Origin of the sequence: Lysinibacillus sphaericus, assembly GCF_015844675.1 — a bacterium.
GTDB lineage: Bacteria > Bacillota > Bacilli > Bacillales_A > Planococcaceae > Lysinibacillus > Lysinibacillus sphaericus_E.
The window spans coordinates 1-57,671 of the sequence record NZ_LDGC01000061.1 but is presented as its reverse complement, the minus strand read 5'-3'; the positions used below and the strand labels follow the sequence as shown (position 1 = coordinate 57,671).

Annotated in this window: 56 protein-coding genes and 2 riboswitches (1 of these 58 running past the window's edge); of the genes, 15 read left to right on the top strand and 41 right to left on the bottom strand. The window is 37.0% G+C overall.

Features of this window, described 5'->3' with window-relative positions; genetic code table 11:
- The 13 genes from ABE34_RS14960 to ABE34_RS14900 all read right to left on the bottom strand — a co-directional run.
- On the bottom strand, nucleotides 1-1,161 hold the 5' portion of the coding sequence (locus tag ABE34_RS14960) for a glycosyltransferase family 2 protein (RefSeq protein ID WP_197143308.1). It extends 264 nt beyond the left edge of the window; the window shows 1,161 of its 1,425 coding nt (coding positions 1-1,161); the start codon lies at nucleotides 1,159-1,161; its stop codon lies off the left edge, out of view.
- Complete coding sequence (locus ABE34_RS14955; RefSeq protein WP_197143307.1) at nucleotides 1,158-2,204, bottom strand: HEAT repeat domain-containing protein; 1,047 nt, start codon at nucleotides 2,202-2,204, stop codon at nucleotides 1,158-1,160. Before ABE34_RS14955 ends, ABE34_RS14960 begins: the two co-directional genes overlap by 4 nt.
- Nucleotides 2,201-3,085: a response regulator gene (locus tag ABE34_RS14950; RefSeq protein ID WP_197143306.1), complete on the bottom strand. Its 885-nt coding sequence runs from the start codon at nucleotides 3,083-3,085 to the stop codon at nucleotides 2,201-2,203. Before ABE34_RS14950 ends, ABE34_RS14955 begins: the two co-directional genes overlap by 4 nt.
- A 425-nt stretch (nucleotides 3,086-3,510) precedes the next feature.
- Nucleotides 3,511-4,368 carry a MetQ/NlpA family ABC transporter substrate-binding protein gene (locus ABE34_RS14945; RefSeq protein WP_197143305.1) on the bottom strand — a complete coding sequence of 286 codons (858 nt, stop codon included), beginning with the start codon at nucleotides 4,366-4,368 and terminating at the stop codon, nucleotides 3,511-3,513.
- 96 nt (nucleotides 4,369-4,464) lie between these two features.
- Nucleotides 4,465-5,133: a methionine ABC transporter permease gene (locus tag ABE34_RS14940; protein WP_197143304.1), complete on the bottom strand. Its 669-nt coding sequence runs from the start codon at nucleotides 5,131-5,133 to the stop codon at nucleotides 4,465-4,467.
- Nucleotides 5,123-6,151, bottom strand: coding sequence for a methionine ABC transporter ATP-binding protein (locus tag ABE34_RS14935; protein ID WP_197143303.1), 1,029 nt, complete (start codon nucleotides 6,149-6,151; stop codon nucleotides 5,123-5,125). The genes ABE34_RS14940 and ABE34_RS14935 overlap by 11 nt, the downstream gene beginning before the upstream one ends.
- Nucleotides 6,152-6,450: 299 nt before the next feature.
- Nucleotides 6,451-6,555, bottom strand: a riboswitch (SAM riboswitch).
- A 64-nt stretch (nucleotides 6,556-6,619) separates the two neighbouring features.
- Nucleotides 6,620-6,922 (bottom strand): thioredoxin family protein, encoded by a 303-nt coding sequence (locus ABE34_RS14930; protein WP_197143302.1) that lies wholly within the window; start codon nucleotides 6,920-6,922, stop codon nucleotides 6,620-6,622.
- A 16-nt stretch (nucleotides 6,923-6,938) separates the two neighbouring features.
- Nucleotides 6,939-7,280 carry a toprim domain-containing protein gene (locus tag ABE34_RS14925; protein ID WP_197143301.1) on the bottom strand — a complete coding sequence of 114 codons (342 nt, stop codon included), beginning with the start codon at nucleotides 7,278-7,280 and terminating at the stop codon, nucleotides 6,939-6,941.
- Nucleotides 7,281-7,477: 197 nt separating this feature from the next.
- Nucleotides 7,478-7,858 (bottom strand): glycine cleavage system protein GcvH, encoded by a 381-nt coding sequence (gcvH, locus tag ABE34_RS14920; protein ID WP_079561463.1) that lies wholly within the window; start codon nucleotides 7,856-7,858, stop codon nucleotides 7,478-7,480.
- A gap of 181 nt (nucleotides 7,859-8,039) precedes the next feature.
- Nucleotides 8,040-8,396, bottom strand: coding sequence for an arsenate reductase family protein (locus ABE34_RS14915; RefSeq protein WP_197143300.1), 357 nt, complete (start codon nucleotides 8,394-8,396; stop codon nucleotides 8,040-8,042).
- Between the two features lie 1,042 nt (nucleotides 8,397-9,438).
- Nucleotides 9,439-11,223, bottom strand: coding sequence for an acyl-CoA dehydrogenase family protein (locus ABE34_RS14910; protein WP_197143299.1), 1,785 nt, complete (start codon nucleotides 11,221-11,223; stop codon nucleotides 9,439-9,441).
- Nucleotides 11,224-11,343: 120 nt separating this feature from the next.
- Nucleotides 11,344-12,516, bottom strand: a complete 1,173-nt coding sequence (locus ABE34_RS14905) for an acetyl-CoA C-acetyltransferase (protein ID WP_197143298.1) — start codon at nucleotides 12,514-12,516, stop codon at nucleotides 11,344-11,346.
- Between the two features lie 53 nt (nucleotides 12,517-12,569).
- On the bottom strand, nucleotides 12,570-14,954 hold the full coding sequence (locus ABE34_RS14900; protein WP_197143297.1) for a 3-hydroxyacyl-CoA dehydrogenase NAD-binding domain-containing protein: 2,385 nt from the start codon (nucleotides 14,952-14,954) through the stop codon (nucleotides 12,570-12,572).
- A 410-nt stretch (nucleotides 14,955-15,364) separates the two neighbouring features.
- Here ABE34_RS14900 and ABE34_RS14895 point away from each other — a divergent pair, with 410 nt between their 5' ends.
- Both ABE34_RS14895 and ABE34_RS14890 read left to right on the top strand, forming a co-directional pair.
- A complete protein-coding gene (locus tag ABE34_RS14895; protein WP_197143296.1) occupies nucleotides 15,365-15,682 on the top strand; it encodes a thioredoxin family protein in 318 nt (105 codons plus the stop codon).
- 86 nt (nucleotides 15,683-15,768) lie between these two features.
- Nucleotides 15,769-16,272: a C39 family peptidase gene (locus ABE34_RS14890; protein WP_197143339.1), complete on the top strand. Its 504-nt coding sequence runs from the start codon at nucleotides 15,769-15,771 to the stop codon at nucleotides 16,270-16,272.
- Between the two features lie 44 nt (nucleotides 16,273-16,316).
- Here ABE34_RS14890 and spoIIP read toward each other — a convergent pair whose 3' ends face one another.
- The 11 genes from spoIIP to ABE34_RS14840 form a co-directional block, all read right to left on the bottom strand.
- Complete coding sequence (spoIIP, locus tag ABE34_RS14885; RefSeq protein WP_197143295.1) at nucleotides 16,317-17,204, bottom strand: stage II sporulation protein P; 888 nt, start codon at nucleotides 17,202-17,204, stop codon at nucleotides 16,317-16,319.
- Nucleotides 17,194-17,733 carry an RNA polymerase sigma factor gene (locus tag ABE34_RS14880; protein ID WP_197143294.1) on the bottom strand — a complete coding sequence of 180 codons (540 nt, stop codon included), beginning with the start codon at nucleotides 17,731-17,733 and terminating at the stop codon, nucleotides 17,194-17,196. The genes spoIIP and ABE34_RS14880 overlap by 11 nt, the downstream gene beginning before the upstream one ends.
- Nucleotides 17,734-17,938: 205 nt before the next feature.
- Nucleotides 17,939-18,826: a 5'-3' exonuclease gene (locus ABE34_RS14875; RefSeq protein WP_197143293.1), complete on the bottom strand. Its 888-nt coding sequence runs from the start codon at nucleotides 18,824-18,826 to the stop codon at nucleotides 17,939-17,941.
- 132 nt (nucleotides 18,827-18,958) lie between these two features.
- A complete protein-coding gene (locus ABE34_RS14870) occupies nucleotides 18,959-19,948 on the bottom strand; it encodes an agmatinase family protein (RefSeq protein ID WP_197143292.1) in 990 nt (329 codons plus the stop codon).
- 297 nt (nucleotides 19,949-20,245) lie between these two features.
- On the bottom strand, nucleotides 20,246-21,271 hold the full coding sequence (locus ABE34_RS14865) for a polysaccharide deacetylase family protein (protein ID WP_206700656.1): 1,026 nt from the start codon (nucleotides 21,269-21,271) through the stop codon (nucleotides 20,246-20,248).
- Complete coding sequence (locus tag ABE34_RS14860; protein WP_241747084.1) at nucleotides 21,259-22,005, bottom strand: aminoacyltransferase; 747 nt, start codon at nucleotides 22,003-22,005, stop codon at nucleotides 21,259-21,261. The genes ABE34_RS14865 and ABE34_RS14860 overlap by 13 nt, the downstream gene beginning before the upstream one ends.
- A complete protein-coding gene (locus ABE34_RS25460; RefSeq protein WP_276569499.1) occupies nucleotides 21,986-22,108 on the bottom strand; it encodes a hypothetical protein in 123 nt (40 codons plus the stop codon). The genes ABE34_RS14860 and ABE34_RS25460 overlap by 20 nt, the downstream gene beginning before the upstream one ends.
- Nucleotides 22,109-22,148: 40 nt before the next feature.
- The gene (locus tag ABE34_RS14855) at nucleotides 22,149-23,792 is read right to left on the bottom strand and encodes a GNAT family N-acetyltransferase (protein ID WP_197143291.1); all 1,644 of its coding nucleotides are present in this window, start codon (nucleotides 23,790-23,792) and stop codon (nucleotides 22,149-22,151) included.
- Nucleotide 23,793: 1 nt separating this feature from the next.
- Nucleotides 23,794-24,888 (bottom strand): glycosyltransferase family 4 protein, encoded by a 1,095-nt coding sequence (locus ABE34_RS14850; protein WP_197143290.1) that lies wholly within the window; start codon nucleotides 24,886-24,888, stop codon nucleotides 23,794-23,796.
- A 47-nt stretch (nucleotides 24,889-24,935) separates the two neighbouring features.
- A complete protein-coding gene (locus tag ABE34_RS14845; protein ID WP_197143289.1) occupies nucleotides 24,936-25,571 on the bottom strand; it encodes a sugar transferase in 636 nt (211 codons plus the stop codon).
- 311 nt (nucleotides 25,572-25,882) lie between these two features.
- Entirely contained in the window at nucleotides 25,883-26,326 is a 444-nt protein-coding gene (locus ABE34_RS14840) for an SACOL1771 family peroxiredoxin (protein ID WP_197143288.1), read from the bottom strand.
- Between the two features lie 352 nt (nucleotides 26,327-26,678).
- On the opposite strand from ABE34_RS14840, the gene ABE34_RS14835 reads away from it, so the two are divergent.
- The gene (locus ABE34_RS14835) at nucleotides 26,679-27,395 is read left to right on the top strand and encodes an NUMOD4 domain-containing protein (protein ID WP_197143287.1); all 717 of its coding nucleotides are present in this window, start codon (nucleotides 26,679-26,681) and stop codon (nucleotides 27,393-27,395) included.
- A gap of 45 nt (nucleotides 27,396-27,440) precedes the next feature.
- Here the strand turns inward: ABE34_RS14835 and ABE34_RS14830 are convergent, their stop codons facing one another.
- Together ABE34_RS14830 and ABE34_RS14825 are read right to left on the bottom strand one after the other, a co-directional pair.
- Complete coding sequence (locus tag ABE34_RS14830; RefSeq protein ID WP_241747083.1) at nucleotides 27,441-29,144, bottom strand: GNAT family N-acetyltransferase; 1,704 nt, start codon at nucleotides 29,142-29,144, stop codon at nucleotides 27,441-27,443.
- 267 nt (nucleotides 29,145-29,411) lie between these two features.
- Entirely contained in the window at nucleotides 29,412-31,100 is a 1,689-nt protein-coding gene (locus ABE34_RS14825; RefSeq protein WP_197143286.1) for an FAD-binding protein, read from the bottom strand.
- A 299-nt stretch (nucleotides 31,101-31,399) separates the two neighbouring features.
- Here ABE34_RS14825 and ABE34_RS14820 point away from each other — a divergent pair, with 299 nt between their 5' ends.
- Nucleotides 31,400-32,086, top strand: coding sequence for a ZIP family metal transporter (locus tag ABE34_RS14820; RefSeq protein WP_241747086.1), 687 nt, complete (start codon nucleotides 31,400-31,402; stop codon nucleotides 32,084-32,086).
- Between the two features lie 39 nt (nucleotides 32,087-32,125).
- Here the strand turns inward: ABE34_RS14820 and ABE34_RS14815 are convergent, their stop codons facing one another.
- Complete coding sequence (locus tag ABE34_RS14815; protein ID WP_197143284.1) at nucleotides 32,126-33,148, bottom strand: S-layer homology domain-containing protein; 1,023 nt, start codon at nucleotides 33,146-33,148, stop codon at nucleotides 32,126-32,128.
- A gap of 853 nt (nucleotides 33,149-34,001) precedes the next feature.
- Between ABE34_RS14815 and ABE34_RS14810 the strand changes: the two genes are divergently transcribed.
- Nucleotides 34,002-34,658 (top strand): hypothetical protein, encoded by a 657-nt coding sequence (locus tag ABE34_RS14810; protein WP_197229832.1) that lies wholly within the window; start codon nucleotides 34,002-34,004, stop codon nucleotides 34,656-34,658.
- Nucleotides 34,659-34,814: 156 nt separating this feature from the next.
- Entirely contained in the window at nucleotides 34,815-35,714 is a 900-nt protein-coding gene (locus ABE34_RS14805) for a 3-hydroxyacyl-CoA dehydrogenase (protein WP_197143282.1), read from the top strand.
- A 208-nt stretch (nucleotides 35,715-35,922) separates the two neighbouring features.
- Here ABE34_RS14805 and ABE34_RS14800 read toward each other — a convergent pair whose 3' ends face one another.
- Both ABE34_RS14800 and ABE34_RS14795 read right to left on the bottom strand, forming a co-directional pair.
- Complete coding sequence (locus tag ABE34_RS14800) at nucleotides 35,923-36,123, bottom strand: hypothetical protein (protein ID WP_197143281.1); 201 nt, start codon at nucleotides 36,121-36,123, stop codon at nucleotides 35,923-35,925.
- A 3-nt stretch (nucleotides 36,124-36,126) separates the two neighbouring features.
- Complete coding sequence (locus ABE34_RS14795; RefSeq protein WP_197143280.1) at nucleotides 36,127-36,711, bottom strand: sigma-70 family RNA polymerase sigma factor; 585 nt, start codon at nucleotides 36,709-36,711, stop codon at nucleotides 36,127-36,129.
- 341 nt (nucleotides 36,712-37,052) lie between these two features.
- On the opposite strand from ABE34_RS14795, the gene ABE34_RS14790 reads away from it, so the two are divergent.
- Nucleotides 37,053-37,226, top strand: coding sequence for a YvrJ family protein (locus tag ABE34_RS14790; protein WP_197143279.1), 174 nt, complete (start codon nucleotides 37,053-37,055; stop codon nucleotides 37,224-37,226).
- Between the two features lie 150 nt (nucleotides 37,227-37,376).
- On the opposite strand, the gene ABE34_RS14785 is transcribed toward ABE34_RS14790, so the two are convergent.
- Nucleotides 37,377-37,655 carry a hypothetical protein gene (locus ABE34_RS14785; RefSeq protein ID WP_197143342.1) on the bottom strand — a complete coding sequence of 93 codons (279 nt, stop codon included), beginning with the start codon at nucleotides 37,653-37,655 and terminating at the stop codon, nucleotides 37,377-37,379.
- Between the two features lie 208 nt (nucleotides 37,656-37,863).
- On the opposite strand from ABE34_RS14785, the gene ABE34_RS14780 reads away from it, so the two are divergent.
- Together ABE34_RS14780 and ABE34_RS14775 are read left to right on the top strand one after the other, a co-directional pair.
- Nucleotides 37,864-38,085 carry a hypothetical protein gene (locus tag ABE34_RS14780; protein WP_197143278.1) on the top strand — a complete coding sequence of 74 codons (222 nt, stop codon included), beginning with the start codon at nucleotides 37,864-37,866 and terminating at the stop codon, nucleotides 38,083-38,085.
- A 253-nt stretch (nucleotides 38,086-38,338) separates the two neighbouring features.
- Nucleotides 38,339-38,623 carry a hypothetical protein gene (locus tag ABE34_RS14775; RefSeq protein WP_197143277.1) on the top strand — a complete coding sequence of 95 codons (285 nt, stop codon included), beginning with the start codon at nucleotides 38,339-38,341 and terminating at the stop codon, nucleotides 38,621-38,623.
- A 51-nt stretch (nucleotides 38,624-38,674) separates the two neighbouring features.
- Here ABE34_RS14775 and ABE34_RS14770 read toward each other — a convergent pair whose 3' ends face one another.
- Nucleotides 38,675-39,172 carry a GNAT family N-acetyltransferase gene (locus ABE34_RS14770; protein WP_197143276.1) on the bottom strand — a complete coding sequence of 166 codons (498 nt, stop codon included), beginning with the start codon at nucleotides 39,170-39,172 and terminating at the stop codon, nucleotides 38,675-38,677.
- 114 nt (nucleotides 39,173-39,286) lie between these two features.
- Between ABE34_RS14770 and ABE34_RS14765 the strand changes: the two genes are divergently transcribed.
- Nucleotides 39,287-39,880 (top strand): DinB family protein, encoded by a 594-nt coding sequence (locus ABE34_RS14765; RefSeq protein ID WP_197143275.1) that lies wholly within the window; start codon nucleotides 39,287-39,289, stop codon nucleotides 39,878-39,880.
- Nucleotides 39,877-40,209 carry a CHY zinc finger protein gene (locus tag ABE34_RS14760; protein WP_197143274.1) on the top strand — a complete coding sequence of 111 codons (333 nt, stop codon included), beginning with the start codon at nucleotides 39,877-39,879 and terminating at the stop codon, nucleotides 40,207-40,209. The genes ABE34_RS14765 and ABE34_RS14760 overlap by 4 nt, the downstream gene beginning before the upstream one ends.
- 237 nt (nucleotides 40,210-40,446) lie before the next feature.
- Here the strand turns inward: ABE34_RS14760 and ABE34_RS14755 are convergent, their stop codons facing one another.
- The 3 genes from ABE34_RS14755 to ABE34_RS14745 all read right to left on the bottom strand — a co-directional run bounded on the left by ABE34_RS14755 (nucleotide 40,447) and on the right by ABE34_RS14745 (nucleotide 42,334).
- On the bottom strand, nucleotides 40,447-40,866 hold the full coding sequence (locus ABE34_RS14755) for a UPF0158 family protein (protein WP_197143273.1): 420 nt from the start codon (nucleotides 40,864-40,866) through the stop codon (nucleotides 40,447-40,449).
- A gap of 248 nt (nucleotides 40,867-41,114) precedes the next feature.
- A complete protein-coding gene (locus tag ABE34_RS14750) occupies nucleotides 41,115-41,408 on the bottom strand; it encodes a hypothetical protein (RefSeq protein WP_197143272.1) in 294 nt (97 codons plus the stop codon).
- A gap of 77 nt (nucleotides 41,409-41,485) precedes the next feature.
- Nucleotides 41,486-42,334, bottom strand: coding sequence for a pyridoxamine kinase (locus ABE34_RS14745; protein WP_197143335.1), 849 nt, complete (start codon nucleotides 42,332-42,334; stop codon nucleotides 41,486-41,488).
- 190 nt (nucleotides 42,335-42,524) lie between these two features.
- On the opposite strand from ABE34_RS14745, the gene ABE34_RS14740 reads away from it, so the two are divergent.
- Nucleotides 42,525-43,076 (top strand): ECF transporter S component, encoded by a 552-nt coding sequence (locus ABE34_RS14740; RefSeq protein WP_197143271.1) that lies wholly within the window; start codon nucleotides 42,525-42,527, stop codon nucleotides 43,074-43,076.
- 201 nt (nucleotides 43,077-43,277) lie between these two features.
- Nucleotides 43,278-43,718 carry a cell wall hydrolase gene (locus ABE34_RS14735; protein WP_197143270.1) on the top strand — a complete coding sequence of 147 codons (441 nt, stop codon included), beginning with the start codon at nucleotides 43,278-43,280 and terminating at the stop codon, nucleotides 43,716-43,718.
- A 78-nt stretch (nucleotides 43,719-43,796) separates the two neighbouring features.
- Here the strand turns inward: ABE34_RS14735 and ABE34_RS14730 are convergent, their stop codons facing one another.
- Nucleotides 43,797-45,260, bottom strand: a complete 1,464-nt coding sequence (locus tag ABE34_RS14730; protein ID WP_197143269.1) for a DUF7309 domain-containing protein — start codon at nucleotides 45,258-45,260, stop codon at nucleotides 43,797-43,799.
- A 655-nt stretch (nucleotides 45,261-45,915) separates the two neighbouring features.
- Here ABE34_RS14730 and ABE34_RS25175 point away from each other — a divergent pair.
- Nucleotides 45,916-46,038 carry a restriction endonuclease gene (locus ABE34_RS25175; RefSeq protein WP_241747082.1) on the top strand — a complete coding sequence of 41 codons (123 nt, stop codon included), beginning with the start codon at nucleotides 45,916-45,918 and terminating at the stop codon, nucleotides 46,036-46,038.
- 311 nt (nucleotides 46,039-46,349) lie between these two features.
- On the opposite strand, the gene ABE34_RS14720 is transcribed toward ABE34_RS25175, so the two are convergent.
- A complete protein-coding gene (locus tag ABE34_RS14720) occupies nucleotides 46,350-47,456 on the bottom strand; it encodes a DUF3883 domain-containing protein (RefSeq protein WP_197143268.1) in 1,107 nt (368 codons plus the stop codon).
- A gap of 268 nt (nucleotides 47,457-47,724) precedes the next feature.
- Nucleotides 47,725-47,832: riboswitch (SAM riboswitch) on the top strand.
- A 107-nt stretch (nucleotides 47,833-47,939) separates the two neighbouring features.
- Between ABE34_RS14720 and ABE34_RS14715 the strand changes: the two genes are divergently transcribed.
- Nucleotides 47,940-49,223 carry a Na+/H+ antiporter NhaC family protein gene (locus ABE34_RS14715; protein WP_197143267.1) on the top strand — a complete coding sequence of 428 codons (1,284 nt, stop codon included), beginning with the start codon at nucleotides 47,940-47,942 and terminating at the stop codon, nucleotides 49,221-49,223.
- A gap of 209 nt (nucleotides 49,224-49,432) precedes the next feature.
- Here the strand turns inward: ABE34_RS14715 and ABE34_RS14710 are convergent, their stop codons facing one another.
- The 5 genes from ABE34_RS14710 to ABE34_RS14690 form a co-directional block, all read right to left on the bottom strand.
- Nucleotides 49,433-52,630 (bottom strand): hypothetical protein, encoded by a 3,198-nt coding sequence (locus tag ABE34_RS14710; RefSeq protein ID WP_197143266.1) that lies wholly within the window; start codon nucleotides 52,628-52,630, stop codon nucleotides 49,433-49,435.
- Nucleotides 52,627-53,298, bottom strand: coding sequence for a hypothetical protein (locus tag ABE34_RS14705; RefSeq protein WP_197143265.1), 672 nt, complete (start codon nucleotides 53,296-53,298; stop codon nucleotides 52,627-52,629). The genes ABE34_RS14710 and ABE34_RS14705 overlap by 4 nt, the downstream gene beginning before the upstream one ends.
- Entirely contained in the window at nucleotides 53,249-54,652 is a 1,404-nt protein-coding gene (locus tag ABE34_RS14700) for a hypothetical protein (RefSeq protein WP_206700661.1), read from the bottom strand. The genes ABE34_RS14705 and ABE34_RS14700 overlap by 50 nt, the downstream gene beginning before the upstream one ends.
- Nucleotides 54,643-55,824: a DUF2399 domain-containing protein gene (locus ABE34_RS14695; RefSeq protein ID WP_197143263.1), complete on the bottom strand. Its 1,182-nt coding sequence runs from the start codon at nucleotides 55,822-55,824 to the stop codon at nucleotides 54,643-54,645. Before ABE34_RS14695 ends, ABE34_RS14700 begins: the two co-directional genes overlap by 10 nt.
- A gap of 435 nt (nucleotides 55,825-56,259) precedes the next feature.
- Nucleotides 56,260-57,617 (bottom strand): IS3 family transposase gene (locus tag ABE34_RS14690; protein ID WP_197143236.1). Its coding sequence is split into 2 segments (ribosomal slippage): nucleotides 56,260-57,146 and nucleotides 57,146-57,617, totalling 1,359 coding nucleotides; the frame shifts between segments, so codons are not numbered across the junction.
- Nucleotides 57,618-57,671: the final 54 nt, after the last annotated feature.

The window sequence follows — 57,671 nt, the reverse complement described above, 5'->3', positions numbered from 1 at the left end:
TACTTCATAATAGATTTTCCCTAAGAAAAATGCCACTACGATATAAATATAACCGCCTAGCTCAACTAGTGGTCCTAGGCATTCTACTAGCCAAAAGTATGGAAATGAAAGCAAGCCTATTAAGCCATATTTAGGATTCAACGTCATCGCCTTATGCTTCCATAGGCTTTCAAATAACCCTTGATGCCAACGTCTACGCTGGTTTCGCAAAACCGCTAATGACTGAGGTGCTTCCGTCCAGCACACAGGATCTGGAACAAATTCTATACGTTTCTTTTCTTTTTTCTTTCTTATCAAACGGTGAATATTCACGACAAGCTCCATGTCTTCTCCAATAATATTGGTTGAATAACCGCCCGCTTCCACAGCCCATTCCTTCGAAAACACACTAAATGCTCCCGAAATAATAAGTACAAGATTGTATTTACTTAAAGCTATTCGCCCCATTAAAAAGGCTCTCGCATATTCTATTATTTGCATGATCACTAAGTAGTTATTTGATAAGTGTGTTTCAGTAACGGAACCTAGCTGCATTTTTGCGCCATTGGCAATTCGGATATTTCCTCCTGCCGCAATCACTTCACCATCAGATAAAACAATCGGCTTCATCACACGAAGCAATGATTTTTCATCTAAAATTGAATCACCATCAATTGAGCAGAAATATGGATATTGAGATACATTAATACCAACATTTAATGCATCTGCTTTACCACCATTTTCTTTATCTACTAAAATACAATTTTTATAGATTTCAGATTCATAAATTTGTTTAACTTGTTTTGTAGGGATATGTGTACGAACAATTTTATCAACGGGCTTCATTCGGAAATGCTCAATTACGGTTTGTAGTGTAGAGTCAGTAGACCCGTCGTTAATAATGATAATTTCCGTTTGTGGATATCGTAAATTCAACAATGAATAGACTGTGTCTACAACGCCAATCTCTTCATTGTATGCAGGGACTAATAAGGATACTGGTTTGGAGTAAAAGGCATCTATATGTGCATCATCATATTCCGAGGGATCTAATTTATAGCGTTTTCGCATTGCTAGCATGGCAATGACAAACATTGCGCAATACGAAATAATAACAAACAGCATATAAAATAGAATAAATCCACCAAAGAACCACATACAAAAATCTAAAAATACTTTCATTTGTTCCCTCGCTTTCTGACGATTGTTTCACGAGCCATATCAATTGCATACGGGTCATTTGAGGTCTCCATAAATTGCTGTAATTTCGCAATTCCATCTCTATTTTCTGCAATTGTTTTAGCAGCCTGTGAGCGAACCCACCAATTTTCATCTTGAAGAAGCTGTTCTAAATAAGCATAGGTATAGTTTAGTGGTACATGCTTAAAGATTTTCGCAACCATTAATCTTATTTCCCACATATCTGATGTCACAAATGAAATATAAGGATCGATTTCATCAATTACACCAATTTCATAAAGACCTTTTAATGCTCTTATTTGTATTTCTGGAACCTCATGCGTTAATAGCTGTTTTAACAGATTAATGTATTGCATATTTCTTTTGACAGCTGCAGTATCAATTGCAGCAAATTGGATATTTGTTGTCCAGCTATTAAAGTCTTCAAATAATCGAATAAATACGTCATCCTCTAACAAGACAAATACTCTTCTATATTCGCTTTCAGAATAATGAATGTTGGATTCTTTAATTTTTTCGATAAACAATTCTGGTTGGAAGAGAGAGTATATTTTTAACAGTTGAAAATATTCCTCCTCCGAAATTTTGGTTTTTTCGAATTGAAGACATGTCTCTAATAAGTCCTCTATCTGTAAATCAGCAATATGATATAAAGCATTCATCCTAATGCTCCATCGTTTACTGGACAAATCCTTTTCATAAAATTTTTTTAAATAGAGATTAGAAAACTCTTTTATTTTGTGTTCAACCTTTTCATTGCTTATATTTTTCAAATAAGATGAAAAGATTATTTCTATAGCGGCTACTTGTGCTCTCCCTCTGGGTACGAGCACTATAGAGAAAATTTCATCATTGATTAAATAGTTGTACCATTGCTGTGAAGAGTTTTGTAAAAAAGTATCACGCACTTCTGCAAAACGAATCTCCCGCTTGTGCTGAACAAGTATATAAATCGCAAATAAAAATAGAACTGTTAATAAAACACCGCTGACCGTTAAAAGAAAAGGAATCGACAGCTTGATCATAGCCAAAACCTCGCAAAAGTCTTTTTAATTTTTGCTTCTAACAGACGTAAATTAAATGGTTTTACGACATATTCATCGACGCCACCTTCATAAGCATTCAGTGTTGCACCCTCTGAGTTTCGTTCTGACATCATATAAATGATGAACTTTTTCTCATTCGGCATTTCTCGCAAAATGTGCAAAATTTCTAAGCCATTTTTACGTGGTAAAATATCGTTCATCAAAACTAAATGCATATGACCAGATTTATAGTGATCGGACTGTAAAAAATCATAGCCATCTTCATAGGTCGACACGTCAAAAGTATAATGAGGAATGTCTAAATTTTCGAGCGTCGTTTCTAGCACTTTTCTAAAGATTTCATTTTGTTCAATAATGCTAACCTTTACTTGCTCCATCGGTTGTACACGATAATCTGTAACCTGTTCTACTGACCAAATTGGCTGTTCTTCATCAGCTAGTTTGTGCTTATTTTTCTCTAATAATGTTTCAAAATCAACATTATTATTTCTTATTTCAGTAACGGAAGCTTTTAACGCTATTTGTTGAAATTCCCTTTCTTGCGTTAGTATTGCGAAAATCCGTTTTAAAAATGCTTTTACCTCTACTTCACTACTTTGCAGAAAAAATATTCCCCAATGCATGCCATCTGCTAGTTGGAAAAGTAAATCTGTTTTTCGTATTTTAGATTTTAGAAAAGCTGAAATTTGATGATTCACTTGATTATGTTCTATATCAGTTCCTTGTGAGGAATTCGCTACTTTAAAAAAGACTGCAGTCATCGTTAAACGTGAACGAATAACACTCTCACGCAAAATTTCAAAATAACCCTTCACCTCATGCTCCTGCATGATGTCTTCCACAACGATTAATTTATTCATTTGTGTTCACTCCAGTTGATGGAAGAAGCATTTTATTCTTCTTCATTATTTTTCTATCATTCTTTTGATTTATAAACACAACAACTATAGTAATAAATATGACTAAACAATTTCTATACAAAATTTTTGGTAAATCAATTACTTTTAAAATATTATTATATTTTTGCTACAAACTACAGAATAACATCTCTTCTGACAAAAAGTTATATTTTTCTGATAAAAGACAGCCTTTTATAATAAGAAAAAAGGGTATGTAATCTTTTAAATTACATACCCTTTCGAACTGCAAAAAAACACTATTTTATTCCAGCTTGTCGAGGGGAAAGCGCCAACTTGGAGTGAAAATAAACTTTTAAAATTCTTTTGATAACAAGATAAAAAAGAGTATGTAAGTTTTATACTTACATACCCTTATCGATAAAATTTTATTTAACTGGTACAACTGAACCTTTCCATTCTTCAATAATGAAGTCCTGGATTTCTTTAGATTTTAATACTTCTATCAATTTTTTAATTTCTGGTTTTGTTTCATCACCAGAGCGTACAGCTACAATATTTACATAAGGAGATTCTTTATCTTCAAGAGAGATTGCATCTTTCAATGGATTAATGTTGTTATCGATTGCAAAGTTCGAGTTAATTAAAACTGCATCGCCTTCATTATTTTCATACATTTGTACAAGCATTTCTGGAGCTGTATTTGCATCGAATTTGAAGTTTTTAGGGTTTTCTGCGATATCTTTTATTTCTGCTGCTGTTTTATCAACGCCATCTTTCAATTTAATTAAGCCCTTAGCTTCTAATAATGAAAGCATACGACCGTGGTCTGAAACTGAGCTAGAAAGTAAAATTGTTGCACCTTTTGGTAGATCCTCAAGAGATTTATATTTTTTAGAGTAAATTCCGATTGGTTCAATGTGAATGGCACCAGCATTTACAAAGTCATAGCCATTTTCTTTCATGCTAAGCTCTAAGAAAGGTAGATGTTGGAAATAGTTTGCGTCAAGTTCACCTGATTCTAAATGTTGGTTTGGTAATACATAGTCTTGATACGTTTCAATTTTAAGATCGATACCTTCTTTAGCTAAAGCTGGTTTTGCTTTTTCCAAAATAACCGCATGAGGCGTATTAGAAGCACCTATTGTTAATGTTACATTTTCTTTATTGTCTGATTTATCACCAGATGATGCGTTTGAGTCTGTATCATCTTTTTTACCAGCACCGCAAGCAGCTAAGGCTAATACTAGTACTGATAAAAATAATCCTGCTAATAATTTCTTCATTTTATTGCACTCCCTTTTTACTAATTTAAAATATGTTAGCGGTATAAAACCGAAATAACCTTTTTGATATTCGTAGCGAGATACGCTTTTTTCTTTTTAGCGTTTATCTGTTTTGGCTGTAATTAAGTCGCCAATCCATTGAATAATAAATACTACTATTAAGATTAATATAGTCGCCATTAAAGTTACATCTTGGCGATTACGTTGGAAACCATCTAAGAATGCTAAGTTTCCTAGACCGCCTGCACCGATAATACCTGCCATCGCAGTATAGCCAACAAGTGCTACAGCCGTTACAGTAAGACCAGAAATAAGCGCTGGTAAAGATTCTGGAATTAATACTTTCCAAATAATCGTTGACGTTTTAGCACCCATTGAACGAGCCGCTTCAATAACGCCTTTATCGATTTCACGTAATGAAATTAATACCATACGCGCATAAAATGGTGCAGCTCCGATAATTAGTGCCGGTAAAGCCGCATCTGCGCCACGAATTGTGCCGAGTAAAAATTTCGTAAACGGAATTAATAAAATAATCAAAACGATAAATGGAATCGAACGAAAAATATTAACGATTGAGCCTGTTAAAAAGTTCACCAGTTTATTGGCCCATAGTTGGTTTGGACTTGATAAAAACAATAAGATCCCAATTACTAATCCAAGTATAAATGTAATCACCGTAGAGATTGTTGTCATGTACAACGTTTCATACGTAGCTTCCCACATTTTTTCCCAGTCAACATTCGGAAAGAGACTAGTTAGCATTGGCAATCACCTCCGTTTGTACTTCGACTGTATGCAAGTAGCTAAGTGCAGCCGCCACATTCGACTCTGTGCCTTCAATTTGTACGATAAGTGTACCGTACGCGCCATTTTTCGTTTGCGAAATATTACCATGTACTATACTTACTTCTACATCACACTGTTTCACAAGATGCGAGATGACAGGCTGCTCTGTTTTTTCTCCAACAAAGATTAGCTTTACAAGTTGTCCATTAGGGTAATTTTCTTTAATTTGTGCCACAGTTTCCTGTGTTTCCTTCGTATCGGTAATTTGAGACACGAATTTTTTTGTAATGTCCGCTTGTGGCGCTTGGAATACTTGTAATACTTCACCACGTTCTACAATTTCTCCAGCTTCCATAACCGCTACACGGTGGCAAATTTTACGAATAACGTGCATTTCATGTGTGATTAACACGATCGTTAAACCTAATCGTTCATTAATATCGACAAGTAAATCTAGGATAGCATCTGTTGTCTCCGGATCGAGTGCGGATGTTGCCTCATCACATAATAATACTTCTGGATTATTAGCAAGTGCACGAGCGATGCCTACACGTTGCTTCTGTCCCCCAGATAGTTGTGATGGATACGCTTTATCACGTCCGTCTAAGCCAACTAGTGTGATCAATTCTTTCACACGTGCCTCACGTTTTGCCTTTGGAACACCTGCGATTTCTAGTGGGAAAGCAATGTTTTCCGCAACAGTTCGAGACCAAAGTAAATTGAAATGTTGGAAAATCATACTGACCTTTTGTCTAGCATTTCTAAGCTTTTGCCCCTTTATGGATGAAAATTCTTGATTGTTAACCGTTACCGTACCAAATGTAGGCTTTTCTAAACCGTTTAACAAGCGAATCATTGTACTTTTACCAGCGCCACTATAGCCGATAATGCCATAAATTTCACCTTTATTAATTGAAAGGTTGACGTCTTTAACTGCTGTTAATTCGCCATTTGCGGTTTTGTATTTCTTCGTAATATTTTGAAGATTGATCATAGCGAATTCTCCTTTTCTTATATCAATTGTGCCTCGGCATAATTGCGTCTGGAATCGGCTTTGTGCTGGCACAAAGAAATCCTTTTCGATTCCATGACATCCGCCGGAGGCTCTAGGCCAACAAATGTTTTCTGTTGCGAAAGCGAAGCGGCAGCAACATGACGTTGGTCACTCAGTCGTTGCCACAGGATGTGGCGTTCTTAGACTGAGTTCCTCTATTTCAGCGGCTGAAAGAAGTAAAAAACCCCTTCAACTATAGACAAGTAGAAGGGGTCACGTAACTTATACGTTGAACCGTTCTCTCATCTTTCAAAGATAAAATCTTTGGGTGATTTGGCACCTTTTCACTTTGTGATGGTTGCCGGGCTTCATAGGGCACTTCCCTCCGCCGCTCTTTATAAGAGTTCGATATATTTATTGTTTTTTTAATATATTTGTTACTTTACCATGTGATTAATATTCAGTCAATTAATTTTTTAACAATTCATATAAATATGGTACCGATTGAAAGGCATAAACCTTTTCTGTCACTGCTCCGCCTTCACAAACGAGTAAACATGGTACACTTTCGATTTTATTATCAAAAGCTATTTGCTCGATAAAATTAATATTCGCTTTACCGACCTGTAGCTGTGGCAGCAATTGCTCAATAACCGACATCATTTTCGATGCTACCATACACGTTCCACACATTGGTGTATATAAATAAAAAGCAGCCTTTTCACCGGACTGGATAACCGCATTCCACTGCTCTTTTGACCATTCTTCCATCTTTTTTCACGCAACCTTACAAAATATATTCATTATGGATTGAGAAATGTGCACGAAGTAAAATCCCCGCTAACACCTTTCTCGGAGTTGTCTCAACTTCCTTATATGTTGGCATTGTACGTAAATGCTCAGCCTCTGGATAATGTCTGTCCATTAATGCTCGTAGCTTATCACCCGATGTATCAGCATCAAAAAATGTATAAAGCTCACAGTCTTCATATGGATCAAGTAACTCTTCTAATTGATGCACACCAATTGTACCATTCGTGCAAAGTATTTTAACATGTTCATTTAAAATAGGTTCAATTTGAAGCTTATCCGAACGGCCTTCGACAATTAAGCATTTCCCTTCGAACATAACGCCACCCCCATTTAGACATATCCCTTCTAACTATTATATCAATAAACTTTGTCGTTAATACAGTTAGACACCTATTGATGAAGGAATATACTTACATTCACCCCACTTACTATAATGGCAGGATGAATGAAGATAATAAAAAACGTCGGTAGTTTCCGACGTTTTTCTATTACAGGTTGTCTTATAAGCTTGTCTTATTCTGCAATCATTTCATCGTATTGCTCAGCTGTCATAAGCTTTTCAACTTCTGATGCATCAGCAGGCTCTACAACGATCATCCATGCTTTTTCATATGGTGATTCATTAACGAATTCTGGGCTATCTTCTAAATCTGCATTTACTTCAACTACTGTACCTGAGATTGGTGCATATAATTCAGAAACTGTTTTTACAGATTCTACGCTACCAAATGGATCATCTGTTTTGATTTCGTCGCCAACTTGTGGAAGTTCAACGAAAACGATATCTCCAAGTTCTGATTGTGCGAAATGAGAAATACCGATACGTACTTTTCCATCTTCTACTTTAACCCATTCGTGCTCTTCAGAGTAACGTAAGTCTTTAGGTGTGTTCATGCAAAAACCCCTCCATAAATATGTAATATATTCACTTTCAGTGTGCCATACTTCTTCCATAAAAACAAGAATCAATTATGCCTCGGCATAATTGTGTCCGGGATCGGCTTTGCGCTAGCACAAAGAACTCCTTTCCGATTTCCGTGACATCCGCTGGAGGCTTTAGCAAAAGTTAAAAGCGTTATTTCCAAGCTTGCTCAAAATCTGATTCTTTAAACCCTAACGTAACTTTTTTTCCATCAGTTACGATTGGACGTTTAATTAACATACCATCTGAAGCAAGCAGTTCAAGTTGCTCCTCTTCAGTCATTTCAACAAGCTTATCTTTCAAGCCAAGCTCGCGATATTTCATACCAGAAGTATTAAAAAATTTCTTTAAAGGTAGTCCACTTACTTGCCATAAGTTTGATAGTTCGTCCTTTGTTGGCGGTTGTTCGACAATGTGTACATCTTCATATGAAACTCCATTGTCATTTAGCCATTTTTGTGCTTTTTTACAAGTAGTACATTTCGGATATTGAATAAATTGAATCGTCATTTAAAGGCTCCTCTACTATCATTTTTAGGAACTACATTTTCAGTGTATCCCTCATTTTCTGTAGTATACCATCATAACCGTTACGAACCAAAATGAAACAATTAATTCATAACGGTATAGAGCGGAGATTGATTTCCGTTCCAGGCTACTCGCTTTGTTGTTGCTGACGCTTCGCTTTCGCACAGATAAAACATTTGCTGCCACTTCGCTTTCGCACAGAGCAATGCTTCCTGTGGGCGAGCGTCGAGCCGCTTCCTCCGCTAAAGGAACGAAGGCTAAGTGCGTCACGTCCTGAACAACGCCTTCGTGTCCAACATCGTGTTGGCCTCAGGGTCTCGCCTGTCTCGCTATCCCACGGGAGTCGAGTAGCCTTCCACTTCAATCAGCAATAGTGTAGAACTTTTATTAAATTTAGGCATTTCAAAAGTAACACTCTGGCACCCCTCCATAATTGAATAGATTATAACAGTGACGTAATCATACATGCGTTGTTGCCCTTCGCTTTTGCACAGACAAACCCTTTTTCTATAAAACGATATATCAGAGGATATATGCTATGTGAATTAGGTGTTTGGAGTGGAGAATGGGCGACACAATAAAGTAAAGGATTCACACACAGTTTTGTGTATGAATCCTTTTTTCTCTCTTTGGCAGGTGGATATCGATAAAATTCAGAAGTTGGGTGATAAAACGTGAAAGTTAATCGATAAAATGGAAAAGTGCTCCGATAAAACTCAAAAGTTAGATGACATTTTGTTAAAACATATGTCATGTGGATAAGTTGATTGGAGTGGAGGCTGGGCGACTCCTCGGGGATCAGCGTCACAGATGAGACCCTGGAGCGAGCATCGCGAGTGAAGCGGCTCATCGGACGCCCCCAGGAAGCTCTGCTCTGCGCGAAAGCGGAGTGTTAACGAAGTGTCAGCGGCAAAGCGCCCAGCCGGAACGGAAATCAACCCTCGCTTTGCCGAAGTGTCTTACTTTTACTTCCAATAAAAAACCTAGCTATCACACCTCGGATAGCTAGGTTAAAGCTGTTATATTAAACTACAAATTTTTCTGCTTCAATTAATTTAACAGAAGCTTCGCGTTTCTTCGCGATTAAGTTGTATGGGTTGTTGCGCGTTAATTTACGTAGCGCAGACAATGTCATACGTGCAGCGTCGCCGTCTGCTGAAGCAAGAATCGTATCTTTTGCTTCTTTTTCAATCTCTGCAAATGCTTCTTGGCAGAAGATTTGAGTGTACAGTAATTTTTGATGAGCTTTTTCAGCACCGTCACGAGCAATCGCTTTTTCTGTACGCAATACAGCAGATTCCATAGCGAATAGTTGGTTTGCGATATTTGCAATCTTCACTAATACTTCTTGTTCTTGATCTAGCTTTGCACCGTAGCGTTGTGCTGCTAAACCTGATGCTAACACAGCAATTTTCTTCGCATTTTTCACAAGATATTTTTCCTGTGCTAACGGCTCTGTGCCTACATCTTCAGGCATTAGCATAAGAAGCTCTTGTTGTAAATTTTGAGCAACTTGTAGTAATGGCAATTCACCTTTTATTGCCTTTTTCATAAATGTACCTGGTACAATCATGCGGTTAATTTCATTTGTACCTTCAAAAATACGATTAATACGAGAATCACGATAAATGCGTTCTACTTCGTATTCAGCCATAAAGCCGTAACCACCGTGTAATTGAACCGCTTCATCTGCAATGTAATCTAACGTCTCAGAACCAAATACTTTAGCGATAGAACATTCAATAGCATACTCAGCAATTGCACTAGCAATCACTTTCCCTTGCTTTTGCTCATCTGGGCTTAGCTGACTTAAGCGGTCCTCAAATAAACCTACTGTACGATAGTTTAATGACTCAGACGCATACAATTGTGATGCCATAGTCGATAATTTTTCTTTTGTTAGATTGAAATCAGACAGCTTCGTTTTAAACTGCTGACGTTGGTTTGTATATTGAATAGCAAGCTCTAATGCACGTTTCGAGCCACCGATTGTTCCTACCCCTAATTTATAGCGACCGATATTTAAAATATTAAAGGCAATAACGTGTCCGCGACCTACTTCACCTAAAAGATTTTCTACAGGCACTTCTGCATCTTCAAGAATTAAAGTACGTGTCGACGAAGATTTGATTCCCATTTTTTTCTCTTCTGCACCAACTGAAACGCCATTGAAGGCACGTTCTACGATAAATGCTGAGAATTTATCACCATCGATTTTTGCATAGACAACAAATACATCTGCAAAGCCTGCATTTGTAATCCATTGCTTTTCACCATTTAAAATATAGTGTGTCCCTGCATCGTTTAACTTCGCAGTCGTTTTTGCACCTAATGCATCAGAACCTGAACCTGGCTCGGTTAATGCGTAAGCAGCGATTAATTCACCTGACGCAAGCTTTGGTAAATACGTCTTCTTTTGATCTTCATTTCCGAATAGGACGATTGGTAAAGAGCCAATACCTACGTGTGCACCATGTGTAATAGAGAAGCCACCAGCAACTGACATTTTTTCTGCGATTAATGCAGAAGAAACTTTGTCTAATCCTAGCCCTTCATATTCCTCAGGTACATCCGCGCTTAGTAAGCCGAGCTCACCTGCACTTTTTAGTAGACGAACCGAATGTTCAAATTCATGGTTTTCTAAATTTTCAACGACTGGTAACACTTCATTTGCTACATACTCTTCAGTAGTTTTAGCAATCATTTTATGCTCATCTGTGAAATCTTCTGGTGTAAACACACGATCTAATTCCACATCTTCAATAATAAATCCGCCGCCTTTAATGAAATCCGTTGTTTTTTCTGTCATTCTAAATTCCTCCCTATATATCTATTTTTAATAGTTTTTATCCCCAATATATAGAAAAGCTTGAAGTACTACGTTCGGAGGCAACCGAAAACGCTGCACACCAAGCTGATCTAGCAAAATTTATAGAAGTTCAAATACTCCCGCAGCTCCCATACCGCCGCCGATACACATTGTTACGACACCATATTTCTTACCTTGACGCTTCAATTCATGAATAAGCTTTAATGTTAAAATAGCTCCCGTTGCACCAAGTGGGTGACCTAGGGCAATTGCTCCACCATTAACGTTTACTTTGTTTTGGTCAATGCCTAAATGACGTACGACTTGTAAGGATTGTGACGCAAATGCTTCGTTAATTTCCCATAAATCAATGTCATCTATTGATAAGCCTGCAATTTCAAGCGCTTTAGGTACTGCCACGATTGGTCCAATACCCATCACCTCAGGAGGTACGCCACCAACTGCAAACCCTAAAAACTTCGCCATCGGAGTAAGCCCTTGTTTTTCTGCTTCCTCACGATCCATTACAAGTACGGCTGCTGCACCATCTGAAGTTTGAGAAGCATTACCAGCTGTAACACTACCTTTAACATGGAAGGCTGGACGAAGCTTCGCTAAACCTTCTACAGATGTACCTGGTCGTACACCTTCATCCATGCTAAACGTGAATTTTTTCACCTGTAGTTTGTTGTTGTCATCTACATAATGTTGTTCCACTTCGATTGGTACGATTTCATCATTGAATTTACCTTCTTTAATCGCCTTTTCCGCAAGCTCATGTGAACGAACAGCAAAAGCATCCTGATCTTCTCTACTAACATTGTATTGGCGTGCCACTTCCTCAGCTGTATGCCCCATCCCCATATAATATTGTGGAGCAGTTTCAGCTAATGTTGGATTTAAGCGAGGTGTATTACCTACCATTGGCACCATACTCATAGACTCGACGCCACCAGCAAGAATTGCTTTCGAATGTCCTAGCATAATACGTTCTGCTGCAAAAGCAATTGCTTGTAAACCTGACGAACAGAATCTATTAATTGTTAGCGCTGGCGTTGTATCTGGTAATCCAGCAAGCGCTCCAATACTACGTGCTACGTTCATGCCCTGCTCGGCTTCTGGCATTGCACATCCTAAAATTAAATCGTCAATCGGACCTTCATAGCCCGCTCTTTTTAATGTTTCTTTGACAACAACCGCTCCAAAATCATCTGGTCTAACGGTTGCTAAAGAACCCTTCTTCGCTTTTCCAATCGGAGTTCGTGCTCCTGCTACAATAACGGCTTCACGCATCGTATTAATCCCCCTTTGTTTCATGTGCAAGTATAGTGAATTCTATCTTAAAGTTAGTTACGCAATGGTTTTCCCTTTAAAAGCATGTGCTGCATTCTTTGTTGAGATAACGGATCTGCCACTAAGCTTAGGAACGCCTCACGCTCAAGGTTTAATAGGTACTGCTCATCTACTAATGTGCCATATGGAACTTTACCACCAGCAATGACATACGCTAATTTTTTAGCGATTTTTAAATCGTGTTCACTAATATAGCCTGATTCAAACATTCCTTGCGCACCGATTAGTAGCGTACCGTATCCTGATGCACCGACTACAGGAACTTTCGTAGGAACAGGTGGTAAATAGCCTGCCTCATAAAGCGCTAGTGCAGCTTGTTTTGCATCATATAGTTGGTGATCTGGGTTAACAGAAATCCCGTCTGCGAAGTTTAAGAAGTTATTTTCACGTGCTTCCTCACCAGATGTTGAAACTTTTGCCATCGCAATCGATTCAAATACTTTATTAGCAATATGTTGATAGTCTACTTCAACGCCATTTGGTAACCCTTTAAGGAATTTTTGGTAAAGTGCTTTATTACCGCCTCCACCAGGGATTAATCCTACGCCAACTTCGACTAGGCCCATATACGTTTCCATCGTTGCTTGAATATGTGCAGCTGGTAAGCAAACCTCTGCTCCGCCACCTAGTGTCATAGCAAAAGGCGCTGCTACAACAGGCTTGCGAGAGTATTTAATCTTTTGCATCGCATCTTGGAATGCTTTAATAACGAAATCTAATTCAAAAATATTATCATCCTGTGCTTCTACTAAAATCATTCCTAGATTCGCACCAACACAGAAGTTTTTCCCTTGGTTACCGATGACTAATCCTTTATAGTTCGCTTCTACTTCATCGATTGCAAAGTTAATCATTTGGATAATGTCTAAGCCAATTGCATTTGATTGGGAATGGAATTCAAGTAATGCAATTCCATCGCCTATATCTATTAAACTAGCACCTGTATTTGATTTAATAACACCGTGCTTTTTCTTATAGCGTTTTAAGTTAATTTCCTTTTCATTCACTGGCACTTTTACGTATTCAGAGCCATTATAATAGGCTAGGTCACCGTCCATGTCCGAATAGAAAGTTTCAAAGCCGCTCGCTAACATATCTTTGACGAATGCCGGCACTTCACGACCTTCTGCCTCCATTTTAGCTACAGACTCTTTGACACCAATTGCATCCCATATTTCAAATGGCCCTTGCTGCCAACCGAAGCCCCATTTCATAGCATTGTCAATGGCAACAATATCATCAGCAATTTCACCGTGTAGCTGTGCAGAGTAGATTAGCGTCGGAGCGAAGATACCCCATAATAACTCTCCGGTACGATCCTTAGCATACGTTAATGCTTTCACTTTATTTGCTAATCCACGAGTTTGTTTTGCCATTTCAATAGAAGGAGTTTTTAACTTTTTAACTGGGCTATACTCTAAAGTGTTTGGATCAATTTCAAGTATTTCTTTGCCTTGCTTTAAGAAGAACCCTTGACCTGATTTTGCTCCAAGCCAGCCGTTTGTGACCATTTTCTGTAAGAAATCTGGTACTGCAAATACTTGCTGCTCTTCACCAGTTGTTTGATCATAGACGTTTTTCGCTACATGAATAAATGTATCTAAGCCAACAACATCCAACGTTCGGAAAGTTGCAGATTTTGGACGACCGATTAATGGACCTGTTACAGAATCCACCTCGCCAACTGAATAGCTACCTTTCATCATTTCTTGTAAAGTAATTAGTAAACCGTACGTTCCGATACGATTGGCAATGAAGTTCGGTGTATCCTTAGCAAGTACGACACCTTTCCCGAGCACATCTTCGCCAAATGTTTTCATAAAGCTGACAACCTCTGGCGCTGTTGTGTTTGCTGGAATGACTTCAAGTAATTTTAAATAACGCGGCGGATTGAAGAAGTGAGTTCCTAAGAAATGCTTTTTAAAATCTTCTGAACGCCCTTCTGCCATTGCATTAATACTTATGCCAGATGTGTTTGAACTAATAATTGTGCCCGGCTTACGTACAGCATCAATTTTTTCATATAGGCTTTGTTTGATCGCTAAATTTTCAACGACAACTTCAATAACCCAATCTACATCTTTTAATTTCTCTAAATCGTCCTCAAAGTTACCAACCGTTAGTAGTGATAAATTTTTCTTAGAAGTAAGTGGTGCTGGCTTTTGCTTTAATAACTTTTGCAGAGCCCCGCCTGCGATACGATTTCTCACAGCAGGATGCTCTAAGGAAAGACCCTTCGCTTCTTCCTCTTTTGTTAGTTCCTTCGGCGCAATGTCTAATAATAATGTTGGAATACCGATGTTTGCTAAATGTGCTGCAATTCCAGAGCCCATTACCCCAGAACCTAGAACAGCTGCTTTTTTAATGTTGTAAGTCACAAGCAATTCCCCCTTATTCTCCCATTGAATGAATAGTCATTCATTTTTTGACCAAAAAAATTTCAAAGTTTGCCTTCGTGTAATTTTGTCCAGAATTTGAATTAGTTTATCTCTAATAAAATTTAATCTGCGACATACACCTAAGGCTTATCTTCGTTCAACTACCATTTTAGTTTTTGAGGTAAATTTTTCCGTCGAATGAAGATAAAACTACTTTTTCTGTTTTCAGTGTAGAATATTTTGTTTCATTTAGCAATCTTTTTTCACCAATTACTTTTGCGATATACAACTTTTTTCGTTTTTTACGAGCGAAAACAAGACAATAAGCAGATAGCGAATATTCCAAACAGAAAACTTTCAGGTTGCGTTAAAAATGTGTAGAATGGAGAGCGAGGAGAGTGAAATAACAAATGAAAACAATTACAACTGCTGACCAATTTAATGAACTGATCTCTGGTGATCAAAAAGTGCTAGTAAAATTTTACGCTGGATGGTGCCCAGATTGCACACGCATGAATATGTTTATCGATCCAATTATCGAAGAGTACAACCAATTTGACTGGTATGAACTTAACCGTGATGAACTTCCAGAAATTGCGGACAAATATGATGTAATGGGTATTCCAAGCCTACTAATTTTCCAAAACGGTGAAAAATTAGCACACTTACATAGTGCTAATGCTAAAACACCTCAGCAAGTTACTGAATTCTTATCTGCACAGAAATAATTTACTGCAAGTTATAGAATTCTAACTGCAATGAAAGAGCTGCATTTCTTATTGAAATGCAGCTCTTTTTTAGAAAGGAGATTATGATGCGTCAACAATTGTCGCTATTAGGAAAATCACAATATGATGCAGCCATTTTACCCAACTATCGTAATTCCGCTTGTGGACCTACAACGGTACACGTAATCTTACACTACTTGGAAGATAAAGCTCCCTCGGTAAATGAACTTTATAAACTTCTTGGTGGCACGAAAATCGGGTTATTTAAGTGGCGTCTAATTCGCAATCTTCGTCGGCTCCGTCCGACATGGGATATTCGCGATTGTACTTTAAAGGAGGCTATGAAGGAAATCGATGCAGGGAGACCTGTCGCGATACGCTTTGATCGTTACTTTAGCCTGAATTGGTGCGATAAAAAGGCTGCCTTCGCGTATCATTGGGTACCTCTCATTGGCTATGAAATGCGAAATGATGAGTTGTTTTTAATGTTCCATGATAATGGTGGTGCTAATCGTGAAAGTAAAATTAGAACGGCTCCTTTTAAAGATAATGAGAAAGTATTGAGCTTCGTCAAAATCACACCGAACTAAATGACAGCGTGCTACAATGTTAGACACGCTCTTTTTTCACTTATTTACTCTTCAAGAATACCTTTTAGAACTTGTGCAAAAACATCTATTGTTCTATACGTTTCTTCCAGCGTATTTTCTACACCTCCAACTTCTAACAATACTGAATTATTATGGAGTTCTTGATTATAGGTATTTTGAGGATTGATTCCTTTTTCTATTACACCTATTGATAATCCCGGATATAATTTTTCTAGTTGTTCGTGAAGCTGAGTTCCAAATCTTTTATTCGTTTTATAGTTTCCACTCGTTTTTGATACGACAAATTTAATTCTTGCGTATTCTCTCCCTTTAATTTCAATTGTGGACTCCCGTCTTTTTGTAGAATCTCGATGTATATCAAAAACCATGCGTATACTGTCATTTTCAGCTATAACTTTTTGTAAATTTTCCCGTGATACTTTATATGAATCCGGAAAATGTAAACCTCTTTGTTTTAAGATTCCAGCTATATCAGTGTCATCATGAATTGATGGAATCTGTAATTCCTTCAATGCTCTACTTAACTCTTTACCTACCAATGTTACATTTTTAGTATCACTATACACTTGCTGTGCAGGAATCTCTGGAATAAATGATTCTATATTATGTGAATGATAAATATAGACTACAGGTTCTTTTTCGTCCATTGCAGTAGACGATGAAGTCCCACCAACACTTTGGATTATTTCTGAAAATTTGCCATTTTCATTAAAGAAGAGTAACCATGAAAAAATAAATGCACAAACTAAAACACCGCTTGTCATCACGGAGAATTTTGTTAAGATTCTTTTTTTTCCCATGCTTCGTGCTCGTTGTCTAAGCGTATTCTCTGTTGCAGAAACAAACTCCTTTCTAGGATGTTGAGGGTACATTTCTTTCAACATATCAAATAAATCTTTTTCATTTTGCATTTGTCAATACCCCCTCTGTTTCAATATTCAGTTTTCTTTTAAGCTCTTTCAGGGCTCTGTGATAATCAACTTTTACTTTCGCCGCACTACATTGAAGAATTTCCGAAGTCTCGTTTATGGAAAATTCATTAATACCTCGAAGTATGACTACTGCTCTGTATTTAGGTTTTAATTTAGCAATAGCTTCATGAATAAATCGTTTTAATTCTGTTACCTCAAATTCCTCATCTGGCTTCTTTTCATCTGATGATAACTGATTAAAAAAACCGTCCTTAAATAGTGAGGAAAATCGCTTCTTTCTGTAGTGATCTATTGCCACATGTTTTGCGATTGAAAAAATCCATGTTTTTAAATGATAGTTTCCGTTAAAATTCGATAAGCCTTTTAATACCCGAATGAATACTTCTTGGGTCAAATCCTCCGCATCATTTTGATTTCCAGTAAAGCAAACAAGAAATCTATAAACGTCTAAGTAATACAAATTGTAGATTTCAACAATTCTTGATTCCAAGTTATTTGAATCAATCAATCTTTCCCCTCCTTTTACTTATTTGCTTATAATTCGTTTGAGATTAGGAAAAGGTTACAAAAAATTGCAAAGGTGCTTCACAAAACGGTAATCAATCTATATTCATGAATACGTTTTAACAACATCATCCAACTTAAGGTGATAAGCTATAAAAAAAAGCAGAGCATATTTCTATACTCTGCGTTGATAATCATGATGTTTATTTTTAAATAAGCGAATACAAAGAGCGTGCCTGCTTGGCGATTAATGTGTAGCCACGTTGTTCTATTTCTTTGAACGTTTGAGGCTCGTAGTTCGGTAATACTAAGCTCGCTAAATCTGCCTCGATTGGTACGTTCGTTTGAATCGTTGCAAGCTCGTGTGACAATTTTAGCATCTCTAAATTCTCTTTAATTTTCGTACGTTGACCAGGCTTTAATTCATCTAATGATGTAAGAACATTTTCAATAGAACCATACGTTTGAATTAACGTAAGTGCCTGCTTAGGTCCAATTCCCTTAACGCCTGGGTAACCGTCACTCGTATCCCCCATAAAAGCCTTGACCTGTGCAAATTGAATAGGTTCGATGCCATATTCCTCTTGAAAGCGTGTATGTGTATAAACATCATACTCTGTGTAGCCTTTTTTCGTAAAAGCAATTTCCGTTGACGGTCTTAAAAGCTGCAATAAGTCCTTGTCTCCACTAATTACCGTAATGTCAGCCTCATCTTGAAATTTTGTAATCATTGAGCCAATTAAATCATCTGCCTCCATCCCTTTTACACCGAAGTTTTGCCAGCCTATTTGCCCGGATAAATTTTTCGCCATATCAAATTGCGGTAGCATTTCCTCTGGTGGTGATGGTCGATTAGCCTTATAGCCATCAAATAATTCATTGCGGAATGTGTGTGCACCCATATCCCAACAAACAGCTAGATGGGTCGGCTTCATAATAGATTGTGCCATTAATACATGACGCACAAATCCTTGAGCGCCATTCGAAGGTGTCCCATCTGCAAGGCGAATATAATGCCCCATCGCTGCAGACGCAAAAAATGAACGGAATAATAGCGCCATGCCATCAACAATTAGTAGTTTTGGTTTTGTTGTCATGATAAATAATCCTCTCTATAACAATACAATGATTGTAGTAATTCATTATTAAGCATTGTTCTATTATAGCAAACTATCATCAAACTTCATTGTAAATATATACAAACCATCATTCTACGCCTTATTTTCCAACTATCTAATTAGGGCATTACCTCTTTTTGAAATTCGATTGCGGTAATCCAGTCGAATACCTGTTAACCATTGCAAAAATGCTGTTACGCCCATCTTTACGGTTTCTGGGCGTAGGTCCCCCTCTTTTGGATCCGCATAAACAAAGTCAATATGGCGGACTCCTTCATTTTCTCCAATGAGCTTTAGGATATCGAATAATTCATAGGCCGTTAATCCACCTGGTGTTGCTGCAGGTACATCTGGGGCGAATGTAATATCGAGCACATCCAAATCGACAGATACATAAATGCGATCTACCTCATACATAAGCTGACGGAGCATTTCGCGAATGGTTAATTGAATGCCATCACGACGCATTTGCTTTAACGTAATCATATGAATTCCTTGCTCTTTCGCACAGTGAATCATTTCTGGGGAATTAAAAAAGCCGTGTAGCCCGACATTATAAATATGTTTTCCCTCTACAACCCCTGCTGCAATAAGCTTCTGCATTGGAGAATCCATAGCTAAACCAATTTCCTCCTGATTCCGGGCATCTAAATGCGTATCAATTTGAATAATCCCTATACGATCCTTTGGAAAAGCATTCTTTATTCCTCTTAAGGAGCAAGCTGTAATCGCATGATCTCCACCTATAAGACAGGTGAAACTTTTAGAATATGCGGTACTTAAGCTTTCTGCAGCAGCTTCAATAGCTGACTCTGAAAGCATTCTATCCGTCTCGTGGATTGCCACATCGCCTACATCGACGACTGCCAACGAGCGCAAATCTACTTGCTCATCTAAATTATAAGATTGAAAGCTTGGCCAAGCCTTTCGAAATGCTGTTGGATATAGTGCTTTTTCGAATGGTTTACTACTATACGATAATAAAGCTCCATACAAAATTATATCTACATCACTTGGAACCGGATGTTCTTTTTGTTTAATCCATTGATGCATAGCTGAACCATTTCCTTGCTTATACTGCCATTCTGGTTGAATAAACATGTTAACGACCACCTTCACGCATTTTTCAATAACTATCAATTTATCCACATGATATGCAAAATTAAAGTCAATTGCCCTGTATTAATTTATTGTCCCCTTTAAAAATACCTAAATAATCTCCATTAATTTTAATAGTACCATTAGTACATACAATTTCGTCAAAATTCAGGATTTTTCCTCTTAATTTTTAAAAATTCCCCATACTCCATTTACCCCTAGAACAAAAAAAGGAGCAAACTAGGCCATTTTCTAGTTTGCTCCTTTTCTATACAGTGGGGTTTTTCACCTCACTGATTATTAGTCTTCACCGATTGGGCTTTTGCGGGATATAGATTGGCAAAGCTCTGCAACCTCGTGCATCGTATAGCTTTGAAAGTTATATTGATGACGCAATTCCTGATAGTACTGTAAAAGTTCCTCAAGCATTGCTAAATTTTTTTCTATGTTCTTGCCAAAATTATGAGGGTGCCACCATAAATGATAAAAAGCTTGAGACGTTGCGGCTGCATGCATTCCCTCTTTAATACGTTTAACCTTGAAGCCTTCAAAAAATCGTAATGGGCTACAATAAGGTCTTAAAAATGCACTTGAACGAATGTTAATAAAGGAATCCTTTTGCATCTCTTCTAGTGTTACTAGATGATTTCCTGTTACATTCACATAGCTATCCAACCATTTTTTTGCCCCTAATAGTCGACCTTTTTTTGTGAATTTTTGAGGATCGTATAACGGATGTTTTTCATTTCCGCGATAGCATATAAACCCTACTTCCTGGCATGCTGAAAAATAGGCTTCATTCACTTGATTTCGTGGAAAAACAATCGATTTCATCGGTGCAATATAATCTTCAGAAATCATTGCAGTTGCGTGTAAATCTGATCGAAAATCTGCTTCAGTTTGTCCACTTTCTAAACAGTAAAAATGTGAAAATGTATGACTTCCTATTTCTTGATGCGGTGTATGTTTAATTTTATCAATTAATGATTTGCCGAAATGTAACAGGTCGTCCTGCTCATCTTCTCCTACTTTTGCAAATTGTGTATGTGCTGCATAATGCCCGTTTTTATATTTTACAGGGATCCCTCTTAAGTAGTGAGCCATTTCTGCTTTTGTTTCTGCAAACAATAGGCCGACCGTGGCCCAAGTAGCATGAATGCCATACTGTTCAAACAGCTCGAGTATTTTAGGCAATGCCTCACGCACACCAACTAAATTTTTATTGTATTGCCCGTACTTAAATACATCGTGGACACCCCAATTCAGCTCAAAATCCAATGATATAACAAGTCCTCCACGATTCACTTCAATTACTACTTCCTCCATTTTTGCACGCCCAATAACAGTGCACGTATTTTTGATTGAGTAATGTAGCCAGAGTATACATCGACGACTTGTCCACCAAAGCCTTGCTTAAAAGCACGAACATTTTGGTCATCCGTTAGCTTCCCCATATCATATAAACTAAAGCCCCGCTCCTTTAAATGCAATAAATTGTGCCATAATAAGAAACGATTTGCATAACGTACTGGTCTTTTTAAATGATTTGGCACTGATTGTGAATGACAAGTCGCTACATAATAGGACATTGCTTTTTTACCGTATACAATATCGAGTCTATAGCAAAGTGTTTGTCCACAAATACTTCGAATCTCAGACAACCATAGCGCTCCTTTATCTTTTAAGAGCGTAATAGCTTCCATTTGCGACTTACTTATGAGCTCGAGTTTTTTCCTTTTCGCAAAATTATTATAAAACTGTTGAAAGGCTCGTAAATTTTCATCTGATGGTTCTTTATAAATAAAAACTTGATAAGACTCTTTTTGTGCACGACGAAGTATTTTTCGATTACTTTCGGAAAGAGCAAGATACAATGATAACTCACTATCTGTAAGGTGAATATGAACCGTTTCACTTTTAACAAGCTTACGGCTCGGTACAAGTGAATTTGTATAGCCAACGACCTTCATTGATTTTCTAACATTGGCTGGCTTTTCTACAAAATAAAAATGCTGCATTGCGATATTCCATCGCTTACTTTTAATGGACAGAATGAACATCGCCCCCAATCTCTGTGTACTTTTCTACATGATTTCGCTCATAACGAGCACAATCAATAATGCCTTGGCATAATTGCGTCTGGAATTGGCTTTGTGCTTGCACAAAGAACTCCTTTCCGATTCCATGACATCCGCCGGAGGCTTTAACTTCTTTCAGCGGGCGTTTGGACATCTGCTGTAAGAAGTTTAAAATGTTTCATTCGAGAAATACGTTTATAGCCTAGCTGCAATAATCGTTTACGCTTTCGCCAGTGCCAAAAGCTTGCAGTAACCCAAAGTGTTTGTGCAGGTTTCATTTTTTGGAAAAAGGCTGTGATAATATCGATATTTTTATAAACATCATAGGTTAAAAAATATGTCTGCTTCGGTAATGCTTCAACAATTTGCAATTCATCTACACGCCAGTTCACCCCATGTAACGCAAACGCAGGCTTATTCGTTGCTGCAAAAGAATCTTTATAAATCGTGTATCCCTTATAAAATAAAGAAATAATCTCCTCATCATCAAGTTGCATCGCCTCCTGAATCGACAACTCCTCAAACAAATCACCTATAGGCCGATGCGGTGTCACACTATTTGATGGGGATAATTCATACAAATCCACTTGCTTAAAACGAATAAATCTTTCTACGAATAGTTGTCCATATTCTAGCCAATCTTTCACTTTTCCATACTTTACTAAGTAACGTAATTGACCTAGAGTATTGCGTTTCCATTCAACAATACGATGATTGCCTTTTAATAATTCCTTTAGTCGTTCCTTCAGCGTAAAACGACCCGCCAATAGCTTTGCTCGTTTCGTTCCACTACTTACGAGCATACGCCTTGTAAAATCAATATTAGAGCGCCAATCGAACTTATACGGCTCATAGCCAATACTCATATCAAACAAGTGGTAGTCTTCAGAATAGATTCGCTTGATTGTTTCCTGATTCACTAATCTACCCGGGCCAAATATATTAAATGTCGGCTCATGCGCAAGTGCATAAGTGACATAACGTCCTCGACAGCAAATTCCATAAGTAAAAGCAATCCATTGGTCTTCAAAAACAAGTGCGTCTACCTTGGCTTGCAACGCCTCCCCTTGGAGAAGCGTTAACTGTTCGAAGAAATCCTTTTTCTTGCCTTTCGTAAAATCACTTGTGTCTATTTTTTTTGCCCATCGTCGATTAAATAATTTAAACATTTGCCACAGCTCGTCCTGTGAAGGTATTTTCCTCGTTAATGAGCCTAATTTCCGTAGCTTCCGTTCTCTTCTATCCACACCATGCATTTTTCTACGTTGATTGAAATAGCTATGAAAATCTATATCGCGAAAGGCGAGATACGGTGTTACTACACGAAAAATACTAGGGCGTAACTGCCTTTCAACAAAATATTGCTCGAGTACCTTAGTAGAGTCTTTGCTTTCCAATAATCCATGAAACGAAAATAGTAAATGTTTATACTTTTCAATGAGCTGATCAAATACAAAGGTCGTAGCAGGAAACAGCCATTCTGTTTCCGCTACAACACCGGAGTAATTTGCAATATTTTCTCCAGCAAAGGTATAAATTCGTACTCCCCATCGAAGTCGAACCGTAAAGGGAAAAAAGGCAATGATCGTACCATTTTCTTCAACAGCATAGAGTTCAACGCGCTCTCTACGCCCAACAATTTGCCACCAGTTATAAAACCAAGCAAATTCTATAAATGGATTATCATTGCCCTCCGCTTCTAAAATCCCATCCCAAATATCCTTGTACCACAAAAGCTCATCATCTGTTCGAATGCGAATTAATTGCAAATTAATCACCTTTCTTAACGGACTTTGAGACAGCTTGTTCGTAGACAAATAGAGTTTTCTGATACATTGGTAGAAACGTAAAATCCCTTAAAAATCTACGCTCACTTGCGTCCCCCATTTTTTGACGACTGTTCTTATCCATCAACAGTTGTTTAAGCCTGTTCTTTAATAGGTCTTTATCATCTCGGTTAATTAAAAATCCATTCTCATTATCAGAAACTAACTCATTGACGCCACCTACATTCGTGGCAATAATCGGAAGCCCTGCTCGCATCGCTTCAATAATTGAAATCGGTAAGCCCTCCCAATCTGATAGCAAAACAAATAAGTGACTTTCCTCAAGTAAAGAGGCGACATCTAATTGATTGCCCAAAAATGAGACACGATCCGTTAAACCTTTAGTAGCAATAAATTGTTCTAAATTAGGACGTAATGAGCCATCACCTATTAATTGAAGGTGCCAAGGTATATCAGAAAGCTCCGCTAAAGCCTCTAGCAATAAATCCTGTCTTTTTGGCACTTCAAAACGAGCAACCATCACAATTAATGGGTGCTCCTGCTTCTCACTATTAGGCGCTACTTGCTTCTCTATTTGGTCAATGCCATTATGAATCGTCAGCATTTTATGAGCAGGAGCAATTTTTTTCGTTAACGCTAACTTGCGGTCGTATTCAGATACAGTAATAATTTTTGCTGTTAACGGCTGAACTGATTTTTCCATTCGGCGATACACCATCTTCTTTTTATGTGGTACACCTTCGGTAAAACTCCAGCTATGGGCTGTAAAAACAGTAGGAATACGTAAAAGCCTACCTACCACACGTCCAATTGCTCCTGCCTTTGATGAATGAGCTGCAATAATATCTGGCTTTATTTTTTTAAATGCAGTTCTTAATTGCCAAAAGGTTTGTAAATCCTTTTTTAAATGAATCTCCCGCTGCATAGCTGGAATGCTAATAACATCAATTTTTTCTTCTTGGAAACGCCACAATGATGGATCATAATGGCCCGTTACAATCGTTACCTCGTGAGCATCTTGCTTCAATTTTATGGCAAGAGCCTCCACATGCTTTTGCGCTCCGCCAATCTTATCCATCCGTGTAATAAGCTGAACGATCTTCAGTACCTAACACTCCTTACTATTTAATAAGCACCTGTTCTCGTTAAAACTACGAAAAGTGTTTTGATAATAATTTTTATATCCATCCAAAATGAATATTTAACAACGTATTCTAGGTCATATGAAATTTTTTGTCCGTGAGAAATATTAGAGCGGCCGTTAATTTGAGCAAGCCCTGTTAAACCAGGCTTCACTTCTAAACGTCGTGCCTGTAAATTGTTATAAGCATTTGTAATGGTTGGAACTTCTGGCCGTGGTCCAACAATACTCATATCTCCTTTTAAGACATTAATGAGCTGAGGAATTTCATCAATACTTAACTTCCGAAGAACAGCCCCAACCTTTGTGATCCGCGCATCCTGTTCAGTTTTAAAATAAAAATCATCAGGAATTCCGTCAGCACACAATCTTGGCATTTTTACTGGAACTGCCTGTATGGTCATTGTCCGCAGCTTCCAAATAACAAAGCGCTGATGTTCCTGTCCAGTACGGATTTGTTTAAAAAAAACAGGGCGACCTGTACTAATGAGTAGAATGAGGAAAACTACTAACATAAGAGGAATGGTTATGAAAAGTAATAGGAGTGCCCCCACAATATCAAAAATTCTTTTTCCGTTTTTACTATAAAATGTTTTAGTCTGAGCTAACTGCCCGTGCAATACATCATCCTTTGCATTTTTTTAGCACTTAACTTTATATATTCATTTGGGCCATTTATAGAACTACTTTTGATAAAGCATTTTCATAATACAATGGTAAAAAGGGGTTCATCCCATGACGTGGATTGATTTTCCGTTCCCACTGGGCGCTTTCCAGGGGACCCCAGTCGGAACGGAAATCAGCTTACAGTAAATTCATACAAAATTCGTCTCTAACTTTTGAGGATGAGTCGAAAAAGGAGTTTTCCAAAATTATTTTGAAAAACTCCTAAATTATTATATATTCTGCCTTGAATAGATATGTTCAAATGTTACCCTTGTACAATTTGTACATCACATGCAATGTGAACATTGCCTTTTAAAGCCTTACTAATCATACATGTTTGTTCTGCCTTCTCAGCTAATCGATTAATTCTCTTTTGTTCTCGCTCCGTTAAATTTTGCACAACAATTTTTGGCTTATGAACGATTCTCTCATAAGTAAAAACACCATTCGTGACATCTACATAACCTTCAGCTTGCATAGACAAATCCAACAGAGCAATTTTCGCATTTTCAAGTAATGCAGCCAGTGTAATTAAATAGCACGTCGCTGCCGCTCCAAGCAGCATTTCATCAGGATTTGTCCCAACCCCTGGTCCATTCATTTCTCGAGGAATAGAAATTTTCGTATGGAGATTGTCTGCAACAATCGTACCTGTCCCATTTCTCCCCTCCGACCATTTTAAATTCATATTAAATAAATGTTGAACCATAATAAAATCCTCCTTCTGGTTTGTGGGTATGATTAGAGCGGTTACCCGAGCAGTTCCACACGCTCGGATCAGTTTCTTGATTACCCGACCAATTCTATTACCAACAGAATCACTTTGCAAGGTTGCCCCAAGCGGCTCATCGGACGCCCCCAGGAAGCTTTGCTCTGTGCGAAAGCGTAGCGGCAGCAACAACAAAGCGCCCAGCCGGAGCGGAAATCAACCCCACACTATGGCGAAAAACACTTTTCTAAGAATTATAAAGTGCAATAATACTACATCAAATATTTAAGAAAAACAGAGAAGCTGATTTTATGGTAGAATAGAAAAAACAATTCTTTAGGAGATTTAAAAAATGATTTTAACAAAGCAACAAGCAATACAAGCACTTAAAAAGAACAAATTTATCGGTTTTACTACTAAAACAGGAAATATTATTATGAAAAAAATGAATAAGACCGATTATAATATTTTCGTATTTGAAGAAGGTAAAGATAAACCAGTGCGTTATGTAGGTTCTATTATGAACATAATGGCTACAATGAGCGACAAAGCTTCTAACAAGGATTTTGTCGTTATGGAACAGCTTGCACCTCAAAATAACGAAGAGGCTTCGACTGTGGAGACAGAGGAAGTTAAAGAAGTAGCTACGTCTGTAGAAAAAGAAGAAGTTAAAGAAACTACTAAGCCTGCAGAAAAAGAGGAAATCAAAGAAGCTGCTAAGCCTGTAGAAAAAAACGAAGTCAAAGAAGTAAAAAAAGAAAAGAAAGAAAAAACAGCTGAAATTAATGAAGAAACACGTGCCATTTCAGGTTACGAGGGCTTATATGAAGTTACAGCGAGCGGTCGAATCATTAATGTGCGTGTAAATCGTCCATTAGCTCGATGCAATGATGAATATGGTTTCCATATTGTTCGACTAACAAAAGAAGGTACTGCTTCAAGTCACAATGTGTTTGAACTTTGGAAACAAGCATACCCTGAACTTGAGCAAACTAATTTTAAAGGTGCTCTAAAAGCGAAATATGGTACTGGCTGCAAGCTTTCTGATAAACCAGGCATACACTTTTAATCATAAAAAATCCCTAGCGTCGTTGCATTGACGCTAGGTTTTTTTTTAGATTAATAAAGGTAATAGTGCTAATTGCCATAGATGGTCAATATTTTGTCCTTGAGATTGAAGATATTCTAGCCAATTGTTTTCTTGGCGGTATACCTTTTTCTTTTTAAATAATTGAATTATTATTATCCTCTCTATCCTTTGAAAGTCTAATTGCGCTAGCTCTCTACGTCTTTTTCTTTCATACCAATAAACGGATGTACAGACGGCGATTCCTTCCTTCTGCACATTGGCAACAACTTCGGACAGCTGTTGATTTTTTTCCTTAATGTAGGAAACATTTGATGGAAGCTTGAGTGTAAATCCTGTCGCTTCTTCACGAAATAGTTGATCATGTCTTACATACGCTATTTCATCCGCGCTATTTCTAAAGATCCGATAGCCTTTATGATAGTTTGATACGTAATTAGCACGCCCCTCCCATGCCATCACATCCTGAATAAACACTTCATTAAAATTGGATGTAGCTTTACATTGTCCATTCTTAGCAACATAAATACCAAACATATGAACAGCTATCATGCGATTAATTCCCTTTTTGAAAAAACGGAACCAATCCTTTAGCCGGGCATTTTTTAAAAAATAGTACAACTCCCCAAATCGATTTCGCTTCAATTTCACGAGCTGGTGATTACTCTTTAATTGACCTTTCAATCTGTCTCGTAAGACCATCATCAACCGTAAAATACGCTCTCTTTTGCCGTTTGTACTCATTACCAATTTTCTTGAAAAATCAACATCTGTATACCACTCAAACTTGTAGGGCTCATAACCACTGCCTAAATCATAAAAACGATAGTTTTTGGCGTGTGCTTTGAGCATATTTTCTCTCTCGATTATACGACCAGGTCCGAACATATTAAAATCAGGTTCATGTCCCATAGCTTGGCAAAAATTTCGATCTCTACAGCAAATATCGATCGTAAAGCCAATCCAATATCCCCCAAACTGGAGACTATCTACTTCTACTCGGAATGCGCTACTTTTCTCCTTGGCCAATCGCTCAAAAAAGTGTCGTGTTTTAGCTTCTGTAAAACCACTTGTATCGATTTTCTTCCGCCATCTTCTCGCAAACAAGTCAAACATGCCAGCTAGGCCTTCAGGATGTACCTCTTGAAAAGATAGTTGACCAAGCGCCTTTAACTTTTTTTCACGTCGTTGAATCGATTTAAATTTTTTTCTATGCTTATGAAGAAAATCCTCAAGCTTAATAGATTGAAAATCAATATAAGACGTGACCGTACGAAAAATAGAATGAGCTACTTGATGCTCTATTGCATATTTTTCTAATAGTTGAGATGTATGTTCACTTTCTAACAAGCCATTTAACGCTATAATAAACCGACCATCTTTCTGAGAAAGCTCCTTTAGTAAGTATGTTATTGCGGGTTCCTTCCATTGCTTCTCTGCAATTACGTCCATATAAGTCGCAAACCCTTGTCCTAAAAAAACATAATACTGTATACCACCTAATCGTTGACAACGAACAAACGGGAAAAAGGCTATCGCCGTACCTTTATGTTCGACTATGTAAATCTCTACGTTGTCATGAACACCTAACGTCGTCCACCATGTCGAAACCCATTCAAATTCAATAAATGGATTATTATTTTTTTCACGTTCAAGTATTTGTGACCAAGTACTTTTATAGATCTCTAACTCTTCCATCGTTGTTACGAGTCTATAAGATAGCACGTGCATAATCTCTCCCTTCTAAGTTTTTTACATTAAAGTGGGGATTTTCATTCCCTACGTAGTGTCGCTCAGGCCCTAAACCAAAACTTATAGTTGACATGCATTCCGATAAATATTTCCCCTATTTTTGGGTATGAACCAATTTTACACTTAATTGAATCTATATTCGGATCTATTAACTTATAGAACCCTTTATTCAATAATCAATTGAATGAAGATCAAACGAAAAAACCTAAATCCAGTAAAATACTGAACTTAGGCATTATTACGATGTTAAACTTTTAACAAGGTCAATTGTTCTTTATTACCTTCTTTCGCCATATGCGTTGTTGCAATATAGCTTAATGTCATACCAGGGCCTAATGTTGCACCGGGTCCCGGATAGGTCTCTCCCATTATAGAGGCTGAGCAATTTCCTGAAGCATATAACCCTTCAATTGCAGTACCGTCTGCCTTTACAACACGCGCATGCTCATCCACCACTAAGCCACCTTTAGTCCCAATATCTCCTGGATATAAGGCGAGTGCAAAAAATGGAGCATTAGTAAGCTCTGCTAGGTTCGGATTCTTTAAAGTAGGATCTCCATAATAATTATCATAAGCACTATCTCCTCGAAGGAAATCTTCATCTCGACCATTACGAGCAAAGGTATTGAAACGCTCTACAGTTTCCACTAAATTTTCCACGGGAACATTCATTTGCTCTGCAAGCTCTTCGATTGTTTGTGCACTTTTCACTATACCGTTATCAAACCAACTTTTTGGGAAAGCTTGGCCTGGAAATAATCCTGTGAAAATATAACGGCTCTTTGCTGTTGCATCGATGACGATCCAAGAAGGTATAGCATGGTTTGTTTTTTGATGATGAATATGCATATTATCTACAAATTCATGATAAGGTGCCGCTTCATTCAAATATCGTTTCCCAACACCATCCACAACGATCATATTAGGCACTCCGCGGTCCGCAACTAGAAAGAAAGGTTGCCCTTGTGGATCAATAACGGAAGGGGCTCCCCATACTTTATCCATTAAATCTAGCGTCGCCCCTATTTTTACACTTGGCTCGATAATATCTCCCGTTTGGCCCTCTGGCGTAGAAGTCCATTCTGAGTTTGTTGGTGCCGGCAAATACTTTTCACGATATGCTTGATTATGAGAAAATCCACCCGAAGAAAGGACTACTCCACGCTTCGCCTCAATCCGCATCTCCTGCCCATCTCGAACAACTACGATTCCAATCACTCGATTATTTTCGACGATAAAATCTTTAAATGCAGTCGAGATCCACAGTTCCCCATTCGCTTCTGCAAGTGACATTCGTAATCGAGCAATGAGCGCCTCCCCTAATGCAACAGGCAGACTTCCTGTTACTTTGGATTTCACAAGTCGTAAGCCTAGCTTTAGCGCAGTTGTTTTCCCTTTTGTCGTGCGCCTAATCATATTTACCTTATGAAACTCAGAACTATTCATCGTAAAACCTTTAGTGGACAATGAAGAACGACGCATCGTATCTGCTAATGCCCCCATTTTCTTCAAATCAAAAATCAGCGGCTCAATCGATCGACCTTGAGAGAAGCCACCTGGTTTTTCAGGATAATAATCCGAATAACCTTTCGCATATTGAAAACGCATATGCCGAGTATGATTATCGAAATACCTTAACATTTCCGGTCCTCGTTTAATATAAGCTTCCTTTAAAGCCTCTGGTACACGATCACCTATAGTTGAATCTAAGTATAAACGCGCTAGTTTATGTGTATCAGGAACACCTTCACCCTTAATCACATGATTATTTGGAATCCAAAGTGCACCACCAGACAAGGCAGATGCCCCACCATAACGCTCTGTCTTTTCAATGACTAATGATTTCATCCCCTGTAGCTTTGCTGTCAAACCTGCTGTTAACCCCGCTGCGCCTGAACCTACTACTACCACATCATAACTCGCATCCCATTTCATCCTTCCATTCCTCACCTTCATTAGTAGTTACTAAATCAATGAATCTGGTATTACTACTAAAAAGTATAAAATTTAAACAATATTCAGTCAATTCAACACCACCATAATAGTCAATAACGCAAAATTCGATAATATAACACCTAAAAAGAGATTTATCGAGAAAATGACTTTTAATTTTAGTAATGAATCAAAGAATCTTTTTCTAAAAACTGACTATTATCATATTCGTTTCTATTTAGCATATATTTTAAAACAGCTTAAAGTATATAAAGGGTGGAGGAATTTTGCAGTTGAGTGCAATGATACTTGGTGGTTTTCTATTTTTTAGTGCTAGCATTGGAGGAGCCCTAGCTTGGGTATTCTCAAGGCTATTTCAACATACAACTCATGGATTATCATTATTATGTGGCGGATTTTTAGTGGGCTTACTTGTAGTAGACGTCATTCCTTCTTCTTTTCAATTATATAATTCACTAGGCCTTATACTCGGAATTTTGATGGGCTATTTAATATTTGAAATACTGAATAGTGTATTTCATACTTCCCATACACAAAATCCCTCTGTATCACTACTTGCCATCGCTATCATTATCCATACGATTCCGATGAGCCTTACTGTCGGACAGTTACTAGGGAAATCCGCATTAAGTATTGCCATAACAGCTTCCATTATTCTACATCATCTACCAGAAGGCTTTGCACTTTCAACAGCATTACTATCACAGGGAGAAAGGCTATGGAGACTCTTTATTTATTTTGTAGCATTTTCGATTTTCTTCAGTATTTTTATACAGATTGGCCAATATTGGCAGTTATCCGATAATGCACAAGGCGTACTAATGGGTGTATCGATTGGGTTAATCGCAACCGCCAGTATTTCAGAATTTATTTTGCATCATATTCGATCAGTATCACGAACATCCTTTATAGCCTATATTATATTAGGTTATTTATTAAGTCACATATTTCATATGCTAGTCGAATAAAAAAGCAATCCACCAAATATGTGGATTGCTTTTTATTAATTACTCAGCATCATCAAATAACGCTAATGTTAGTGTGAAAATTTTAGAGAACTCGGCACGTGTAAGATTACCTTTTGGATTAAATTGACCGTTCACTCCGTCAATTATACCTAATTGCTTTAATAATCCGATAGATTCAACAGTTTCTTGACGCATTTTATTTTTGTCTGTAAATGGATTATTTTTGCTAACCTTACTTACATCATAGTCCGTTCCTTCGATATATCTTGCTGTTACAAATGCCATTTCCTCACGTGTAGCAGGTTTATTTGGCTCAAAATTAGCACCATCAAAAATATCAAGTAAGCCATATGCCTCTAAAACCGCTACTTCTTTTGCACCTGCAAAATTCCCCAAATCCTTATATGAAGCAGGACCTTCATAATCTTCCTTCACATCTAATCCAGAAGCACGGAAAATCATAGAAGCTAATTGCCCGCGTGTTACTTTTCCGTTTGGATTAAATGTTGTAGCAGATGTACCATTAATAATGTCGAATTGATAAAGTACTTGGATATAGCTCTCAGCCCAATGACCTATAGAATCTGTGAAGTAACCGCCTGGTTTTAAATCAATAGTTTCATCTTGGAATATTTCTTTAATAAACTCATTTAATTCTTCCTTATCTAAAGGTATCCATTTTCCTTTAATCAAAACTTCTCCTTTAAATGAATTCCCAGATGGAGTAAATTTTACTTGCATAGCGTTACCGTACAACTCTTTAAATTCTTTTTGTTCTTGTGGAGTCATTTCAGGATCTATTGCCCACTTTGCTGTAATACTATTTTTTGTTGTTACAATACCACGCTCATTAATAGCTAATTTGGAAATTAACAGTTGTTTATAAAGGTCCTGGTAAGTCAATGATTGCCATGGAATAACTACAGCAACTTCTTGTTTTGGATGGATAATGCTAGCAACATCTAAATTTTCTCGTACTTGTTCTTGTGCATTTGCTTGTAATCCAAAACCTCCTGTAAAACATGCAATACTAAGTGCACCAGCTATAAGTGTCTTTTTCATTATTATTCTTGCCCCTTTCAATTCATAAATTTAGTGTACTAAAACAACTGTTAGTAAATCTATAAAAATATGTAAGTTATTCAAAATTATAAGAAAGTCCTATTTTTCATAACGTAAAAAATTACCAAATCCCCATGTAAATCCAGAGAGCATATTGCATATTTCTACAATGCATTACGAAGTTTCTTCAGTAAATCCAACGAATTATATCATTATTTCTTATTTCGAATAAACACCCTATCATAAATATGCTTTATTCCTCTTTTTAATTTATGTAGAAAAAATAGTAAACTTGTTCATTCCTTATTAGGTATAAAGTATAGTAACGATATGAATATATTCCCAGTTAAAAAGACTCTAAAGAAATAACTAAGGGTAAAACTATATAGATTGTAGAGGTAGTAATGGAGAATCATTTGAAATAACATTTCTTTGCCAGAAAATAAAAAATACGTCAAGCTAATAACACCGCCATTATTTTGGCGGTGTCTTTAAAACTAATTAGCTCGACGTTGCTGAATTGTAATATACAGACCTAATAACCGGTCAGTTGTCATTACACCATTTTTTAAATCTTTTAAATGCGTATCTTGAATAATACCTTCTTTGATTGCTTGCGCTACTAATCCCCATATAGTAGACCAAAATAATCCTGCAAAGATTATTGGAAAAGCGATCAGTTTTAAAGTTACACTATAAGTAGCATGTTCAATTTTATTTAATGCAAGGGCAGCTCAAGAGCTGTTCTTTTTTATAGCATAAAATTTTAGCTAGATTGTAGTTCTATTTTATTCTATATATTAAAATATTTGATAGATAAAAGATTTCGATCTAAAGAAAGGAGTTTCAATACTTGGTAAATACCCTTGTAAATATATTAGTCCTTATTACTCTTATTAGTATTATTATGGCCGTTGTTTTTCTTCTTCTTTCCGTTTTCCATTTCATCAAATTGGATAGAATTAAAGCTCTAAAAATGCTCAAATTCACCGCGATTCCCATAATCTTTATGATTTTATGTATGGTAGCCTATTGGGATATTTCCCCTGAATATGAAGCTAATAAAGCAAATGTAGCTAATATGTCTGAAAAAGAGCCTGTAGCAAAAGTAGAAACAACAGAAGATGTACCTTGGCAGGATAAAGTAAAGGAAATTGCTTCTCTTACTAGTCCTCCTACTGAAAAGTTCGATACAATTGTAGCCTACGCTAAAAAGTATCCGTCTACAAAGGCTGAAATCAAAGAATTCGAAGATTACATTATTGCCGAATATAAAAACAAAAAATATTTGGCAGACGTACAAAACGATGAATATATGCTAGGAAATATTTTTAAGGCAACTGTAGTGAATAGATATTATGGAGAGGAAGAAACACCTATTAACGATTTTGTTTTTGGGTTTTATCAAAACTCGAATTATACTTTTAAGGGACTCGAATCGACTAATAGTAATGCAATAAAATATAATGAACGCCAAATGGATAATGCGCTAGTAGCTATTGAAAATTAAACGTCACTCTATGGCGTTTTTTTTATTGTTATACTCTCGGGAAAATTAATGCAGCTTAGAATTCTTTATATCATTGGCTATCATTTGATTTTTCAAAATTGAAAGGAGTAGTATGGGATTGTAATAAGGAAAAAAATAACAAAGGGGGAATTTAGGATGGATTATCAAAATATTACGGTTGCAGGTAGCGGTGTTCTAGGTAGTCAAATTGCTTATCAATCAGCTTTTAAAGGATTTAATGTAACGGTATACGATATTAATGATGAGGCATTAAAAAATGCACAAGATCGTATTACAAAATTAAAACCGTTATACCAAAAAGATCTAGGCGCAACTCAAGAAGAAGTAGATGCTGCTTATACACGCTTATCATTTAAAAGTGATTTATCGGAAGCAGTTGCGAATGCTGATCTTGTTATTGAGGCGATCCCAGAAGTTGTTAAAATTAAAACAGAGTTTTACACAAATCTTGGTAAAGTTGCTCCTGCTAAAACAATTTTTGCAACAAACTCTTCAACTTTATTACCAAGCCAATTTGCAGAAGCAACTGGTCGCCCAGAGAAATTTTTAGCGCTTCACTTTGCAAATACGATTTGGAAAAACAACACAGCCGAAATTATGAAACACCCAGGCACTGATATGAACGTATTCGATGAAGTCATAAAATTTGCGCTTGCAATCGGCATGGTTCCACTACCGTTATATAAAGAACAACCAGGCTATATTTTGAATTCATTACTAGTTCCATTTTTAGCTGCTGCTGAATCACTATTAGTAAAAGAAGTAGCAGACCCTGAAACAATCGACAAAACATGGATGATCGCAACAGGAGCACCACTAGGTCCATTCGCGATCCTTGACATTATCGGTATTAATACTTCCCTCAACATTGTAGAAGCGAAAGCCGCTGCTACTAATGATGAAAGCTTGAATAAATTAGCCAATCTTTTAAAAACTGAGTATATCGAAAAAGGCAAACTAGGTCGCGCAACAGGCGAAGGCTTTTATAAATATCCAAACCCAAACTTCGAAAAGCCTGATTTCCTAAAAGGCTAATATTAATAAACGATGTACATAGTATCGTTGCTATGTGCATCGTATTTTATTTTTCCAAGGTCTCGGAATTTAGTCTGCAATTTGAAGTGATAGGGTTGAGTGCGAATGTGATCGGCTTGGCTGTGATTATGATCAGATTACCCTTTGATCTGATCGGCTTGGCTCAAAAAGTACTCTGGTGGTCACTCGAGACTCCTGGCTATAAGGTTCACGAGAAAAAATCCCAAAAACTAGGTGCATCTTGAAATTCTACTGTTGCAAGCTTTTCTATAATTTTCAATTTAATTTCTTGTTCCAAATCTTCTCTTTCCTGAAAGTCTGTATTGTGCAAACATTGTTTTATTTTCGGTATGAAATTCTCTATAATTGTTAGCGTCTCTTCATTGTATCGATTTTCTAAAATCACCATATATTATTCCCCCTTTTTATTGAATGTATTATTGAGTTTATTTAAAGCCTTCCTATGAAGGTTTGATATATTCTGTGGTGTAGTTTGTAATGTGTGAGCTATTTCTGTTATAGAAAGTTCTTTTACATAAATCATCTCTAATATTTGAAGCTGTTTAACCGTTAGTTTTTGCAAAGACTTTAAAAGCAGTTCATCTTCAATATTGTCCAATAATCCTCCACCAACTATATAATCCAGTTCCTTTTCAATGCTTGCATCTTCTATTAGCTCTTTCGCGGTCGTGCTACCTTCTTCTGATAAGCCCTTATCTAATATTAATAAAACACGATTTTGCAGCCTCCTCCTTTTTTTATCAAAATCTAAACTAAAGAAGTAAATTAAATTACTGACGTATTTGATCTTCCGAACATTTATATAGTGAGACTGGAACGATTCATCGACAAGTTTCTTATTACGTTCAGTTGGATGTAAGATCGCGCTTTGCACCAAATACAGATTGTGAGGATCCGCCAAAAAGCTTTTTATGATTGGATTGTTAACTTGCTCATTATTTCTATAGAAGAATTCCTCTATTTTTTGATTCTCCATTTAATGATCCCTCCTATATATCCGCCTTCTTTCTATATAAAGTGAATGATGTATCTATATTATAAACCAAAATAGGAACAAACGTTCTTATTTTGGAATTAAAAAAACACCCTTTTATACAAAAAGTGATTTTATTGATATAGGTCGATGTCTCCTCATGAATAAACTCAATTATGAAAGCATGACAAAATAATATTTTTTAACTATAAGGTTGTTTTTTATTTAGGAAGAATTCTCTTTACATATTACAAATTAAATTTTGATGAGATAGCCAAGAGGTAAGGCCAACGGAGTTGAACCAAGGTTCGAAATCGAGATCCCCTAAGGAGGAGGTTTACATTATGTCACCAGAAAATATTTCAATGTGGATAAGCTTAATAGGAAATTTCGGGTTCCCCATTGCCATTACAGTCTATCTGTTCATTCGATTTGAAAAGAAAATAGATAAATTAGAAGCTGTCATCATGGGGTTATCTGAAGTGATAAAATCTCTTACTAACAAAAACGGAAGATAGTTTGAATCTGTAAAGCGAGAGAAATTCAATCATTTTTCAAGCAAATGAATCAAGCTTGCGAAATAATTAAAACAAGTGAACACCCATCCAATATTTTAGGTTATAGGCGACCTAATTTTACTGATGGGTGTATGACTACTACTAAGAAATTCAAGGTTCCTTAAACCCAAACGTTCCCATTAAAAATGCTAGTAGAAACATTATTAACATATAGGAATTGAAGATGATCAAAATTCCGCGGATATTACCTTTGACACCAAAAATTGCGGTTAATATACCTAATCCTCCTAATATAAATGGCATAAAAATGCTAACATCATAAAGGGATTCATAAAAATCGCTATACCATTTTCCTGAATCATATCCAAACATAAAAATTGTTAAAAGAAAAAAGATAAAAGACAGACTAGAAAATATTTTTTGTTTCAATTTTATCACCACCAGTATGAGTCAAATATGAAATATCAAATATTACAATAAATTATAAAAATAATAACTAATTTTATCCAATTAAAAGCACTTTCAAAATTATGTATTGAGTATAATAAGACTTTAATAGATAAGGAATATTCCATTACCAATCCCCTCCCATTTTCCATCCATTTATTGTATAATTGTATGAACAGGAGGGGAATCTATGATAGCCTATAAGAGAATTGCCGTACTATATTTTCTTATTATGTTCCTTAGCATTTTTATCGCTACACAGATGAACAGTATATTAACTGGTGTGTTAATTCTTGCTTTTTTGTATTGGTTTTTTATTGGCCTTCCCTATTTATTACAAGAAAAAGTAAAGTTTTTCGAGATATGTTGGAGTTGGTTAACAAGAGGTGAAAGAATAGGCCCTAAAAGCTAAAGAGATTTATCTATCAAATTCACTGAATATTACGACTAACGATACGTATCCTGTTCTACCCCGAAAATGTTAGACACTTACTTACATTTTCAGGGTATTTTTTTGCTAGCTGAAAATATATAGGTGGCTATCATTTGACAGATGATGATAAAGGTAATCCTGGGATTTATAAAGACATTTATAAATAAATTCTTTATCACATTATTTTTTTAAGCATACTATACATCAATAAGAGGACCGATTGGAGGCAATTATGATTAGCAACAATAAAATTGCATCGACCAATATCGTGCTGTCAATTTTACTACTTCTATGTATCACCTATTATTATTTTTACAATCAATCACCCCTACAAATTGGAAAATTAGGTCATTTAGGGATTTGGTTAACTGTCCCTTTATCAATAATCAATATAGGACTAGGTTTAAAGCTAATGAAAAATCTAACGAGCAACGTTAGCGGCTACGTTAGTTTTATGATTGCTGTGATTATTTTAATCATTGCCTTGTTTTCACTATTTTATTGGGGCTCGCCGTAAAGAATATCAAACTCCAAATAGCTTGGTAAAAAAGCTATTGGAGTTTTTTCATTATAGAAACAAAACCATATAATCCTCATCAAAATATTGCTGACCTATTTTTAATGCCCTCTTCTCCGTCCCAAAAACTTCAAACCCTAAAGAGGAATACAGTCTCTTCGCTGAAGTATTCATTGACACAACCGTTAGATTAAGCTGCTCAACTTCCCCTAACTCTTTTGCCTTGTTAATTGCTTCAACCATTAAATGCTTGCCAATGCCAAGTCCACGCTTTCCGGGCGAAACATAAACGGCAAAGATGCCTGCTTTATGCTTTAACTTAAGCATACTTTCCTGAACTAACGTCGCAACGCCCACTAAATCTTCTTGATCAAATACCCCTATCGTATAGGAACTCTGTGATTCTAATCTGCTGGCAATCAGCTCAATCGGAGAACCCTTTTCCTCCTCAAAGCTAGAACCAAATGCCTCGGGATTATTTTGCAATCCTTCTAATCGTAATGTCCGATAGGCATTAGCATCTGTAGCTGTTAAACGTCTACTATTCATCTATACCCCTCCCCCAATATTTCTTATTTTTATGACAATTATAAATAATGTTTCATGTACTTTCATCACAAAGTTTCCTAAAATAGGAATAACAGCATAAAGGAGATTCCAAATATGAAATCGAACACTATGGTATACCATTTTCATACATTACAGGAGCAGCGAACTCACTACCTACCTTGCATTCAATCACTCTCGCAGGAGCAACTCTGGCATCGCGAGAAAGAAGATAAATGGTCGATCGGCGAACATTTCTATCACCGGTATCTCATCCTAAAAATGTTGAAAACCGCAACAAAATTTTCACTACTACTTCCCCCTTACGCGAAAATGCGAAGAAACAAGCCATTCGCCACTGAAATACATGATATTTATGAGGAATATAAAAGCAAAAAAGGAAGAGGCATGAGGGCTCCAGGAATATTAGTGCCCCCCTCTAAAATACGTTTTACGCTGAATAGTGATGAAATCGAACAATTACTAGTAAACGAAACGAGCGCAATACAAGAATTAGTAAAAAATATTGAAGAGGATATTGCCGGGCATATTGTCTTTCCTGATCCCATCGCCCACTACCCTAATCTTATTCAATCGATCCAGCTACTTGCTATCCACGAAAAGCATCATTTTAGAATGATGTCGGAGCAATATAATAGATTAATTGCGTCCAGCGAAGTGTTAACTTATGAAAAGAGGTTAGAAATATGATTATTCTAGGAAATGTTATTGATGATCAAGGAAGATGTAAACACTATTCTAATAAGCAAGATACTATTTCAATTAAATTTAAATGTTGTGGCGAATATTATCCTTGCTATAAATGCCATGAGGAAAATTCAAATCATAAAATCCAGCCATGGAAGAAAGAAGATTTTAATGAAAAGGCAATATTTTGTGGTGTTTGTAAAAAGGAATTAACGATTCATGAATATTTGAATAGTACGAATTGTAAACATTGTCATACTCTTTTTAATCCAAATTGCAGTAAGCATTTCCATATATACTTTGGGAGTCATAGTTCTACATGTAATTTTTAAATATATGTGTATTTCATTTTATATCTAAATAATAAAGCGTTTAACAAAGCCTTTCGAAGAGTTGTCTCTTTATGGCTTTTTCTTATGAGAGTAAAAAAAAGAGAGTTCCACATCCCGGTTAGTCCGTTCAAGCGAAAAGAGCCATTGACCGGATTCCCGAAATGTGAAGAGGCAATTAATATTTCTTACACGTTTTATACTAATGTCCCTTTCCTTTATGCATCTGGTGTTTAATTTTCAAGTTTCTTCGCTACCTTCAACTTTAGAAAAATCTTCTAGCCAATCCGTCATTCTGCTCTTAGCATAATCCTGTTCAAATTGATACCAATGATTTTCGACACCAAGTTCATAAATTTTTTCCTTAAAAAATCGAAAAGGCTTTTTTCCGTTAAGCACATTTATTAAATGGATGGTAATCGAATTTGGCTGTTTTTTAGCAAAGCTCATCATGACATCATACATTTCAGAAGATGAAACGGTTGGAATCATCACTAAATCCGCTGCCACTTCCTCATCATCCCAATCAATTTCAGGCTCACCAGTTAAATGCTCTGGCGCATCCAAAAGAACTTCACCTGTTCGACGGTTTAACACATACGACATTTCATCGCTCAATCCATCTAAAAATACTTCCGCAAGTTCATCTAGTAGTTTCAATTCTCTCACCTCACATTAATCTACACACACAAATCTCATTTCAAAGTCTATCCGCGATTTTGGACATCCTATCCACGGTTTCAATGGTTCTATCCACGTTTTTGGTCGTCCTATCCACGGTTTCTTACAAAAAATCCACGCCATCAATCGTAGCTACGGGCTGTTTACTATTTTCTAGATTAGGAAAGCATGCTGAAGTTCAGTAGCCAACTACATAAAAAAAGAACCGAAAAGATTCGATTCGACTTTTATTCAAACATTCCTAAACTGAGCTCCCTACAAAATGATTCTATAGTGTCACGCTCTTCTTTTGGCAATGCTTCGTACTCAATCAGATATTGTGCTGAAAGATCTTCTAGCTCCTTATAACTGACGTCTCTTGTCAGGACGATTCCATTGATCTCATGAGCCAATTCGTTTGCTGCCACAATATCCGTAAACGCAAAGGCCTGTTCTTCATCATCTGTGAATGATTGAAGATCTATTTCACCCTGGTAATAGAGATCATTTACTTGCACTACGTAATATCTAATTGAATTCATTATACACCTCCCCAATTCATGCTGTTCATTATGTCCTTTTTACAAAAAATCCATCCCCGTTAAGTAGATGACGTGATTTATAGTAGCATTCTTAAAAACTTTTCAAAATTAACGCCTGCTTCGCGCGGAATTTGCTCTTTTGATGTAGCTTCAATTGAAGCAGCTAAAAATGTCTCAGCAAGCTTCATCGATTCAACTAAATCCTGCCCTCGCATCATGCCACCCATAATGACGGATGCAAACAAATCGCCTGTGCCTGAATAGCTCTCGCCGTTGTATTCTCGGATGCTAGAAAATGAACGCTCTGCATCAACATACATATTACCAACATAACGCTTGTTCGCAACTGCTGGCGGCGGATTTAAACCCGTAATAATGACGTTCGCACCTGTTGTTTGCTGTAGTTGATGGCCCGCTTCCTCTAACGTCTGAAGATAATCTGCATCATCTTGATAGCTTTGTAGCTTCTCGTATGACAATCCCGTAAGCAAGCAACATTCTGTAACATTTGGCGTAATAATGTCTGCACATTTCGCTAGCGCTTTCATACGATCAAGCAACTCGCCTGTATACATTTTATACACCTCGCCCAAATCGCCCATTACCGGATCGACAAGCAGCTTCGTTTCACTTGAGTGGAACACATTTAAAAATCGAAAAATGTTATCGATTTGCTCCTTCCCTGTCACGAAGCCTGTGTGTATGCCATCAAAGGTCGCCCCAAGCTTGCTCCACTCATCCACAAAATAATCCATCTTTGACGTTAAATCCTCGCAGTAAAAACTCGGATACCCTGTTTGTGCCGTTAAAATTGCAGTTGGTAGTGGCACCGCCTGAACACCCATCACTGACAGCACAGGCATCGCGGCCGTTAACGAGCACTTCCCAAAGGATGACATATCTTGAATTACAGCAACTTTTTTCATCATACTCCCCACCTAACTAATCCTGCTTGTACTCTCTTCATCGTATCACAATTAGAAAGATGCGAAAATGTGCATATTTATAAAAAATCAAACTGACCTTTAATATTTTTATCAAATTGGCACTTTTACGATAGTCAGCCCTTTGCTAAATTAAAATTATCAAAAAATTCATCATAGTGAGGACATGCAAATGCAAACAATACAAAGTCGATCCTATACAAAACCACGCACGAAAACATTTGATTTGGTGATTACGTCCATTTTAGCAGCACTTGTTTTCGTCGCCACAATGTTTATTAATATTAAGCTACCATTTGGGCAAGGTGGCCTTATTCACTTAGGGACATCCATGCTTTTAATCACGTCAATTTTATTCGGTCCTAAAAAAGGAGCACTTGCCGGGGCAATCGGAATGGGCTTATTCGATATCGTAGGCGGTTGGTTAATTTGGGCGCCAACTACAATTATCTCCCGCGCATTACAAGGAGCCATCGTCGGGAAAATCGCTTGGTCTAAAGGACATAGAGGCGACGACATCCGACTAAATATTTTAGCAGCCGTTGTAGCTATGCCCGTCATGATCGGGGTTTACTATATCGGGCAAGCGATTATGTTCAAAAGCTGGGTTGCCCCGATGGCATCCATTCCAGGAGACTTAATCCAAAATGTTGTCGGGTTAATCATCGCAATTCCAGTATGTATCGTGATGAAAAAAACACCGTACTTCAAAAAGAATTTTTAACTACTTTCAGCGGGGGCGCAAACATCCGCTGAAATACAGAAACTCAGTCTAAAACGCCACGTCCTGTGGCAACAACTAAACACGCCATCTAGCTGTTTTGCCGACAGCATAGATGGTGTGTTTAGTTGTTGTCGTACCATTTAGATTTTCAAATGACAATAATGAAGGTTTTTTTTCATACTATATGGTGGAGGTGAAAAAATGCCAAGAGTAAAATATATAGATTCTGACATTGGCTTGGTGGCAAGGATGATGAGAGCAGAAGCGGAAGGCGAAGGAAATCAAGGAATGCTATATGTTGGCAATGTCATTGTGAATCGACTTGTAGCAGAATGTCCAGACTTTAAAGATTTAAGAACCATTAATGATGTTATTTATCAGGTACAAGGAGGAAATTTTTCTTTTGAAGCGGTTCAAAAAGGGAATTTATTTTACCAAAGAGCGCGACCTAATGAAAGAAGATTAGCCAAACTGACGCTGGATTATTGGAGAGAACATCCAGCGAAATTCGCACTTTGGTACTTCAATCCATACGCACCATGCCCACCAACATGGTACGGTCAACCTTTTACTGGTCAATTTAAAAATCATTGTTTCTATGAACCAGCACCTGATACATGTGAAAGTGTTTATCGAGGGTAAGTAGAATATTTTCATCAAAAAAGAAATCCCACGGAAAAGGCTACACCCTTTCCGTGGGATTTTGTTATTGGCTATTCACTATTCTTCAAATAAATCCATTGGCATGGTTTTCATAAACTCTCTCACTTCCCGAATACCAGGGAGCTCACTTTCTACAAGTTCCACGCCTACAATTTTTGCTAATGGCTGAAGCATTGGTCTTAACTCCTTAGAGACAAATATTTTACTTGGTCTTACCTCTAAGCTTTGTAAAAACGCCCATAAAACGCCTTGTGCAGCTGGTGGCGTTTTAGGCATAGGGAACATTTCGTGACCAATAACTAAATTGCTTCCTCGTTCAACAATGATACCAACAATCGGATAAACAGTGCGGTTCATTTCTTCCATTTCTACACCATAAGGCATGTAAAATAAATCAAATTCTAGCTGTAACGCGCTTCTTGGCTTTTTCTTATATTGTGCTTTTTCAAACATAGAAATTTCCTCGTAGCACTCATACGTTGGATTTGTCATATTTATTTGCAACATATAAATTTCTTGTAACTCACCATCCATTTTCACTTTAAACACTGGATACTGATGTGCAGCTACCTGTGGATATTCCCAGCCAATCTTCCGAGCTTCTATAATATTAATCATCGTCTTGACAACATCAATTAAAAGCTCTACCTCTAGATAATCTGGTCTTTCAGGTTGCGTTCCCTCCAAATAACTACGGAATTGAATCCAGTTCTTCTTCCCTCTATAAGATAGACCATAATCTTTAATTAACAGATAATCTGCTGGATCTAACTCTTCTCTATCTACAAAATTCACAGTTAAAGCATTTAAACTATAAGAAACATCACTCGATAAATTTTTCTCAAAAAGAATTTCCGCTAAGCTACTATAGCCAAGTTCCATATCAAAGATCATTAATCCAAACTCTTCACCACCAGCTCCAATAACAGAAACAAGTACTTGGTAATGAGCATCTGCAAAATCAATAACAACGACTTCATCATCCCTTAAATATTGCCATGGCTTTAATTTTTTTAGGTCATTAGTAAGCTCCAATAAAGAAAAATAATCTGGTTCTTGGTTTTCAAGTAAACTATCTACCTCTGCATCCTCCAGTAGCAGTTCATTAATTTCTTCCACATTAACCTTGTCTAATTTACCCGTATGAATATTGCCTACACCAGCAATACATAAAGGAGTTTCAGCGTTCATCGGTAAATCCGCATTGCTCTCTAATCGAATGGTAAATGATTCACTCCCATCAATTTCATGTGCAATGGCTTCATCACCAGATTTTATAAACCATTCATCGACCAACTCTTCATCTGTATCTAAATCCGAATCATTTTTAGGTAAAAAACAAATCTTTTCTTTAGATACTCGTCCATCTTTTTTAACAATTACAAAATCAAAATAGTCCCCATCCAAATCAAAACTTAATACTATAATTTCATCTAGCTTGGAAAAACTACTGTTCTTCGATAACAATAACTTTCGATAAATTTCCGGTTTCTTCTTACTTTCAATATGCAACTGGATCATTGTTTACCCTCCTCCTTCTACTTGTTATCGCGATGCTAATTAAGCTACGGCTAATCTGTTCATACACAAGTGCAATAATTACTTGCTCCATTACTTCATTGAATACATAATTTAATAGTTCTCTCCAAAGTGAGCCACTCTCTATTCACTTTACTAACAACATATTCTTTCTGCAACACTTCATACACCTCAATAATTGCCGTGTTATTTGTGCAACACACCTTGAGCGCTGTCTAGCAACAGTACTCTATTGTAATTGTGAAAATTCACATTTTAGAAAGCAAAAGATAGTTCTTTGATTTTTATCAGTTTTTGTTCAATTATCACCAAAAATTGATTTTGAAACTTTTTTAGTTAATGATATTGTACTACCTAGGGTGTATTTTTCAAATATTCAATCAAATTTAATGCTAATTATTATTTAGTTATAAACCTTTCTAAATCCTTAGAGCGAACATTTTAATAGCATGCTTAGGGACCGCTAATTGCCTAATTATAGATCAATTTAAGTAGTTTAGGAGCTGAATTTATGAGTGAAAGAAAAAAAGGTTAGGTTCTACATGCAGTAAAAACCAGTTCACTACTATTCGTAAATTGGAAGTGAAACTAAATGAATTCTTGAGATGCGAACCGATTCCTCTACTAGTTTGAATTTTTGTTTGGGAAGGCAGTAGAAAAATCTGGTGATGGTGGAATCGATGGCATTGCGAAAGAAGACATCCCAGGATTAGATAAAATCTACTTACAAGAAAAACGTTGGACAAATTCAGTTTCATGACCTGGTATCCAAGCATTTTTGTAGTAAGCTTGGTAGGCTTTAACGCTAACAAAGGGATTTTATCACTACATCTCGTTTTACAAAAAAAGCAATTGCATATTCCGAGAGTATCGATAAATCGTAAATAGTTAATATTAATCGATGGAATGAAACTTGAAGGTTTATAAACCAAAAGAAAAATGCAGCAAGCTTATTTGTAGATTGCTGCATTTATTTAGGTAAGTCGGGTCTTTCTTATGTAGTGAATCAAATATTTTTCAAATCCTATTCTTTATCGTCAGGTATAGGAGAAAGTATTTTATGTTTTATCTTTATTTATTACTCTCCACTCGCGTGCCATATACATCAATTGTTGATGGAATATATGCATACTTACGTGTCAACAAATCACTTACTGAGTTATAACTACTAAAGTCATTATCTATTTCCATTTTCATCTCACTTTTTTTGCCTACACCATATACACGTACTAGCCACATTTCATCCTTATATTGAATGAATTTTTCCAATTCATGATAAGAAATTGAATAGACTGCGCTTTTATCTGTTAATGTTGTACCCTTAACTTCAATTTTAATTGGTTTTGGAGGAGATTGTGGCTGTAAATAATCGAATGCTGTAATATCGTATCCTAATCCGTCACCTTGTGTTTGTGCTACATGCTCTACCTGATCTCCGTATTTTTCACCGAATACTTCTATTACTTTCTTTTTCACATAATCAAATACTTTTTGCTCTGCAATATCACCAATTTTTTTTCGCTTTTTCAGGTCATGTTGTAGCTGTTCTTGACTTACTACTCGACCACGTTTCTTTGTACTACCCGCTACCCTATTACTAACTCTAGACTCACCTTGCTCGTAACTAGAAGTCGCAAACGTTTCCTCGTTAATTTCACCATCTTCTATTAGTTCTGCTTCTGCTTCTGCTTCTGCTTCTGCTTCTGCTTCTGCTTCTGCTTCTGCTTCTAAGCTACCTTCGTTAATAAAGCTGTCAAACAAACTAGCCCAAGTTTCTGGACAAGGAAATAAATACGCCATATTCCCTTGTCCATTTTTTTGAAAGGCTGAATATATTTGTGGGCGATCAGATTGCAGATCTTCCCAAACATCCTTAATCATTATTGGTTGTTCTAAAATTGTGTAATCTACATCTACCTTATATCCCTCATTTGACCATAGTTTTTTCACCTTAAGCTCTTGAGGTTGTTCAGCAATATAATAATCTGACGTTGCAATGCCTACCGCACGAATTGCTTGATCATAGCAGCTGTAAATTTTATTACCTGCCTTAATTGTAGTCATTCGTTCATAGGCATGCTTTCTATTTCCGTTTTTATCCTTTTGTGGAGACCACATATATCCCCCGCTAATTTCCTCTTTATGTGACTTATTTTGCATTACAATAAAATTACTCATATATTCACCCTTAGTTTCAGGAAACGTTCCATTTCATTTTTAATATTATTTAAATATTGTATTTTTACTATAGTTTACGATCATTATATTGTCAAAAAAATCCATTATATCAAACCTTTTTGTTTTACTGAAGTAGCCTTAATGCAGATCTCTTTGAGAAAATGTACTTTTATGTCGTTTTAAAATACAGTTTGATTAAAAATAAGTTGCAAATATAGATGTTTTATTATAATATTTCATTATTGTGCAAAAAATTAATATGTTTTTCTTCTTATCAAGAGAGATGGAGGGACTGGCCCTATGAAATCTCGGCAGCGGAACTTTGTGAGTAAGTTACTGTGCCAAATCCAGCAAGCAATGGCTTGATAGATAAGAGGAGTGTTTTATAGATATAAGACCTCTTCTTGTTATTTCAAGAAGAGGTCTTTTTTTAGAGGAAAATGGACAAAGACGTATCCATTTTTAATTTTTGGAGGTAGAACAATGAAGAAAGAAAATCCATGGGCGTTAATCCCATTTGTTGTTTTTTTAGTTTTATTTATTGGTTCAGGGGTTATTACAGGTGATTTTTATGCCTTCCCTGTCATTGTAGCCATTGCCATTGCGGGCGCTGTGGCTCTGGCGATGAATCGAAAAGAATCGTTTTCGAACAAGGTTGATATTTTTTGTAAAGGCGCAGGAAATTTAAATGTCATGCTGATGGTTGTTATTTTTCTATTAGCTGGCGCCTTTTCAGAGGTAGCAAAAGGCATGGGGGCAGTGGATTCCACTGTTAACTTTGCTTTGTCGGTTATTCCGCAAAATCTGCTTGTCGTTGGCTTATTCATCATTGCCTGCTTTATCTCCCTATCAATGGGAACATCTGTAGGAACAATTGTTGCACTGGCGCCAATTGGAGTTGGGATCAGCGAGCATACTGACTTTTCCATGGCTTTAGTAATGGCAGCGATAGTTGGAGGTTCGATGTTTGGCGATAATTTATCCTTTATTTCAGATACAACCATTACTGCAGTTCGTTCACAAGGCGCACAAATGAAGGATAAATTTAAGGTGAATTTTTGGATTGTGTTGCCGGCAGCAATTATAACGAGCATTATTTTAGGGATTATCACAATGGGGGGAACCGCGACACAAGTAGAGCATTTAAGCTACAGTTGGGTAAAAATTGTTCCCTATGTGTTAGTTATTATTTTTGCGCTAATAGGAATGAATGTTTTCCTTGTTCTTGCATTTGGAATTGTTCTGGCCGGGGCTGTTGGCTTAGCGGATGGCAGCTATCAGTTAATGGACCTTTTCCAAAAGATTGGCGAAGGAATGTCAGGCATGTATGAAATGGCCTTTCTTGCGATCCTAATAGCTGGAATGGTAGAAATTATTAAGCTTAACGGAGGAATTGACTTCCTACTTCACCTTGCGACACGAAGAATTAAATCAAAAAAAGGTGCTGAATTCGGGATTGCTGGTCTTGTGGGTCTAACTAATTTATCAACAGCCAATAATACGATTGCTATTTTAATTGCTGGTCCACTTGCAAAAAATATTGCTGACCAGTATGGGATTGAGCCGAGAAAGTCCGCAAGTATATTAGATATTTTCTCCTGTACAACCCAAGGTCTTCTGCCATACGGAGCCCAATTCCTAGCAGCCGCAAGCGTAGCAGGAATATCGCCAGTGAGCATGGTGCAATACTCTTTCTATCCGATTTTGATAGGAATTTGCGGGATTATCGCTATCCTTATTGGATATCCGAAACAAAAGAAAGCCTGAACTTCATCACTTTAAAGTAACGGGTGTAGTTTAAATCATTAAAAAAATCCAATCGCTTTGAAAAAAGATTCTTCAAAACGATTGGATTTTTTATTTGGGTTATTTTGAAAAAAATTTCGATAAAAATCTTAAACAGGGATATTCAAAAAATTTTAATCCCTGTTCAATCGAATACCTCTTATTCCATTATTAATTAATAACAATTACATTCACTTCTTATTCTGTATCCCTCGAATTGTACTTTTCGGAATCGCTGCATCATGCTCAACAATGAATACTTTCGAGAAGCAGTTGTAATACGTTTCATCATGTCCCTTTGGCGACACTATAATCAGTTTACGTTGCAGTTCCTCGGCATAAAGATTAAATACCTTATTTTTTCGCTCATCATCTAATGCGCTATCAAACTCATCGAGCACAATATAGCCTGGTGAAGTAGCTAAGTTTTGCAGTAGCGCGAGTGCGAAAAGAAGTGAACTTAGTGATTCCTCCCCACCCGATACACCTAGACCCACCTTTCCACTACGAGCCTTCATACTCACATCTTCAAGTGCACCTTGATGTCCAATTTTACGTGCTTTAATATACAGTCGGAAATTGACACGACCTGATTTTTCTTCAATGCGTTCCTTTTCCACTTGCCCTTCAAACTGGAACAAATCCATATATTTTTGGAAAAGTGTATTGATTTTGATTAAGTGCATCGAAATCGTCGTTTCTAAGCGGTCTTCCAACTCATTTGCACGGACCGTATTGCTTTCAAGGAGTTGCTCTGATTTCGCTAAATCAGCATTTTTCTTATCAAAATCAGCCTTTTGTTGATCGTAATTTTGCTGGGCATTTTCGTTAATTTTTTCTAAGCGGGCATTGCGTAACTCAGCTTTTGCTTGTTCGCTTTCAGCCTGTAGCATCGTCAGTGACAAGTTCGTTGCGAGTTGTTCGTCTAGTTGCTGCGCTTCTTGCGGTAGCACCTGTTCAAGTTCAATCATATCAAGCTCACAGCGACTTTTCATCGTTTCATCCAATTCTAGCTTTTCTTTTGCCTTTTTAATCGTTAACTCATAACCTGTTATTTGACTTTCGACTATTTTTAAATCGCTATCGAATTGTTGTTGCTGTTCACTTAGTCGTAATTGCTTTCGTTTTTGTTGAGTAATTTCATGTTCTTTTATCTCTTGCTCCGTTGTTAGCTCTCGAATGTTTTGTTGCAAGTATTTTCTTACCTGCTTAATCTGTTGTAGTTGCATTTGTTGCTCTGCAAATGCGCCGAGCTCCTCATGAATCTTCCATTGTTGCTCATAAAAATCCAGATAATACTTTCCTTCACTATGCTCGCTTTTTAGCTTGTCTTGTTGAATTTCAATTGCCGTTTGCTCATCATAAAGTGCTAACAATTTTTGTTCGACTAGTTCAAGCTGCTGAATATAAGATGCATAATCCGTTTGCTTTAATAGTGTACTTTCAGCTAATTGCATCGTATGAAGATGGCCTTGTAGCTGTTTCAACTGTCGCTGATTATCTGCGTATTGTTGTTCTAATTGTTGCAGCTCGTTCTTTGTTTTTGAATATGTCAGTTGTACATCCTGCAATAGTCTTTCAATCGCCACATCACTTAAAATATATTGCGCCGCTTCCTGTGCACCGCGAATACCGCGCGTATCATATAACAAGCCTTGCTCGATTTTCGGACTCTCTAAGAAAAATTGCTTCACCCACCAAAGCGCTTTATTGGCATAATTCCTCTGCTGTTCAGTTAAATCACTACGAATTTGTAAGCCATACTCCGGTAGCTTCGAGATACTTTCTGTCGGCACAAGTTGCTGAAGTGATACGTAATATATATCATTGACTGGCTTATAGTTTTTCCCAACATAAAAAATGGTATATTTAATCCCCTCTAGTTGCTTTTCTAACTGCAATGGAGCAGATGGCATGAGCTCTATTAACTCACGTAACGGGTACGCTTCTAGTTGTTGCTGCTTTAAATGCAGTAGTCCTTGCTGCTGGCGTTTTGATACAACCTTTTTTTGCTGATACTGTTTAACGTTTTGTTCCAGCATTTTTAGTTCCATTGTAAGACGCTGTATCTGTTCAAAATTCCGTTCATTTTGCAGCGATAAGGTATTAATTTTTTGCTCGATTTGCACACTGCTTACATAGATTGCCTTGTGCTTTTCTGCTTTTGTGATTTGATCTTTTAGCTGCGATGAAGTCATTTGTAAAAGGACTTTTTCTTGATCAAGCTCGCGTTCTTGCTTGCGCAGTTGTGTTTGCTGATTACTGAGCTCACCTAATTGATTTGTAATCATCGCTAATTGATTTTTTGTTTCTTCTAGTTTACTTTGTACCGTTTCAGCATCAAAGCGTAAATGCTTTCTCTTTTCATCGATAGCTTCAAGCTGCTGTTCTAACTGCTGCTGCGATTTTTGTTGTTGTGTATCTTCATATTGCTGTTGCTGTAGCTTATCGGTTATTTGGGTTAATTGCTGTGACAATGCCGCTACATCCTGTGACAATTGTGATCTTAGTTGCTCTAGTTCACTAATGTTATGCTTTAATTGTTGACGCGAAACAACTAGTTTTTCTTTTTCCACTTGATAATTAGCTTTTTGCTCGGACGTCTTTTCAATCGAAGTACTATAATACGAGATCATTTGATGGAGCAGCGTATAATATTTCTGGCCAGATGTGAAAATACGTTTTTTGTTATCCAAATATTTATTGAGCTCAGTTTTAGCCGCATTCACGCTTAGCTCTGCACCTTTTTGAATACCCTTTAAATATTCAATTTCCATATGAACTTCTTTAATTTTTTCTAATGAAGCTTCCCATTCCTTTTGCATATCAGAAATCTCGAACATATCACTAAATTTACGAAAACGCTCTTCCGGGTACATCGCCGCAAATTGGTTGACTTCTTGCTGATACCAAATTAAATAAAAAGCATCTGGTTCAATTTTATAGCGCACGCGCAAATCTTCACGATACGCCTTGAATGTACGTCCCGCTGTCCCACCTGATGCATATCGGGCATGAGATGTTAAGTTCGCTTCGTCTGGCCCATTTAACACCTCGTACTCGCGCTGAATCGGGCTATTTTTCGTATCTTGGTTGACCGTTAGCTGAAAGGCAATGAATTTTGGACCATCAATTTTCGTCCGGCCATCATTTAAAAATACAAGTGTAATACGTGCATACCAAGGGTCATTTACTTTTAAATTTGTTGAACGAAGTCCCTCTAGCTCTACCTTCGATGAATGTAGTACGGCACCAAGGCAAAATGTTAATGTCGATTTTCCTACACCATTTGGACCAGTAATTAAAATATGCTCGTCTGGTTCCCCAAAATAAATGCTGCGCGGTGAGTAGTCACGAACGCCTTGAATTTTTAATTGATACGGAATCATTCGTTTTCCTCCTCTATATGTAAGTTATAACGATTGAAAAACTTCATTACCTCTTCTTTACTAAGCTGTGTTTCCTGGGCAAATTCCGTTGTTCGTCGTAAAAATGACTCCGAAAACATATGTACTCCTATGGGTGTTAACATAAATGCCTCTTCAGAAACGGATTCATAGTCTGTTACCGCGCCAATTTTTTTCAGTTGGTCGATATTATTTTTCAATTTGCGGTTAGCGTTCAACGATTCATGTCCAAAATCAACCAAGATTTGATGCAAGAGCGTAAATTCATGCCCGAGTACTTCTTGGTGATAAAACAAATACAACATAATTGCGAGCGCTTCACTGCTTAATGTTGATTTCGCATGTTTTGCAGTTACATGCATCATAACAATGACGCGGTCTCGACGTACATCATAAATGACACGGAAATAGCGACTTAACGCAGCATTTAAACGATTGATAAATGAATGAAAAGCTTCCTCATCTCCATTATTAATGCCTAGCATCTTTGCTAAATCCTTCTTTGCTAAGCCGTAATTTGCCCCCTTAATCGATGCAGATGAAGAAAATAATAACTGCATAAACGCTAATTCCTCTTCGGTCGTTAGATAGCCCTTTAAGCTATTCATCATCATAAGGGTATTGTCGAACGGTAAATCGTTTATCATCATCGTCTATCCACTCCCATTGTTTTTCATAGTCCTTCGTTTGCTCGATAGGCTGTTGTTCTACCTTATTGTTACTCGTTAGTGCCGATACGGCTAATAATGAAAGAATTGCATCATGCCATTTGTTTGAACTTGATTCCACAATGAGCTCTTCCATTTCGGTTTCACCATACTCGGTTAAATAATTTTCAATTCGTTCGGTATCAATCAGAGATTGTGTCATTTTCCAAGAAGCATCCTGCAATGCTTCTTTTATAGGACGAACATCCATTTCGATTTCTTCATATTTATGCTCATGCTGATGAGACATCGGCTTTTCTAGTTTCGGTTCATACGTTTGTAAATAATGTACAGCATCTGTAATATCTTGCGGGCCAATTGGTGCGGCAAATTTTACAGGGACCCACAGGCCATCCATCGCTTCTTGTTCATATTGATTTTGTTCCATAAAACTTAAAATATCATGTGCTGTAGGGATATTCGTATTAGCTTCAGGTGAATGCATCGCCAAAATAAACTGGCGCACCTTTTCTGGTGAAATGGTGTCAGCAGTTGGTGTGAGCTGCATATTGACAAAGCGAATATATTTTGTCAGTAAGCTCAAGCTAAGAGAGGTCCCTTTTGAAATGGCAGCCGTTCCGCGACGCATTAAATCACTCATCTTCGTACTTTCTTCAACGGTACTAAACTGTTGTAAACGTTCATTTAATTTTGTTTCAAGCTCAAGCATTAGTTGATTAATTTTTTCCAGCTGCGGTAAAGCATTACGATCAGCGAGAAGTTCAAGCTGGCGCTCCTCTAATTGCTTAATCGCCTCTTCAACGTTGTAAATCATTGATGCGATTTTGTTTCCTCCAGAAATCCCTTGATCGTCGTAGGCAGCGCTTATTTCAGCATCCCGTCTTGCTTGAAATAGCGAGCGTCCAATATCATCTTGCAAATAATAGGCAAGTGCATCGTTACCCATTCGAATCAATCCATCCATTAAATTTTTCCCACGGTCACGCATTTTAATTTGACGACTCTGTTTTATAATCCAATTATTGCGCTCTAAAATCGTGAGCATTCTTGTAATTTGCGTTAATGTTGGCGGTTCATTGTCTTGTGGATATGTAGACTGATATCGATAGTACAGTACTTCCTCGTTATCGATGGAATCTTTAATGCCGAGAGATGCTTCGTTAATCAACTGAATGACATTTAAAAAACGAATAATTTCGATTGGGGAATCGTACATTTTTTCGGTACTTAATTCTTTTAACACACCTGCTAACGATGCTAAATCCCGCATTGATTTCATAAATTCGGCGGTTTGATAATCGTTTGTAAAAATCGAAATCGGTGCTTTTACATCCATTTTATCCACTGTTCAACCCCTCCTAATTGCTGCTCCTGTTCATGCGCCTCTTGCACCTGGGCTGTAAAGCTTTCAATTGAATGATACAATTCATAATCACGCCCAACAATTTTTACAGTTCCCTTAACTAATGCCGCAGCATTCTTGGCAATCGTGATACCCGCGCTATCGGTATCTGTCCAAATAATCGTTTGTTTAATAGCTGATTGCAGTAATTGCTCTATAAATTGTTTATGTGCAGAACGAATTTGTCCGTCTAAACAAACGATACAAGAATTCGTTTGTCGTAAAAATTCCGTCTCTACAGCTATGCGCGTTAAAATAGCTCGGTTTTCGACAAGCCACAATGTTGTATTTGTCGTTGTAAAAGGTGATGTTAAGACCGCATTATCCGTCGTCGCATGCACTGCGCCAATTGCATAAGTTGCAACGTTATTTTGTACATTACCAGTAAAATAAATTGGCACAATTTTTCCGATGCTCACTAGCCCAGAAAGCATCGGGTCAATACCACTTTGTTCTAACTGCGTTAAAAAAGCCTCGCGCTCTTGGTCAAATACCTTTGAACCCCCAATCGTATCGTGTAAGGCCGCGCCGATTTCCTTAAAATCAAATAGCTCTTTTTGCAAGGATAACGCATAAAACGCTAAACAAAACTCAATGTATTTCATGCGCTTTTTCATTGTCCACTGTTCAGGTAGCATATTCCATTCGATCGCCTGTTGGAATAACTCCGGTAACGCTAGTTTCTCGGCTTTTTGTTTTAACGCCTGCATCTGTTGCTGTTGTTTTGTGAACTGTTGTTGCTCGGATTTTTGTTGAGCTTCTATGTAAGCCGGGCCAATGCGGTAATAATCTTCCTTAACGCTAATGCCGTCTGTGTGATAGCGAATTTCGCGAACAATCCAGCCCTGTTGTAGCCACTGCTGAATCGTGTCATTCGTTTCATGTAACGTTCGTTTTGCATTTGGTGTAAATTTATAGGTTGCTAATTTTTTAGGAAGAGGTGAAGTGAATTCTGTATTCATCGTTAACTTTAAATAAGCGACTTTACGAAATGTACGCGCCGTCTTTTTGACAATAGTTGCAACAAATAGTTGCTCTTGTTGTTCTACCCTTTCAATCGTTTCATCTTTTTTCAAAAAATACTCTTGGATAAATGGCTCATGCATCTTGAAACCCTCCTCTACTTTGTGCCCAGGTTGATAGTAGCGTACCATATGTTTTGTTTGTTGTGGGGAAAGAAAACAAGTCACACAAACGTACCTGCGATGGCTATCGAGTAAATTGATTGGCGGCACACGCGTAACAATTATACCAACTGATGGATTTTTTCGTATGTAACCATTTCTTACTGGTACATCTTTTTGAGGGCCATTTCTTAAATAACAGAAGGGTTGGAGGACTAATTAAAGGTCTTGAGGATTTTTCCCCAATTAAATTATATATTATAACTGTGAGGAGCAATCCTCTCTTTATATCTTGCTCCCGCACCGATATTAGAAGGATCTATATGTACCGTTACTTCCCTATATCAGATAATTTCCCATAAGAAAAACCTTAGTCTCTCGTGAAGTGACCCCTAAAAGTTAGACACGGTTATTTCATTAGGCTGCTTGGGTAAAACGAGTTCGGTATTGCACCGGACTCGTTTTTAATTTTGCCTTGATCCGTTTCGTATTATAGTAATTTATATATTTTTCTAATTCTATTTTAAAATGCTCTATACTTTCAAATTCCCTCATGTAAAGGAATTCGGATTTCATAATTCCAAAGAAATTCTCCATGACAGAGTTGTCGTAACAGTTTCCTTTACGAGACATACTTTGAACAATCCCTCTTGATTCTAAGGCGCGACGATATTTATTCATTTGATAATGCCAGCCTTGATCGGAATGCATGAGTAACTGGTGGTGCTCAGGTAAACGTTCGAGTGCTTTGTCCAACATGTCTGAAACAAGTGAATAGGTTGGTCTAGAGCCAATTGTATACGTGATAATTTCCCCGTTAAATAAATCTAAAACTGGCGATAAATAAAGTTTCTCACCGAACAATTTAAATTCCGTAATGTCTGTCACCCATTTTTCATTTGGGGCATCTGCTTTAAAATTGCGGTTTAAAATATTTGGCGCAATTTTGCCAACGTTTCCTTTATAGGATTTATACTTTTTCATACGTACTAAACATTTTAAACCTAACTCTTTCATGATACGTTGCACTTTTTTATGATTCACTTTTTGCCCACGATTCGCTAGCTCGTCACGAATACGGCGATAGCCATAACGCCCTTCATGTTCTTCATAAATCGCCTTTATTTCTGCTTTTAAATCGGCATCTGGATCTGGTCGATTCATACGTTTTACTAAATCATAGTACGTACTTCGTGGAATGCCAGCGAGTTTTACAAGTGCTTTCACCGAATATTTATGCCTTAACTCATAGACTACATGTGCTTTGTCCTGTTTGGTGATTTTTCCTTGTTTTGAACTAAGGCATTCAACTTTTTTAAATACTCATTTTCCATTTCTAGTTGTTTAATACGTGCTTCAAGTGCTTCAGTAGAGCCTGTAACTGGCGCTTGTTTCGATTGTTTATTGAATTCTTTTTTCATGGATGGACGCCCCTTTTTCTTTGATTGAAGGGCATCTAATCCTTGAGTTTCATATTGCTTTCTCCAAACACTAATTGTTGAAGGGGCAGGTATCTTAAAAATTGCTGCCGTTTCGTTTAAGGACGTACCATTTTCAATCATAAAATTTAGTACATCCATTTTAAACTCTAGTGTGTAATTTGTATATGGCTGAATAAAAGCTTCAACACCATTGTATTCATATTGCTTAACCCATTTAAGGATTGCTTTATTATCAGTCTCCATAGATTTAGCTATATCATAGGAACTTTCCTTTCCATTTAAGTAACGCTCCACAGCTTGTAATTTATCTTTGGCAGTATATTTTTTGACCATACAAAAACTGCACCTCCAATTGTTAGATGTGTCTAACAATTGGGGCGCAGTTCA

Coding starts and splice junctions, on each gene's coding strand:
- ABE34_RS14780 (WP_197143278.1), top strand. CDS start 37,864: ATGATAGCCTATAAGAGAATTGCCGTACTATATTTTCTTATTATGTTC.
- ABE34_RS14805 (WP_197143282.1), top strand. CDS start 34,815: ATGGATTATCAAAATATTACGGTTGCAGGTAGCGGTGTTCTAGGTAGT.
- ABE34_RS14820 (WP_241747086.1), top strand. CDS start 31,400: ATGATACTTGGTGGTTTTCTATTTTTTAGTGCTAGCATTGGAGGAGCC.
- ABE34_RS14950 (WP_197143306.1), bottom strand. CDS start 3,085: ATGAATAAATTAATCGTTGTGGAAGACATCATGCAGGAGCATGAGGTG.
- ABE34_RS14915 (WP_197143300.1), bottom strand. CDS start 8,396: ATGACGATTCAATTTATTCAATATCCGAAATGTACTACTTGTAAAAAA.
- ABE34_RS14955 (WP_197143307.1), bottom strand. CDS start 2,204: ATGATCAAGCTGTCGATTCCTTTTCTTTTAACGGTCAGCGGTGTTTTA.
- ABE34_RS14770 (WP_197143276.1), bottom strand. CDS start 39,172: ATGAATAGTAGACGTTTAACAGCTACAGATGCTAATGCCTATCGGACA.
- ABE34_RS14850 (WP_197143290.1), bottom strand. CDS start 24,888: ATGGATAAGATTGGCGGAGCGCAAAAGCATGTGGAGGCTCTTGCCATA.
- ABE34_RS14735 (WP_197143270.1), top strand. CDS start 43,278: ATGCCAAGAGTAAAATATATAGATTCTGACATTGGCTTGGTGGCAAGG.
- ABE34_RS14930 (WP_197143302.1), bottom strand. CDS start 6,922: ATGGAAGAATGGTCAAAAGAGCAGTGGAATGCGGTTATCCAGTCCGGT.
- spoIIP (WP_197143295.1), bottom strand. CDS start 17,204: ATGCAAAATGAAAAAGATTTATTTGATATGTTGAAAGAAATGTACCCT.
- ABE34_RS14695 (WP_197143263.1), bottom strand. CDS start 55,824: ATGCATGAGCCATTTATCCAAGAGTATTTTTTGAAAAAAGATGAAACG.
- ABE34_RS14940 (WP_197143304.1), bottom strand. CDS start 5,133: ATGCTAACTAGTCTCTTTCCGAATGTTGACTGGGAAAAAATGTGGGAA.
- ABE34_RS14750 (WP_197143272.1), bottom strand. CDS start 41,408: ATGAATTCAATTAGATATTACGTAGTGCAAGTAAATGATCTCTATTAC.
- ABE34_RS14860 (WP_241747084.1), bottom strand. CDS start 22,005: ATGTTCATTCTGTCCATTAAAAGTAAGCGATGGAATATCGCAATGCAG.
- ABE34_RS14720 (WP_197143268.1), bottom strand. CDS start 47,456: ATGAGTAATTTTATTGTAATGCAAAATAAGTCACATAAAGAGGAAATT.
- ABE34_RS14815 (WP_197143284.1), bottom strand. CDS start 33,148: ATGAAAAAGACACTTATAGCTGGTGCACTTAGTATTGCATGTTTTACA.
- ABE34_RS14865 (WP_206700656.1), bottom strand. CDS start 21,271: ATGGAGGAAGTAGTAATTGAAGTGAATCGTGGAGGACTTGTTATATCA.
- ABE34_RS14745 (WP_197143335.1), bottom strand. CDS start 42,334: ATGAAAAAAGTTGCTGTAATTCAAGATATGTCATCCTTTGGGAAGTGC.
- gcvH (WP_079561463.1), bottom strand. CDS start 7,858: ATGAACACACCTAAAGACTTACGTTACTCTGAAGAGCACGAATGGGTT.
- ABE34_RS14795 (WP_197143280.1), bottom strand. CDS start 36,711: ATGGAGAATCAAAAAATAGAGGAATTCTTCTATAGAAATAATGAGCAA.
- ABE34_RS14905 (WP_197143298.1), bottom strand. CDS start 12,516: ATGCGTGAAGCCGTTATTGTAGCAGGAGCACGAACTCCGATTGGAAAA.
- ABE34_RS14835 (WP_197143287.1), top strand. CDS start 26,679: ATGATTTTAACAAAGCAACAAGCAATACAAGCACTTAAAAAGAACAAA.
- ABE34_RS14705 (WP_197143265.1), bottom strand. CDS start 53,298: ATGATGATAAACGATTTACCGTTCGACAATACCCTTATGATGATGAAT.
- ABE34_RS14895 (WP_197143296.1), top strand. CDS start 15,365: ATGAAAACAATTACAACTGCTGACCAATTTAATGAACTGATCTCTGGT.
- ABE34_RS14775 (WP_197143277.1), top strand. CDS start 38,339: ATGATTAGCAACAATAAAATTGCATCGACCAATATCGTGCTGTCAATT.
- ABE34_RS14925 (WP_197143301.1), bottom strand. CDS start 7,280: ATGTTCGAAGGGAAATGCTTAATTGTCGAAGGCCGTTCGGATAAGCTT.
- ABE34_RS14830 (WP_241747083.1), bottom strand. CDS start 29,144: ATGCACGTGCTATCTTATAGACTCGTAACAACGATGGAAGAGTTAGAG.
- ABE34_RS14700 (WP_206700661.1), bottom strand. CDS start 54,652: ATGGATGTAAAAGCACCGATTTCGATTTTTACAAACGATTATCAAACC.
- ABE34_RS14840 (WP_197143288.1), bottom strand. CDS start 26,326: ATGGTTCAACATTTATTTAATATGAATTTAAAATGGTCGGAGGGGAGA.
- ABE34_RS14710 (WP_197143266.1), bottom strand. CDS start 52,630: ATGATTCCGTATCAATTAAAAATTCAAGGCGTTCGTGACTACTCACCG.
- ABE34_RS14870 (WP_197143292.1), bottom strand. CDS start 19,948: ATGTTTATTCAACCAGAATGGCAGTATAAGCAAGGAAATGGTTCAGCT.
- ABE34_RS14800 (WP_197143281.1), bottom strand. CDS start 36,123: ATGGTGATTTTAGAAAATCGATACAATGAAGAGACGCTAACAATTATA.
- ABE34_RS14730 (WP_197143269.1), bottom strand. CDS start 45,260: ATGATCCAGTTGCATATTGAAAGTAAGAAGAAACCGGAAATTTATCGA.
- ABE34_RS14875 (WP_197143293.1), bottom strand. CDS start 18,826: ATGACAACAAAACCAAAACTACTAATTGTTGATGGCATGGCGCTATTA.
- ABE34_RS14935 (WP_197143303.1), bottom strand. CDS start 6,151: ATGATCAATCTTCAAAATATTACGAAGAAATACAAAACCGCAAATGGC.
- ABE34_RS14790 (WP_197143279.1), top strand. CDS start 37,053: ATGTCACCAGAAAATATTTCAATGTGGATAAGCTTAATAGGAAATTTC.
- ABE34_RS14760 (WP_197143274.1), top strand. CDS start 39,877: ATGATTATTCTAGGAAATGTTATTGATGATCAAGGAAGATGTAAACAC.
- ABE34_RS14890 (WP_197143339.1), top strand. CDS start 15,769: ATGCGTCAACAATTGTCGCTATTAGGAAAATCACAATATGATGCAGCC.
- ABE34_RS14945 (WP_197143305.1), bottom strand. CDS start 4,368: ATGAAGAAATTATTAGCAGGATTATTTTTATCAGTACTAGTATTAGCC.
- ABE34_RS14825 (WP_197143286.1), bottom strand. CDS start 31,100: ATGAAATGGGATGCGAGTTATGATGTGGTAGTAGTAGGTTCAGGCGCA.
- ABE34_RS14910 (WP_197143299.1), bottom strand. CDS start 11,223: ATGACAGAAAAAACAACGGATTTCATTAAAGGCGGCGGATTTATTATT.
- ABE34_RS14765 (WP_197143275.1), top strand. CDS start 39,287: ATGAAATCGAACACTATGGTATACCATTTTCATACATTACAGGAGCAG.
- ABE34_RS14740 (WP_197143271.1), top strand. CDS start 42,525: ATGCAAACAATACAAAGTCGATCCTATACAAAACCACGCACGAAAACA.
- ABE34_RS14715 (WP_197143267.1), top strand. CDS start 47,940: ATGAAGAAAGAAAATCCATGGGCGTTAATCCCATTTGTTGTTTTTTTA.